We start from the raw sequence: 57,671 nt of genomic DNA, 5'->3' as shown, positions 1-57,671 counted from the left end.
GCCGGATCAGCCGTCCGTCCAGGAACGACCCGAGCCGCTTGGGCGCGTCCAGGAAGTCCAGCGCGGAGCGGGAGGGCGGGGTGTCGACGACGATCAGGTCCCACTCGTCCCGGGCCCGCAGCTGGCCCAGCTTCTCCATCGCCATGTACTCCTGCGTGCCCGCGAAGCCCGCCGAGAGCGACTGGTAGAACGGGTTGTTCAGGATCGCGGCCGCTCGCTCGGGGTCCGCGTGCGCCTCGACGATCTCGTCGAAGGTGCGCTTCATGTCGAGCATCATCGCGTGCAGCTCGCCGTCGCCCTCGACGCCCTTCACCCGGCGCGGGGTGTTGTCGAGCGAGTCGATGCCCATGGACTGCGCGAGCCGACGGGCGGGGTCGATGGTCAGCACAACCACCTTCCGCCCCCGCTCGGCGGCCCGCAGCCCCAGCGCGGCGGCGGTCGTGGTCTTGCCGACACCGCCCGAGCCGCAGCACACGACGATGCGGGTGCCCGGATCGTCGAGCAGCGGATCGACGCCGAGCAGGCGTGCGGGGGAGAGGTGATGAGGGTGGTGGGTCTGGTGACGGGCGCCGGTGTCGTGTGCGTGGGCCGGGTCCGGACGACTCATGACATCCCCTGCTTCCGACATTCGGCATGCCGCTTCCGACTCGTGAACGGCCTCATGACAGGCCCTGTTCCCGCAGCTCGCCCGCGAGCTCGTACAGGCCCGCCAGGTCCATTCCCTCGGCAAGCAGCGGCAGTTCGTGCATCGGCAGTCCCAACTCGCTGAGCGCCGCCCGCTGTTCGTGCTCCAGGCCGTACCGCTCGGCGTACTCCTCGGCCTGCTGGAGCAGCGGGTCGACCAGCCGCTCGGCGTTCTGCCCGCGCCGCGCCCCGCCGAGCCCCGCCGCGGACAGTGACCGCGCAACGGAAGAACGCTCCACCGCCCGTACGAGTTCCAGATCCGCCGCGTCCAGCACCTCCGGCCGCACCATGTTCACGATGATCCGCCCGACCGGCAGCCGCGCGCCGCGCAGCTCGGCGATGCCGTCCGCGGTCTCCTGGACCGGCATCTCCTCCAGCAGCGTCACCAGGTGCACGGCGGTCTCCGCCGACTTCAGCACCCGCATCACGGCCTGCGCCTGGTTGTGTATCGGCCCGATCTTGGCGAGGCCCGCGACCTCGTCGTTGACGTTGAGGAAGCGGGTGATGCGGCCGGTGGGCGGCGCGTCCATGACGACGTAGTCGTAGACGAACCGTCCGCTCCTGTCCTTCCGCCGCACGGCCTCGCAGGCCTTGCCGGTGAGAAGTACGTCTCTCAGCCCCGGCGCGATGGTGGTGGCGAAGTCGATGGCGCCGAGCTTCTTCAGCGCCCGCCCTGCACCGCCCAGCTTGTAGAACATCTGGAGGTAGTCCAGAAGGGCCAGTTCGGGGTCGATGGCGAGGGCGTACACCTCCCCGCCCCCCGGAGCGACGGCGATCTTCCGCTCCTCATAGGGCAGCGCCTCCGCTTCGAAGAGCTGCGCGATGCCCTGCCTGCCCTCGACCTCGACGAGAAGCGTCCGCTTCCCCTCGGTCGCGAGGGCGAGCGCGAGGGCGGCGGCGACCGTGGTCTTTCCGGTCCCGCCCTTGCCGCTGACGACCTGGAACCTGCTCACGTATTCGAGCCTAACCAGTCGCCGCGCAACCTACGCCGCGGGCTGTGGACAACCCGGCGGGGAACGTGGCGGCGGAGGGCGGATGGGCAGCGGCTAAAGTCGGCCACATGACCAAGTGGGAATACGCAACCGTGCCGCTGCTCGTCCACGCGACGAAGCAGATTCTGGACACCTGGGGCGAGGACGGCTGGGAGCTCGTCCAGGTCGTGCCCGGGCCGAACAACCCCGAGCAGCTCGTGGCCTACCTCAAGCGGGAGAAGGCGTGAGCGCGGTCGAGGCCCGGCTGGCCGAGCTGGGCCTGACCCTGCCGGAGGTCGTACCGCCGCTGGCCGCCTACCAGCCCGCGGTCCAGTCGGGCGTCTACGTCTACACCGCCGGCCAGCTCCCCATGGTGGAGGGCAAGCTTCCGGTCACCGGCAAGGTGGGCGCGGAGGTCACGCCGGAGGAGGCCAAGGACCTCGCCCGCACCTGTGCGCTGAACGCCCTGGCGGCGGTCAAGTCGGTCACGGGCGACCTCGACCGCATCGCGCGCGTGGTGAAGGTGGTGGGCTTCGTAGCCTCGGCCTCGGACTTCACCGGCCAGCCCGGCGTGATCAACGGCGCGAGCGAACTCCTGGCAGAGGTCCTCGGCGACAAGGGCGTCCACGCGCGAAGCGCGGTAGGTGTGGCGGTACTGCCGCTGGACGCACCGGTCGAGGTCGAGTTCCAGGTGGAACTGACGGAGGCGTAGGCCTCCGGCGGTGGGGCGGTGGGGCGGTGGGGCGGTGTGCCTGGGGTGCTGCGCTTCCCGACGCCGGTCCGGATCTCTCAGCTCGTCCGCCACCTCTCGACGCCGGTCGGCATCATCCAGCCTGTCCGGCGTGCGAGGAGGGGCTGTGTCCGTCCCGATCGTCCGCCCACCCGCTGGGGCTTCGCCTCTCGACGCTGGTGCGGATCATTCAGCCGGTCCGGCGTTTGAGGGCAAGGCCCCTTCAGGGCCGGAGCGGGGTCTGGGGCGGCAGCCCCAGCGGGGGCGAAGGGGCGGAGCCCCTGGGGATGGGACGGGTAGGGGCGGCGGGGGCGAAAGACTCCGCCGCAGGTCGGCCTCGGCGCCGCCCCCGGTCACCCCTCGAACATCCGCGCACCAAGAGATAGCCTCCGCCCATGGCGAATGGGCAGTGGTATCCGAAGGAGTGGCCCGACCTCATCCGCGCACTGGCGGACGGCACCCTCACCCCGGTGCCCCCAAAGCGCGCGGCCACCGTAATGCTCCTGAGGGACACCGGCACCGACACCGAAACCGGCCCCACCGTCCACATGCTGCGCCGCCGCACCTCCATGGCCTTCGCAGGCGGCGCGTACGCGTACCCGGGCGGCGGCGTAGACCCCCGCGACGACGACCACCACATCCGCTGGGCGGGCCCCACGCGCGCGTGGTGGGCGGCAAGGCTGGGCGTCGACGAGACGACGGCCCAGGCGATCGTCTGCGCGGCCGTACGCGAGACGTACGAGGAGGCAGGCGTCCTCCTCGCCGGCCCGACCCCGGACTCCGTCGTCGGCGACACCACGGCCGACGACTGGGAGGCGGACCGCGCGGCCCTGGTCGCCCGGGACGTGTCCTTCGCGGAGTTCCTGGACCGCCGCGGCCTCGTCCTCCGCTCGGACCTCCTCGGCGCCTGGACCCGCTGGATCACCCCGGAGTTCGAACCCCGCCGCTACGACACGTGGTTCTTCGTCGCCGCCCTCCCGGAGGGGCAGCGCACCCGCAACGCCTCCACGGAGGCCGACCGCACGGTGTGGATCCGCCCCCAGGACGCGGCCTACGCGTACGACAAGGGCGAGCTGCTGATGATGCCGCCCACCATCGCGACCCTGCGCCAGCTGACGCCGTACGCCACGGCCGCCGAGGCCCTCGCCGCCGCCCCCGGCCGCGACCTGACCGCCGTACTGGCGCAGGCGCGCATCGAGCACGGCGAGATCGTGCTCTCCTGGCCGGGCCACGACGAGTTCACCAAGCACATCCCGACCGGTGGAGCCCTCGCATGACGGACGCAGCAGCCCTTCCCGGCCAGCCGCGGGGCGGGGTCCTCGCGGGCCCCGCCACCCCGCGCGCCGTCAACGTCCTGGCACCCAACGCCTCCGCGATGACCCTGGACGGCACGAACACCTGGATCCTCTCGGAACCGGACTCCGACCTGGCCGTCGTCGTCGACCCGGGCCCCCTGGACCAGGGCCACCTGCGCAACGTCGTGGACACGGCCGAGCAGGCCGGCAAGCGCGTCGCCCTGACCCTGCTCACCCACGGCCACCCCGACCACGCCGAGGGCGCCGCCCGCTTCGCCGAACTGGCCGGCACGAAGGTCCGCGCCCTGGACCCGGCACTGCGCCTGGGCGACGAGGGCCTGGCCGCCGGGGACGCGGTACGGGTCGGCGGCCTGGAGCTGCGCGTGGTCCCGACGCCCGGCCACACCGCGGACTCGCTCTCCTTCCACCTCCCGGCCGACCGGGCGATCCTGACCGGCGACACGATCCTCGGCCGCGGCACGACGGTCGTGGCCCACCCCGACGGCCGGCTGGGCGACTATCTGGACTCCCTGCGCCGGCTGCGGTCCCTGACGGTCGACGACGGCGTCCACACGGTCCTCCCCGGCCACGGCCCGGTCCTGGAGGACGCCCAGGGCGCCGTCGAGTTCTACCTCGCCCACCGCGCGCACCGCCTGGCCCAGGTGGAGACGGCGGTCGAGAACGGCTACCGCACCCCGGAGCAGGTCGTGGCCCACGTGTACGCGGACGTGGACCGCTCCCTGTGGCCGGCGGCGGAACTGTCGGTACGGGCGCAGCTGGACTATCTGGAGGAGCACGGCCTCATCTAGTGCCCCGGCAGGCAACATTCGCCCCGTCGCGACGCCCGGCACGCTCCCCCACTGCCTTAAGGGCGTGGGAGGTGCCCCCACTCGCCGCACCGGCCAAAAGCCCAAGTACGTCCAGTACGAGGGCTTTCGTCCGGCGCGCCGAAAGCACGCACCGGACACCGCGGGCACCGCACAGGACTTTCGAAACACCCCCTAGTCCGCCGGAGTCCAGGCTGCCGCATCGGAGCGCGACGCTGTGCCGCCACCGCGCGCGATGGGACCCCGCCTCTTCCGAGACGGGGCCCCATCGGCGTACGACTCGATGCGTCGCGACTCGATGCGCGCCTAGCGCGACCGCTTGGCCAGCCGCTCGACGTCCAGCAGGATCACCGCACGCGCCTCCAGGCGGAGCCATCCGCGCTGCGCGAAGTCGGCCAGCGCCTTGTTCACCGTCTCGCGGGACGCGCCGACCAGCTGGGCCAGCTCCTCCTGCGTCAGGTCGTGGACGACGTGGATGCCCTCCTCGGACTGCACGCCGAAGCGGCGGGAGAGGTCGAGAAGCGCGCGGGCCACGCGGCCGGGGACGTCCGAGAAGACGAGGTCGGACATCGCGTCGTTGGTGCGGCGCAGCCGGCGCGCTACTGCGCGCAGCAGCGCGGTGGCCACCTCGGGGCGGGCGTTCAGCCAGGGCTGGAGGTCGCCGTGGCCCAGGCCCAGCAGCTTGACCTCGGTCAGCGCGGTCGCCGTCGCCGTACGCGGGCCCGGGTCGAACAGCGACAGTTCGCCGATGAGCTCGCCGGGGCCGACCACCGCCAGCATGTTCTCGCGACCGTCGGGTGAGGTGCGGTGGAGCTTCACCTTGCCCTCGGTGACGACGTAGAGCCGGTCACCGGGGTCGCCCTCGTGGAAGAGCGAGTCACCGCGCGCGAGGGTCACCTCACTCATGGAGGCGCGGAGCTCCGCGGACTGCTCGTCGTCGAGAGCAGCGAAGAGCGGGTTGCGCCGCAGAACGTCGTCCACGAGTTCTCTCCTTGTCGACCTGCTCAGGGGATCTTGCTCCCCCTTGGTACCAGGGGACCGTGCTCCCCATTTTGCCGGACGGTCCAAACAGTGTGATCTATCACAAGGATGCCGCACACATGTCCTGAGGTAAGCGGCAGGGGTCCAATTGGGGGCTGATCTTCAGGGTCCGGGGCGGATGTCGGTGCCGGGCTTTAGGCTGGCCGGGTGTCCAAATCGCCGGTGAGAGCACAGGCCAAGGGGGCTGGGCGGGTGGTTGTACGTCGTGATTCCGCTGTGGGCGAACAGGACCCCGGTGGCGGAAAGAAACCGGCAAAAGTGGCGAAACGGGTGCCAGCAAAGAAGGCGGCGGCGGTGAAGGTGGCGGCGGTGAAGGCCGCCGCCAAGCCCGAGTCTCCCACCGCCCTCGTGCGCCGAGCCCGCCGTATCAACCGCGAGCTCGCCGAGGTCTATCCGTACGCCCATCCCGAGCTGGACTTCGAGAACCCCTTCGAGCTCGTCGTCGCCACGGTGCTGTCCGCCCAGACCACCGACCTGCGCGTCAACCAGACCACGCCGGCCCTCTTCGCCAAGTACCCCACCCCCGAGGACCTGGCCGTCGCCAACCCGGAGGAGGTCGAGGAGATCCTGCGGCCCTGCGGTTTCTTCCGGGCCAAGACCCGATCGGTCATAGGGCTGTCCAAGGCGCTGGTGGAGAACCACGGCGGCGAGGTACCCGGCGGCCTCGAAGATCTCGTCAAGCTGCCCGGCGTGGGCCGTAAGACGGCGTTCGTGGTGCTCGGGAACGCGTTCGGGCGGCCCGGCATCACCGTGGACACGCACTTCCAGCGGCTGGTGCGGCGCTGGCGGTGGACGGACGAGACCGACCCGGACAAGATCGAGGCCGCCGTCGGCGCGCTCTTCCCGAAGAGCGACTGGACAGACCTCTCCCATCACGTGATCTGGCACGGCCGCCGCATCTGCCACGCCCGCAAGCCCGCGTGCGGGGCCTGCCCCATCGCCCCGCTCTGCCCGGCGTACGGCGAGGGCGAGACAGACCCCGAGAAGGCGAAGAAGCTCCTCAAGTACGAGAAGGGCGGCTTCCCCGGCCAACGCCTGAAGCCCCCGAAGGAGTACCTGGACGCGGGCGGCAAGGCGGCCCCGCCGCTGGGGGCCGGATGACGGGGCGGGGAGGGGCCGGGAGCCACGGCCAGGACCGGCCCTCGAGCCACGACCGCGACCGGGCCGGGGCGGCGGGCCACAACCCCGGCCATTCCCCGGGCCACACCCAGCCCCAGCCTCAGCCCGAGGACCATGCCCAGCCCAAGGATCATGGCCAGCCCCAAGCCCAGGAACGATCTACGCGCCCTCGGGCGTTGGACACGGCAGGACGACGGGGGTGGCTATGACGTGGGCGAGTGATACGCAGGGTGGGCCGGTGGTGGTCAGCAAGGTCGGGCTGCCGGGGTGGCTGGAGCCGGTGGTGCACGCCGTGGAGACGGTCGAGCCGGTGCAGCTGAGCCGGTTCCTGCCGCCGGCGGACGGCGCGGGGCGGCAGTCCGCCGTTCTCGTCCTCTTCGGTGAGGGCGAGCGCGGGCCCGAGGTGCTGCTCATGGAGCGGGCGAGTTCGCTGCGGTCGCACGCCGGGCAGCCCTCCTTCCCGGGCGGCGCCCTCGACCCCGAGGACGGCGACCCGAAGGCCGACGGGCCGCTGCGGGCCGCGCTGCGTGAGGCCGAGGAGGAGACCGGGCTGGATCCGGCCGGTGTCCAGCTCTTCGGCGTGCTGCCCAAGCTGTACATCCCGGTCAGCGGCTTCGTCGTGACGCCCGTACTGGGCTGGTGGCGGCGCCCCACCCCGGTCGGCGTCGTCGACCCGAACGAGACGGCCCGGGTCTTCACCGTCCCCGTGGCGGATCTCACGAACCCGGACAACCGGGCCACCACCGTCCACCCCAGCGGCCACCGAGGCCCGGCATTTCTGGTTGAATCGGCCCTGGTGTGGGGGTTCACAGCGGGCATCATCGACCGTCTGCTGCACTTCGCGGGCTGGGAGCGGCCCTGGGACCGGGACAAGCAGGTCCCGCTCGACTGGCGGTCATGACAGGGTGTCTGACGTGAACGTGCTGGACATCCTGTTGCTGGTCGCCGCCGTGTGGTTCGCGATCGTGGGCTATCGCCAGGGCTTCGTCGTCGGCATCCTGTCGGTGATCGGCTTCATGGGCGGCGGCCTCGTGGCCGTGTACCTGCTCCCGGTCATCTGGGACGCGCTGACCGACAACGCCGAGGTGAACACGACCGCCGCCGTCGTCGCGGTCGTCGTCGTCATCGTCTGCGCCTCCGTGGGCCAGGCCTTGACCACTCACCTCGGCAACAAGCTGCGCCGGTACATCACCTGGTCCCCGGCCCGCGCCCTGGACGCCACCGGCGGTGCCCTCGTCAACGTCGTCGCGATGCTCCTCGTGGCGTGGCTGATCGGCTCCGCCCTCGCGGGCACCACCCTGCCGACGCTCGGCAAGGAGGTCCGCAACTCCAAGGTGCTGCAGGGTGTTTCACGGGCGCTGCCCTCCCAGGCCGACACCTGGTTCGCGGACTTCTCCTCGGTCCTCGCGCAGAACGGCTTCCCGCAGGTCTTCAGCCCGTTCGCGAACGAGCCGATCAACGCGGTCAAGCCCCCCGACCCGGCCCTCGCCAACAGCGCCGTGGCCACCCGTGCCCAGCGCTCCATCGTCAAGGTCGTCGGCACCGCCCAGAGTTGCGGCAAGGTCCTGGAGGGCACCGGCTTCGTCTTCGCCGACCGCCGTGTCATGACCAACGCGCATGTCGTCGGCGGCGTCGACGAGCCCACCGTCCAGATAGGCGGTGAGGGCAGGAAGTACGACGCGACGGTCGTCCTCTACGACTGGCAGCGCGACATCGCCGTACTCGACGTACCGGACATGAGCGCGCCCGCGCTGCAGTTCACCTCCACCGACGCCCGCAGCGGCGACAGCGCGATCATCGCGGGCTTCCCGGAGAACGGCTCGTACGACGTCCGTGCCGCGCGCGTACGCGGCCGACTGCCGGCCAACGGCCCGGACATCTACCACCGCGGCACCGTGCGCCGAGACGTGTACTCGCTCTACGCGACCGTCCGCCAGGGCAACTCCGGCGGCCCGCTGCTCACCCCGGAGGGCAAGGTGTACGGCGTGGTCTTCGCGAAGTCCCTGGACGACGCCAACACCGGCTACGCGCTCACCGCGGACGAGATCCAGGAGGACATCGCCCAGGGGCGCGCCGCGAACCAGCAGGTGGACAGCGACAGCTGCGCGCTCTGATCCACGGGAGTGTGCCGACGGCCGTCCGGGGACTCAGCCGCGTGGGTGGCGCAAACGTACCGAGACCCAGCGGGCCCGGCGGCGCAGGATGCGCGGGATGTCGACCCGGGGGTCGGCGCCCGCCATCTGCGGGGCGCTGCCTCGCTGGTGGGAGTTCAGGCCCGAGGCCGAGCGGCGATTGCGTGCTGCGTCACTGTAGTCGTGCGTCCAGCCCATACCTCGACGTCTGCCCCTGCCTCATGGTCGATAACCGCCCCCAGGGCCCCCAATTGGCCTATGCGCCAGGCAATTGGCTGTTCGTAGGACAGGCGTTCAGATCCGGATACCGGGCGCATCGGCTCGGTCACCGATCGGGTTCGGGATCTTTGAGCCAGTTGACCAACTCGGCGGAGAAGGCGACCGGATCCTCCTCGTGCGGAAAATGCCCGAGCCCGTCGAACAGCCGCCAGCGGTACGGCGCTTCCACGTACTCGCCGGATCCGGCGGCGCTCCGCGTGCGCATCACCGGGTCGAGCGAGCCGTGCAAGTGGAGCGTGGGCACGCGCACGGGTCGCTTCATGCGCCGGTTGAACTGGATGCCGTCGGGACGGGCCAGGGAGCGGACCATCCAGCGGTACGGCTCGATGGAGCAGTGCGCCGTCGACGGGATGCACATCGCCCGGCGGTACGTCTCCACCGCCTCGTCGTCCGGGAGGCGCGGGCCCGACCAGTCCCGGACCAGCCGGGCGACCAGCGCACCGTCGTCGGCCGTCAGCTGCCGCTCCGGGATCCAGGGCCGCTGAAACCCCCAGATGTAGGAACCGGCGGTCGTCTGCTTGACGTCCGAGAGCATCGCCGACCGCCAGCGCCGGGGATGCGGCATCGAGGACACCGCGAGCCGCCGGACGAGCTTCGGGCGCATCACGGCCGCCGTCCACGCCAGATATCCGCCCAGGTCATGACCGACCAGCGCGGCGTCCGGCTCACCGAGCGAGCGGACCACGCCGGTGATGTCGAGGGCGAGGTTGGCGGGGTCGTAGCCCCGGGGCGTGCGGTCGCTGCCGCCGACGCCCCTGAGGTCCATGGCGACGGCCCGGAACCCGGCGTCGGCGAGGGCGGTCAGCTGGTGCCGCCACGTCCACCAGAACTGCGGGAAGCCGTGCAGCAGCAGCACCAGCGGCCCGTCACCCAGCTCGGCGATGTGGAAGCGCGCCCCGTTGGCGGCGACCTCGCGGTGCGTCACCTTTCTCCCGCTGGGGAGGACGTCCGGTCGCACGACCGAGGCGGGCTGGGCCGAAGGTGTGGCGGGATCCGTCATGACGACGAGCGTGCCACAGCCTCGATGGCCGCGGGGGACCGGTCCTCCAGGGCCGGCGTCGGACGCGGGTGCGGCTTGGCCTTCTGCAGGACGCCCGCCGACTCCTTCACCGAGGCCGCGACCTTCTGCGGGCCCTTGCTCTTCTTGGCCTTCTTCGCGAAGGTCACGCCGACCAGCCCGAGGACGCCGGCGACGAGGACGTTCGCGGCGAAGGACAGCACGAAGCAGAGCGCGAGGTTCCAGTCGCTCCAGGTCTGAATGCCGTACGCCAGGGCGAAGTTCAGCATCGGCAGGGAGAACACCAGCACCACACCGGCGGCCATGAACGCGCCGCCGCTCGTCGCGCCGCGCTTGACGTCCTGCCTGAGCTGCGCCTTCGCCAGCGCGATCTCGTCGTGCACCAGCGCGGACATCTCGGTCGTCGCCGAGGCGAACAGCTGGCCGATGCTGCGTTCGGCGCCGACCGGGCTGCCGTCGGGTGCGCTCATCGCGGTCTCCCTCGTCTGTGTACGGTTCCGTGCCTGACTGCGTACGGTTCCGTCTTTTGTACCGTCCCGTCAGATCATGCCGGACGGCCGTCGTCATCGCCTGCCCCGCCCGGCACTTCGGCAAGCGCGTGGCGCTCGGCGACCATCCGTTCGGCGATGCGGCGGTGCTCCGCGGCCTTGCGGTCGAGGATGGCGGCCATCCGCAGGTGGTACTCCGGCTGGTCCTCCTCGTAGATGTCCGGGATGCCGTCGTGGTCCTCGTCGCGCTCCTCGGCCTCGCACAGCCGGCGGTACTTGCCGTTCCGTATCTTCAGCAGCACCGCCGCCAGGGTCGCAGCGATGAGGGAGCCGATCAGTACGGCGGCCTTGACCTCGTCGGTCAGTACGGCGTCGCCCTCGAAGGCCAGCTCGCCGATGAGCAACGAGACGGTGAACCCGATGCCGGCGAGGGTCGCCACCGCGAACACGTCGGCCCATTCGAGGTCGTCGCTGAGCGAGGCCCGGGTGAAGCGGGCCGTCAGCCACGTACCGCCGAAGATGCCGAGCGCCTTGCCGACGACCAGCCCGAGCACGACGCCCAGGGTCTCCGGCTTGGTGAACACGTCGCCGACGGCGTTGCCCGAGATGGATACGCCGGCGCTGAAGAGGGCGAACAGCGGCACGGCCAGGCCCGCCGAGAGGGGGCGTACGAGATGCTCGATGTGCTCACCCGGGGAGTGCTGCTCGCCCTCGTGCCGTGTGCAGCGCAGCATCAGGCCCATGGTGACGCCGGCGATGGTGGCGTGGACGCCGCTGTTGTACATCAGCCCCCAGATGACCAGGGCGAGTGGGACGTACACGTACCACCCGCGTACGCCCTTGCGGAGCAGCAGCCAGAAGACGGCGAGGCCGATGACGGCGCCGGCGAGCGCGGCGAAGTCGATGGTGTCGGTGAAGAAGACCGCGATGATCAGGATCGCGAAGAGGTCGTCGACGACGGCGAGGGTGAGCAGGAAGGCGCGCAGGGCGCTGGGCAGGGACGTGCCGATGACCGCGAGGACGGCGAGCGCGAAGGCGATGTCGGTGGCGGTCGGGACCGCCCAGCCTTCGAGCGATCCGCCCCCGGCGACGTTGGTGAGGAGGTAGACCAGCGCGGGCACCGCCATGCCGCACAGCGCGGCGACGACCGGCAGTGCGGCGGCCTTGGGATCCTTGAGGTCACCGGCGACGAGTTCACGCTTGAGCTCGATGCCGGCGACGAAGAAGAAGATCGCCAGCAGTCCGTCGGCGGCCCAGTGTTCGAGGGAGAGGTCGAGGCCGAGGGCCTCGGGGCCTATGTGGAAGTGGCTGACGCTTTCGTAGCTGTCGTGCAGTGCGGGGACGTTCGCCCAGATCAGCGCGGCGATCGCGGCGAGCAGCAGCAGCACACCGCCGACGGTCTCGGCGCGCAGCGCGTCCGTGACGAAGGTCCGTTCGGGCAGGGAGAGACGTCCGAGAACCTTGGGGGGAGCGGTGTTGCGGGGCGCGGGCACAGGGAGACCTCCGGTTGGCTGGCAGCACGGATCACATGCCGACCAGACTTCCCGGCGCACCTGAGGCTGATGATGTTTTGCTTAGTTTACCTAAGGTGCCACGGGAAAAATCGGGCCATCACCACGTTAGGTGCGAAAAGGGCACCCGGCGCGCTTGTCGCCGGGTGCCCTCGGAGCCGTGCCGCTCAGTGCGGACGTACCGCTCAGTCCTCGCTGGGCGCCGCCGGGAGCTTCGCCTGGATGAGGTCCATCACCGTCGAGTCCGTCAGCGTGGTGACGTCACCCAGCTGGCGGTTCTCGGCGACGTCCCGCAGCAGACGGCGCATGATCTTGCCGGAGCGGGTCTTCGGCAGCTCGGCCACCGGCAGGACCCGTTTCGGCTTGGCGATCGGGCCGAGCGTGGCGCCGACGTGGTTGCGCAGGTCGGCGACCAGGTTCGCGTCCTCGGCGTTCGCCGTGCCGCGCAGGATCACGAAGGCGACGATGGCCTGTCCGGTCGTCTCGTCGGCGGCTCCCACGACGGCGGCCTCGGCGACGGACGGGTGGGAGACGAGGGCCGATTCGACCTCCGTGGTGGAGATGTTGTGCCCGGAGACGAGCATGACGTCGTCGACGCGCCCGAGGAGCCAGATATCCCCGTCGTCGTCCTTCTTCGCCCCGTCACCGGCGAAGTACTTTCCCTCGAAACGCGACCAGTACGTGTCGAGGAACCGCTGGTCGTCGCCCCAGATGGTGCGCAGCATCGACGGCCACGGCTCGGTGAGGACCAGGTAGCCGCCCCCGCCGTTCGACACCTCGTTGGCCTCGTCGTCGACGACGGTCGCGGAGATGCCCGGCAGCGGGGTCTGCGCGGACCCCGGCTTGGTCTGCGTGACGCCCGGCAGCGGCGAGATCATCATCGCGCCGGTCTCGGTCTGCCACCAGGTGTCGACGATCGGCGTCCGGTCGCCGCCGATGTGCTTGCGGTACCAGATCCAGGCCTCGGGGTTGATGGGCTCACCCACGGACCCGAGCACGCGCAGGCTGCTGAGGTCGAACTTCGCGGGGATGTCGTCGCCCCACTTCATGAACGTACGGATCGCGGTGGGCGCCGTGTACAGGATGGTCACCCCGTACTTCTGCACGATCTCCCAGAACCGGCCCTGGTGCGGGGTGTCCGGCGTGCCCTCGTACATGACCTGCGTCGCGCCGTTCGCCAGCGGCCCGTAGACGATGTACGAGTGCCCGGTGACCCAGCCGACGTCGGCGGTGCACCAGTAGACGTCGGTCTCCGGCTTGAGGTCGAAGACGGCGTGGTGGGTGTAGGCGGCCTGGGTGAGGTAGCCGCCGGAGGTGTGCAGGATGCCCTTCGGCTTACCCGTCGTCCCGGACGTGTAGAGGATGAACAGCGGGTGCTCCGCCTCGAACGCCTCCGGGGTGTGCTCGGTGCTCTGCCGCTCGACGATCTCGTGCCACCAGACGTCGCGGCTGTCGTCCCAGGCGACCTCCTGCCCGGTACGTCGTACGACGAGCACGTGCTCGACGTTGTCCACCTTGCCGATGGCCTCGTCGACGGCCGGCTTGAGTGCGGACGGCTTGCCGCGCCGCCAGCCGCCGTCGGTGGTGATGACGACCTTGGCGTCGGCGTCCTGGATACGGGTGGCGAGGGCGTCCGCCGAGAAGCCGCCGAAGACGACGGAGTGGGCGGCGCCGATCCGGGCGCAGGCCAGCATCGCGATCGCCGTCTCGGGGATCATCGGCATGTAGACGGCGACCCGGTCGCCCTTCTGAACCCCCAGTTCCAGCAGGGCGTTCGCGGCCCTGGACACCTCGTCCTTGAGCTCGGCGTAGGTGATGGCGCGGCTGTCGCCGGGCTCGCCCTCGAAGTGGATGGCGACCCGGTCGCCGTGTCCCGCCTCGACATGCCGGTCCACGCAGTTGTACGCGACGTTCAGCTCGCCGTCGTTGAACCACTTGGCGAACGGCGGGTTCGACCAGTCCAGCGTCTCCGCCGGCTCCTTGGCCCAGGTCAGCCGACGGGCCTGCTCGGCCCAGAAGCCGAGCCTGTCAGCCTTGGCCTGTTCATACGCCTCCGCGGTGACGTTGGCGTTGGCGGCCAGGTCGGCGGGGGGTGCGAACCTGCGCTCTTCCTTGAGCAGGTTGGCCAGGCTTTCGTTGCTCACGACATCTCCCTTTCCCAGGGTGTCCGTTGTGTCCCAGGCCACAGCTCATCAGACCGGGGGGTCCGCTGACAAGGGCCGATGGAGAATTGGTTTAGACCTGTGTGCGGTCGTTTCCACGCCGCTCCCGACAGCGGGGGTCATCCGTACTCACGGACGCCGACCGGGCAGAGTTCAGCACTTGTAACGCCTCTCACACTCCGGCCCAAGCACAGGTGAAGCACCATGACGGGAGGGGACCCGGACTCAGTGCGGCCCCGCTCCGAGGGCCGCACATCTGCCGAAAGCGGTCAGGACGGGGTCACGCCGACAGGTCCGCCGCCCCCCACATGGTCGAACACCTCGTCCCCGCTCGCCTCCGCGAGCAGGTACGCCTGTGCCTCGCCCACATGGAAGTACATCCCGTGCAGCTCCAGCACCCCTTCCTGCAGCGCCCGGGCCACCGACTCGTGCGTCCGCAGATGCTCCAACTGCTGGACCACGTTGCTCAGACAGAGCTGCTCGACCGCGTCCGCCGGTGCCCGGCCGGCCAGGCGGGCCCACGGCCGGCTGTCGTCGGACATGCGCTCCAGGCTCGGCAGCGCGTGCCGCAGCCACCGCTTGAGCGGGGTCTGCGGGCCGCCCGGCTCGGAGCTGAGCAGCGCCTGCATGGCCCCGCACCCGGAGTGCCCGCACACCGTGATGGACCGCACCTGCAGTACGTCCACCGCGTACTCGATCGCGGCCGCCACCGAGTCGTCCCCGCTCTCCTGGCCGGGCAGCGGAACGAGGTTGCCCACGTTGCGCACCACGAACAGGTCACCGGGACCACTCGAGGTGATCATCGATGTGACCAGCCGTGAGTCGGCGCAGGTGAGGAAGAGCTGGGCGGGCCGCTGGCCCTCACGCGCCAGCCGCGCCAGCTCACCCCGCACCAGGGGCGCGGTGTTGCGCTGGAACGCCCTGATGCCACGCGCCAGTTCCCTCCCGCTCGGCCCGGTCCCGCCGGCGGTCCTGCCCGGTCCGCCGGAGCCACCGGACGCGTCGTTCCCGTCGTTCCCGTCGCTCGCGCCCGGGTGTCCGCCCTGGGGCGGCGCGGGCTGCGGGCGCTCGCACTGGTGGTTGCGCCAGGGCGTCCAGGGGCTGCAACGGCAGCCGGTGGAGTCCGCCGGGTCGGCCACCGGGGTGCCGGTGGGGTCGTCGGCCGGGCTCACCGGTTCGCCGATCCGCACCCCGGTGCTGCGGCCGGTCAGCTCGACGGAGCCGCCCTGCGAGATGTGCGCGTTCTGCCAGTCCTGCAGTGACTCGTACGCCGCGTGGTCCATGAACGAGCCGTCCAGTTCCACGACGGCTCGGGCGCCTTGGGGTACGAGATGCAGGGCACGGCTGAGCCGTGGCACCGCGAGGAACGTCAGCTGTCCTCGTACGTGGACGTGATGGACTCCTTCCCGTACGTCATGGGTGATCCGGGTGCGGGTGAGGCGGTGCAGGGCGACGGCCACGGCCACGGAGACCCCGAGCGCCACGCCCTCCAGGACGCCGAGGATCACCACGGCGAGTGCGGTGACGACGTACACCAGCACTTCGCGGTGGCGGGTCACCGTGCGGATGTGGTGCAGGGACACCATCTGGATGCCGACGGCCATCACCAGGGCGGCGAGCGAGGCGAGCGGGATGAGTTCCAGGAGCGGGACCATCAGCAGCGCGGCGACCAGTACGAGAACGCCGTGCAGCATCGTGGAGTTCCGGCTGATCGCACCCGCTTGGACATTTGCCGCGCTGCGCACCGCGACGCCCGTGACGGGCAGACCGCCGAGTGCGCCGGAGACGATGTTCGCCGCGCCCTGGCCGCGCAGTTCGCGGTCGAGGTCGGCGCGTGGCACGGGCGGCGCCTGCTTACGGGTGGCGGCCAGCTTGTCCACGGCCACCGCGGACAGCAGCGACTCGACGCTGCCGACCAGAGTGACGGTCAGGACGGCGGCGATGATCCCGGCCACGGGGCCCTCCGGCAGCCCGGCCAGGGCGTGACTGCGCCACGAGGGCAGGTCGACCCGGGGCAGCTGCAGCCCTGCGAAGGCCGCCACCGCGGTGGCCGCCGCCACCGCCGCGAGGGCCGCCGGGAGATGACGTACGACGCGTCCCACCCGGCCGGGCACACGCGGCCACACCAGCAGAACGGCCAGGGTCAGGACGCTCATGGAGAGGGCGGCCGGGTGCAGGTCGGCCAGCTGGGCGGGCAGTTCGCGCACGTTGTCCACGACGGAGCTGTGGGGCGTACCGCCCAGGACGATGTGCAGCTGGGCGACGGCGATGGTGACGCCGATACCGGCGAGCATGCCGTGCACGATGGCCGGGCTGACGGCGAGCGCGCCGCGCGCCACGCGCAGGAAGCCCAGGCCGAGTTGGGCGATTCCGGCGAGGACGGTGAGGGCGCAGGTCGTGCGCCAGCCGTAGAGCTGGATGAGGTCGGCGGTGACGACGGTGAGTCCGGCGGCGGGGCCGGTGACCTGGAGCGGGGCTCCGCCGAGGCGTCCGGCGACGAGTCCTCCGACGGCGGCGGCGACGAGGCCGGCCTGGAGGGGTGCGCCGGTGGCGAGGGCGATGCCCAGGGACAGGGGGAGGGCGATCAGGAAGACCGCGATCGAGGCCGAGAGGTCGGCGCCCGCGATGCGGAAGCGGCGGGGCCGGGGCGGGGGCGGGCTGTGGGGCTCGTTGTCGCGCTTCGTGTGGTTCGAGTGGTCGGCGCGGGTGGGGACGCAGGCGGACATGTTCCCGTCTCCTCCGGGGCAGCGCGGTCGCGGATCTGGTGGTCCCCGGCTCCAAGGCAGGGGGTCGGGTCGCGGCCGTGTGATCACGGCATGCAGCGGCGGGATGAATCAACGCTCAGTAAATGAATCGTAATGCAGAGTAAAGGGCAAGCATAGACTTACCAGGCAAATGGGTGAATAGCTCATCTGGATGAGTGAAGTGGCCTCTTGATCGGCTTGTCGTACTAATTCCTTCTCGGTCCCGTGCGACCTTGGCGGCGCTGTCGGCGTTTTCCCGGCAGATCATCAGGAAGCGCCCTTGCCGGCGTTGGTCCGAGAGAAGGAAGAGGTGGGCGGAACATGGCCGCCACTCAGAGGATCGCCGCGGGCGCCGTGGTCGCCGCGGTCTGTGCCGCATCACTCGCCGGTTGCGCCGCCGGAGACCCCGGCGCCAATGCCTCGGACAGCGGCGTCAAGGAGGGAGCGCCCGGTCCGCAGAAGGCGAAGCCGGCCGCCCCGCCGCCCAGGAGCGCGGTCCGCCTGATCGGCGACGGCTCCACCTCGTACACCGGGGCGCAGCCGCACCTGCCCCGGCCCGAACGCCTGAAGCCCGGTCAGAAACCCCCGCAGTTCGTGGTGTTCTCCTGGGACGGCGCGGGTGAGGACGGCCAGCGGCTGTTCTCCCACTTCCGCAAGGTCGCCAAGGCGAACAACGCGACGATGACGTACTTCCTGAGCGGCGTGTACATGCTGCCGGAGGAGAAGCGCAGCCAGTACCGACCGCCCCAGCACTCCCCGGGCCGCTCCGACATCGGCTTCAACGACGAGCAGGGCATCGCCGACACCGTGCGGCAGCTGCGCGGGGCGTGGCTGGAGGGCAACGAGATCGGCACCCACTTCAACGGCCACTTCTGCGGCAGCGGCGGCGGGGTCGGCGAGTGGTCGGTGGAGGAGTGGAAGGACGAGATCGCCCAGGCGAAGAAGTTCGTGAAGTCCTGGAAGACCAACACCGGCATGACGAAGGCGGCCCCGCTGCCCTTCGACTACGACAAGGAACTCATCGGGGCCCGCACCCCCTGCCTCGAAGGGCGGGAGAACTTCATGAAGGCGGCCCGCGAACTGGGCTTCCGCTACGACACCAGCGGCGTCAACAACCAGCTCTGGCCCGGGATGAAGGAGGGCCTGTGGGATCTGTCGATGCAGCTCGTGCCGTTCCCCGGGCGCTCCTTCGAGCAGCTCACCATGGACTACAACTTCATGGTCAACCAGTCCGGCACCAGGAGCCAGGGTGACCCCGCCAAGCACGAGTTCTGGGGCGACCAGATGCGCGACGGTCTCCTCCAGGGCTTCCAGCGGGCCTACGACGGCAACCGCGCGCCCCTGATCATCGGCAACCACTTCGAGTCCTGGAACGGCGGCACCTACATGCGGGCCGTCGAGGAGGTCATCGAGCAGGTGTGCACCAGGTCCGAGGTGCGCTGCGTGTCCTTCCGGCAGCTCGCCGACTGGCTGGACGCCCAGGACCCGGACACCCTGGCCAAACTGCGCACTCTGAAGGTCGGTGAGGCGCCGAAGCAGGGCTGGGCCGCCTTCCTGGCGGGCCGCCCCGCCCCGGCCCCGAAGGGTGTGCCCGGGGCGGCGGCGGCCCGGCGGTAGGAGCCGTCAGGCCGGGGTGACGACCCCCTCGCCGAGGACGAAGCCGGGGTCGACCTGCGCGGCCAGGTCGGCCCCCGTCCGTTCGTTGCCCCACGACTGCGCGTTCTTCAGGTGGAAGTGCACCATCTGGCGCGTGTAGCGCTCCCAGTCCCGCAGTCCGTACGTCGCGTCGGCGGCCGTCCGCAGCCGGCGCAGCGCGGTGCGGTTGTGGTCCTCCAGGAGCTCGAACCGGGGCGGCCGGCCCTTCTCCATGGCGCGCACCCAGTCCGAGTGCCCGACCGTCACAAGCAGGTCGTCCCCTACTTCGGTGCGGAGGAAGTCGAGGTCGTCCTGCCCGTGCACCTTGTTGCCGACGACCTTCAGGGTGACGCCGTAGTCACGGGCGTACTCCTTGTACTGGCGGTAGACGGAGACCCCCCTCCGGGTCGGCTCGGCGACGAGGAACGTGATGTCGAAGCGGGTGAACATGCCGGAGGCGAAGGAGTCCGAGCCCGCCGTCATGTCCACCACGACGTACTCGTCCGGTCCGTCCATCAGATGGTTCAGGCACAGCTCCACCGCTCCCGTCTTGGAGTGGTAGCAGGCGACCCCCAGGTCGGCGTCCGTGAAGGGGCCGGTGACCATCAAACGGACGGCGCCGCCGTCGAGTTCCACCGGCCGGGCGCAGGCGTCGTACACCGGATTGTTCTCGCGCACCTGCAGCAGCCGCGAGCCCTCGCCGGGCGGTGTCGTCTTGATCATCGTCCCGGCGGAGGCGATGCGCGGGTTGGTGCCGCGCAGATAGTCCTTGATCAGCGGCAGCCGGTCGCCCATCGCGGGAAGTGCGGCGGCCTCCTGCTCGTCGAGGCCGAGCGCGGTCCCGAGGTGCTGGTTGATGTCGGCGTCGATCGCGACGACCGGTGTGCCGGCGGCCGCGAGATGGCGGATGAACAGGGAGGACAGGGTCGTCTTGCCACTGCCGCCCTTCCCGACGAAAGCAATTTTCATGTTCACTAAGGGTAGTGCCGCGATGGCTGTACATGGCGCACGGACGTGAAGAAGGCCACTCGATCGTGGGGCGCACCCCCCGGGCGCTTACTGTCGTACTCATGAGTACGACAGGGGCGAACGCCGATCCGCTCGCGGCCCTGGGCTCGCTGCCCGGTGTGGCCGAGTCCGTGGAGTCCGTGCGCAAGGCCGTGGACCGGGTCTACGGGCACCGGGTCATGCGGCGCCGCAGCAACGAGATCACCTCCGAGGCGGCCCTGCGCGGCGCCCGCGGCTCCGGCGCCCTGTCCGGCGCCGACTGGGCGCTCGAAGAGGTGCGCCGCCGCACCGACTTCAGCGGTGACGACGATGCGCGCGTCATGGGCGCGGCGCTCAGGCTGACCGCCGAGGCGGGCCAACTGCTGTCCATCTGGCGGCAGTCGCCGCTGCGGGTGCTGGCGCGGCTGCATCTGGTGGCGGCGGCGACCAAGGGCGAGCAGGTCGGGCGTCCGCGTCAGGCGGCCGAGCCGGTCGACGAGCCGCTGATCGAACTGCCGCTGCCGGGCGCGGCGGAGACGCACGGCCGCCTGGACGGCCTGGCCGAACTGGTCATCGCCGGCGGTTCGGCGCCCGCGTTGGTGCAGGCCGCCGTCGTGCACGGTGAACTCCTCGCGCTGCGCCCCTTCACCTCGCACAACGGCCTGGTCGCGCGCGCGGCCGAACGCATCGTCCTGGTCGGCAGCGGCCTCGACCCGAAGTCGGTCTGCCCGGCCGAGGTCGGCCACGCCGAACTGGGCCGCGCGGCCTATCTGGCGGCGCTTGACGGCTATGTCTCCGGCACCCCGGAAGGCATGGCCGCCTGGATCGCCCACTGCGGCAAGGCCGTCGAGCTGGGCGCCCGTGAGTCGACGGCGGTGTGCGAGGCGCTGCAGCGCGGGGCGGCGTAACGAGACAAGGCCGTCATCCGGGGGCCGTACAAAGGTTGCGGCGGTACGAGTTCTCGTACCGCCGCTGGCATGTCCACCGGGTTACCAAGCGTCCTCGATATATTGCCCATCAGGTCGGGAAACTTTGCCCGTCCCTGGTGCGGCTGGCCCGTAATCGACGGGTCGACGTCGCGTGGGTGCCCGGTGTCCATGCTCGGTCCGTGGGGCCAAATGCGTTTTTAAGGTGATCCTCTCGGATGTCCTTGGTCTCGCGGGCCGTTGAGTCCTTTGTACTCCAGGTCCGCAGCAAGCGGAAGTGCTGGCTGCGGTTCTTTACTTTCACTCTCAAAAAGGCGTTAAACGGGCAGCGGTCGGTCAGGCGATCGCCGCGCGGCGCCGACTGGCGTACCAGACGAGGCCCGCGGTGGCCGCCGCGGCTCCTATCGCCGCCGCCGCGACGAGTGCCGGACGGGGTGGCACGGAGAACGTGGGAATCCGCTGCTTGAGCCGCACCGGCCGGTGGAAGTCCAGAATCGGCCACCCGCGCGCGAGGGCTTCCCGGCGCAGCGCGCGGTCAGGGTTCACGGCGTGCGGATGGCCCACGGACTCCAGCATCGGGACGTCCGTCGCCGAGTCGCTGTATGCGTAGCAGCGGGAGAGGTCGTACCCCTCGGACTCGGCCAGCTCCTTGACCGCCTCGGCCTTGGTCGGGCCGTACGCGTAGTACTCCACCTCCCCGGTGAAGCAGCCGTCGTCGCCCACGACCATGCGGGTCGCCACCACCCGGTCGGCGCCCAGGAGTTCGCCGATCGGCTCGACCACCTCGGCGCCCGACGTGGACACGATCACGACGTCGCGGCCGGCGATGTGGTGCTCCTCGATGAGGGAGGCGGCCTCGTCGTAGATGATCGGGTCGATCAGGTCGTGCAGCGTCTCGGCGACGATCTCCTTGACCAACTGGACGTTCCAGCCGCGGCACAGCGCGGACAGGTACTCGCGCATCCGCTCCATCTGGTCGTGGTCGGCGCCGCCCGCGAGGAAGACGAACTGGGCGTAGGCGGTGCGCAGGACGGCTCTGCGGTTGATCAGACCGCCTTGGTAGAACGACTTGCTGAAGGTGAGCGTGCTCGACTTCGCAATGACCGTCTTGTCCAGGTCAAAGAAGGCCGCTGTGCGGGGCAAGGAGTGGTTTTCCACAGGCTTGAGCATAGGCGCAGCCCATTCGGCGTAAGGTGGGCGCGTGGGTTTGCCTGAGAGGCCTCTCGGGTACACCATGGAAGTCACGGATCGTTCGCGACCGTGCTAACCCGGTCCGGCTCCTCCCCCCCCGAGTCGGCCGTGGAGACGACCCCCGCTCTCCCCCCCGGCGGGGGTCGTCGCATGTCCGGATGGGTTTTCCCGCCCCTTCCCCCCTTCTCTCCACGGCCGCGAGGCCGACGCGAGGCGGCTGCGGCCGCCTCTTCCGCGCGCCCGTGATCCATCACTGTACGTAACCGTCGCGCTGCTCTGTGGAAGTCGCACAGGGGGTGGCACGGGGGTCACCGGTATGGGTGACGGCGATATTCACAACCGCTGAGTTGTCCACAGATATCGACCAAGATCCACAAGATTTCCGGGATCGCTGCACCGTGATTCCAGCGCGTCCCGCTCGCGGCGAGTTCATGGCCGGATCCGGTTAGTCGGGCGCGTTTGGCCGGTTCGTATCGGCCGCTCATATGGAGGCCGGTCGCCGGTTCTCCACATGTCTGGGATTCGCGGGGCCGTGCGGGCCGCGCGAGCAACGCAGCGAAGGGGGATGGCAGCCGTGACCGCAGCTGTCACACACGATCCGCCGCCCGCCGCCTCGGGGCGGCCCGGCAAGCCGTTGATCGTCACGGAGGACGTCGAACTGCTGGACGACCTGCTGCGTCTGTGCGCGGCCGCCGGCGCCACACCGGAGGTCCACCACGGGGTGCCGGAGCCGAGAAGCAGCTGGGAGGCGGCACCGCTTGTCCTGGTCGGCGACGACGCCGTACGGCGTGTACGCGGGGCCGCGCGCCGCAGAGGCGTGGTGCTGGTCGGCCGGGACCAGGACGACTCCGGGGTCTGGCGGCGGGCCGTCGAGATCGGCGCCGACCACGTCCTGATGCTGCCCGACGGGGAGCAGTGGCTGGTCGACCGCATCGCCGACGTCGCCGAGGGCGTCGGCCGGCCCGCCCTCACCGTCGGCGTCATCGGCGGCCGCGGCGGGGCCGGAGCGTCCACGCTCGCGTGCGCCCTCGCCGTCACGTCCGCGCGTGAAGGGCTGCGCAGCCTCCTCGTGGACGCCGATCCGCTGGGCGGCGGACTCGACGTACTCCTCGGCGGAGAGACCGCGGAGGGCCTGCGCTGGCCCGCGTTCGCCGCCTCGCGCGGGCGGGTCGGCGGCGGGGCCTTGGAGGAGTCGCTGCCCCGGCTGCACTCCCTGCGCGTCCTCAGCTGGGACCGCGGCGACTGCGTCGCCATCCCGCCGCAGGCGGTCCGCGCGGTGCTGGCCGCGGCCCGGCGCCGGGGCGGCACGGTCGTCGTCGACCTGCCGCGCCGTATCGACGACGGGGTCGCCGAGGCGCTCGCCCAGCTCGACCTCGGGATCCTCGTGGTCCCCGCGGAACTCCGCGCCGTCGCCGCGGCGGGACGGGTCGCCTCCGCGGTCGGGATGGTCCTGCGGGACCTGCGGGTGGCGGTACGCGGGCCGTACGCACCCGGCCTCGACGACCGTGAGGTGGCCCGGCTGCTCGGGCTGCCACTGGCGGGCGAGGTGCCGGTCGAGTCGGGGCTGCTCCGGCCGGACGAGGGCAAGGAGCCGCCGGGGGTGGCGGGGCGGGGGCCGCTGGCGCGGTTCTGCAAGGGGTTTTGGGAGCGGGCGCTTTTGGAGGCGGGGGGCGCGTGAGTACGGCGTTGGGGGTTGTGGGTGCGCCACGCGGGCTTCGTGGTGTTGGTGGGGTGGTGCGTGTGCCCCGCGGGTTTGATGGGGGCCGTGGGGTGGCGGCTGCGTCGCGCGGGCCTGGAGGGGGACGTGGGGTGGCCGGTGCGTCGTGGGCGCCTCGGGGAGTTGGTGGGGCGGTGGTTGCCGTGTCTGGGCGGCAGGTGCCGGGTGGCCTGGTGGGGGCGTCGTACGGGCCTGGTGGCGTTCCTGCGGCGGTGAGTGCGTCGCGCGGGCCTGGAGGCAGCCCTTGGGCGGCCGGTGCGGCTTCGGCGCCTGGGGGAGCCGGTGGGGCGGCGGTTGGGGCCTCTGGATGGCAGACGCCGGGTGGCCTGGTGAGTGCGTCGTCCGGGTGGCAGGCGTCGGCGGGCGGTTCGGAGATGTCGCCCGGGCTGCTCGACGGGGTGCGGCAGTGGCTGGCCGAGAGCGGGGGCGAGCCGACGCCCGCGCGGGTGGCGCAGGCGCTGCGGGAGCAGGGGCGGGTGCTCGGGGACGCCGAAGTGCTCGGTGCCGCCGAGCGGTTGCGGTCCGAGCTGGTGGGGAGCGGGCCGCTGGAGCCGCTGCTCGCCGATCCGTCGGTGACCGACGTGCTGGTGTCGGGGCCGGACCGGGTCTGGGTGGACCGGGGCGGCGGGCTGGAGTTGACGTCCGTGGCCTTCCCCGACGCGGCGGCCGTACGGCGACTCGCGCAGCGTCTGGCCGCGGTCGCCGGGCGGCGCCTCGACGACGCGCGGCCGTGGGTCGACGCGCGGCTGCCCGACGGGACTCGCCTGCACGCGGTGCTGCCACCGGTCGCCGTGGGCTGCGCCTGTCTGTCGCTGCGGGTCGTACGGCCACGGGCGTTCACGCTCGACGAGCTGGTGGCGGCGGGGACGGTGCCGCCGGGCGGGGACCGGGTGCTGCGGGCGCTGCTCGACGCACGGCTGTCCTTCCTCATCAGCGGCGGGACCGGCACCGGCAAGACGACGCTATTGAGTGCCCTGTTGGGGCTCGTCGGGCCCGGGGAGCGGATCGTGCTCGCCGAGGACTCGGCGGAGCTGCGGCCCGACCATCCGCACGTCGTACGCCTGGAGAGCCGGCCCGCCAACCAGGAGGGCGCGGGCCTCGTCACCCTCGAGGACCTGGTGCGGCAGGCGTTGCGGATGCGGCCGGACCGGTTGGTCGTGGGTGAGGTGCGCGGGCCCGAAGTGGTGCATCTGCTGGCTGCTCTGAACACCGGCCACGAGGGTGGCTGCGGCACTGTCCATGCCAACGCCGCGGCCGATGTACCGGCCCGGCTGGAGGCGCTCGGCACGGCGGCCGGGCTCGACCGGGCCGCGCTGCACAGCCAGTTGGCGGCCGCGCTGTCGGTCGTCCTGCATCTCGTGCGCGACCGGACCGGGCGGCGGCGGATCGCCGAGGTGCACGTGCTGGAGCGGGATCCGTCGGGACTGGTGCGTACGGTGCCGGCGCTGCGGTGGGGCGCGGAGGCGTTCGCGTACGAGCGGGGTTGGGAGCGGCTGCGGGGGCTGCTGCGGGACGTCGGAACGGGGGAGCGGTGAGCGGGACGAGTGAGCTGTCGATGGGCGCGGCCGTGGCCTGCGTCGGGGCTGCGGTGTGGCTGCTCGGCGGGCGGAACTCCGGGGCGCGGCGGGCGCAGTTGCTGCTCGCGGGCGGCGGGGTGGCCGGAGTCGGGCCGCCCGGGTGGCGGGAGCTGACCGGGGAGTTGCGGCGGATCCGGGGGCGGCTGCGGGCCGAGTGGTGGGCGGTCGTCGTCGGGCTGGTGCTGGCGGTGCTGGGGTCCTCGGTGGTGCCGGTCGTCGCGGGGGCGGCCGGCGTGCCGGTACTGCGGCGGGTGCGGCTGGCCGGGGAGGCGCGGCGGGCACGGGAGCGTCGCGGGGACGCGGTGATCGGGCTGTGCGGAGTGCTCGCCGGGGAGGTGCGGGCCGGGCGGCAGCCGGGGGAGGCGTTGCTGCGGGCCACGCGGGACTCCGGCGGGCTCGGCGAGGCGCAGGCGGCGGTGCTGGCGGCGGCGCGGTTCGGCGGGGATGTGCCGGGCGCACTCGCGGCGGCGGCACGGCAGCCGGGGGCGGAAGGTCTTTCGGGGCTCGCGGCGTGCTGGCGGGTGGCCGTGGACCAGGGCGCGGGGCTCGCGGCCGGACTGGACCGGCTCGAGGCGGCGTTGCGGGCCGAGCGGGATCAACGGGCCGATCTGCGCGCTCAGTTGGCCGGCGCCCGGTCGACCGCGGTGATGCTCGCGGGGCTGCCGGTCCTGGGGTTGCTGCTTGGCGTGGCGCTCGGCGCCGATCCGTTGCGGGTGCTGCTGCATACCGGGGCGGGGCTGGGGTGCCTGGTGGTCGGCGGGGTGCTGGAGGGGCTGGGGATGTGGTGGGCGATGCGGATTGTGCGGGGCGCGGCGGCGGTGTGAGGGCGGTCGGAGTAGGCGTGGGTGGGGCTGGGACGGGTGCGGGCGGGCGTCGGGCGGGCGCGGGGGCTTGGAGCCGTGTGAGGGCGTCAGCGGGGCTGTGGAGCGGCGTGGGGCCGGAGAGGGCGGCGGTGTGAGGCCGGGAGCAGGGAGGGGTCGGGAGAGGGATGTCCATGCGGGAGCGGCCGATCCGGCCCCGCAGCCAGCCGAGGAAGCGCGGGTTCTCGCGCAGCGGCGTGACCAGCGCGGTCACAGCCCGGGGCGAGGTCGGCAGGCGCAGGGAGTATCCGGTGAGGAGGCGGCGTGAGGTCGGGAGCAGAGCGAGGCCAGGAGTGGGAGGCGGCGTGAGTGCGGAAGTTGTCCACAGGCTGGGGGTGACTGTGGGGAGTGTGCTGGTCCTGGGGTGGCTGGTGCGGTGGGTGGTGGCTGTGCGGCTGGAGCGGAGGGTTCGGCGGCGGTTGGGGGAGCTGCTGGCGGAGGTGGAGGTGACGCCGGGGCGGTCGCGGTTCGCGGTGCGGGACGGCGTACGGCGGTGGCTGCCGGTCGTGGGGGCGGTGTGTGCCGGGTGGGTGCTGGTCGGCGGGGTTGCCGGTGTGGTCGTGGGGCTGGTCGTCGGCGGTGGGTTGTGGCGGTGGCGGCTTCGGCAGGTGGCCGGCGATGTCGCGGAGGCGTACGACGCCGGTGAGGTGGCTCGGCAACTTCCGCTCGCCGCCGACCTGCTGGCCGCCTGTATCGCGGCCGGCGCCGGACCGGTGATCGCCGCGCAGGCCGTGGGTGAGGCCCTCGGCGGTCCCGTCGGAGACGGGCTGGCGCGAGGTGCGGCCGAGGTGCGGCTCGGTGGCGAACCGGGCGAGGCATGGCGGAAGTTGGCCTCGCTGCCGGGGGCCGGGGCGCTGGCGCGGCTGCTGGAACGGGCCGACGTGTCCGGACTTCCCGCGGCCGGACCGGTCGCGCGGCTCGCGGCGGAAGCCCGCGCCGAGTGGACGCGCACGGCGGCGGCACGCGCGCGTAGGGCGGCCGTGACGGTCAGCGCACCGGTGGGGCTGTGCTTCCTGCCCGCGTTCATCGCGGTCGGTGTGCTGCCGGTGGTGATCGGGCTCGCGGACGGGGTGCTGGGAGGGGGCGGTGGATGAGTAGCCGGTAGCGAGCGACCAGAAGTCAAGGGAACTGATCCTCACGGGGGTTGAGATGTACAAGGCGGTACAGGCGGTACGGGCGGTACGGGCGCGGCTGCACGCTCTGGTGTGCGGGGCGCGGAAGGACGCGGGCATGGTCACCTCCGAGTACGCGATGGGGATCATCGCGGCGGTGGCGTTCGCCGCGGTGCTCTACAAGGTCGTGACCAGCGGGCAGGTCAGCGCGGAGCTGCAGGCCGTGGTGAAACGGGCGCTCGATGCGCGGATGTGAGCGACGGGCGGATCGGGGGTTCGTGACGGCGGAGTCGGCCGTGGTGCTGCCGGTGCTGGTGATGTTCGCGATGGCGCTGGTGTGGGGGCTGCTCGTGGTGGCCGCGCAGATCCAGTGTGTGGACGCGGCACGGACGGGCGCCCGCGCGGCGGCCCGCCAGGATCCAGCCGACGCCGTGGTCGAGGTGGCCCGTGACGCCGCCCCGCGCGGCGCGACGGTCACGGTCAGCCGGGACGGTGACCAGGTCCGTGTGGTGGTCGTGGCGAAGCCGCCGGTACTGGGCGGTCTGCCCTTCGAGGTACGGGAGGAGGCCGTGGCGGCGGCGGAGGAGACGGTGGGGGCGGGGACGTGAACGGCGGAGGTGGCAGGGGCGTGAAGGTTGGGGACGGGAAGGGCCGCTTTGCCTCGGACCGTGGCTCCGCCACCGTCTGGAGCGTCGGTGTGATCGCCGTGCTGTGCGTGGTCTTCGGCGTCGTACTGGCCCTGGGGCAGGCCGCCGTGACCCGGCACCGTGCGGCCGGGGGCGCGGATCTCGCGGCCCTCGCGGCGGCGGACCACTGGTCGGAGGGCGGCACGGCGGCCTGCGCCCGGGCGGACCGGGTGGCCCGGGCCCAGGGCGTACGGCTCGTGCGGTGCGCGATCGTGGGCGAGATCTCGGACGTGACGGCGGCGTCGGGCCGGGGGCCGTTCGCGGCGGAGGTCAGGGCACGGGCGGGACCGGCGGGGCCGCTCCAGCCACCGGGGCCTCCACCGGCTGGCCCTACGGGGCCGGGGTCGTCGGGGGACCTTGCGGTGCCGCCTTCGTCGGCAGATCCTGCGGGGTCGGGGTCGGGGTCGGGGTCGGGGTCGGGGTCGGGGTCGGGGCTGTCGGCGGACCCTGCGGTGCCGCCTCCCCCTCCGGACCCCGACCAGCCGCCTCCGTAGGCCCTGTCGGCTCCCCCTCCGCTCTCTCCTCGGGCGCTCCCCGCAGCAGCACCGTCAGCAGCCGCACAGCCCCCCTCTTGTGCAACGGATCGTTCCCGTTGCCGCACTTGGGGGACTGGATGCAGGACGGGCAGCCGGCGTCGCACTCGCAGGACGCGATGGCCTGGCGGGTGGCGGTGAGCCAGGCGCGGGCGGTGTGGAAGGCGCGCTCCGCGAAGCCCGCGCCGCCGGGGTGGCCGTCGTAGACGAAGACCGTCGGAAGGAGCGTGTCGGGGTGGAGCGGGACCGAGACGCCGCCGATGTCCCAGCGGTCGCAGGTCGCGAAGAGGGGCAGCATGCCGATCGACGCGTGCTCGGCGGCGTGCAGGGCGCCGCCGAGGATCTCCGGGTTGATCCGGGCCTCGTTCAGCTGGTCCTCGGTGACCGTCCACCACACCGCACGGGTGCGGAGCGTACGAGGAGGGAGGTCGAGTTTCGTCTCGCCCAGCACTTCACCGGTGATGAGACGTCTGCGGAGGAAGGAGACGACCTGGTTGGTGACCTCGACGGAGCCGTAGCACAGGCGGCCGTCGCCCCATGGGATCTCGACGTCCGTATCCAGGACGGAGATCGAGGTCGTGTCGCGGGCGACCGTCGAATACGACGGGCCGGCCTGCTCGACCAAGGCGACCGAGTCCTCCAGGTCCAGTGACCGCACCAGGTACGTGCGGCCCTGGTGCAGGTGCACCGCGCCCTCGTGCACCGTCGTGTGCGCGGCGCCCGCGTCGACCGTGCCGAGGAGGCGGCCGGTGCCCGACTCCACGACCTGGACCGGTCTGCCGCCCCCGCCGCGGATGTCGGTGAGGTCGGCGGCCCGTTCCCGGCGGGTCCAGTGCCAGGCCTTCGTGCGGCGGCGGAGTAGTTTCGCGGCCTCCAGCTGGGGGAGCAGGGCCTCGGTCTCCGGGCCGAACAGCGTCAGGTCCTCGTCCGTCAGCGGCAGTTCCGCCGCCGCCGCGCACAGGTGCGGGGCCAGCACGTACGGGTTGTCGGGGTCCAGGACCGTGGATTCGACCGGCTGGTCGAAGAGGGCTTCGGGGTGGTGGACGAGGTACGTGTCCAGCGGGTCGTCGCGGGCGATCAGGACCGCCAGCGCGCCCTGCCCGGAGCGGCCGGCCCGGCCCGCCTGCTGCCACAGGGACGCGCGCGTGCCCGGGTAGCCGGCGATGAGGACGGCGTCCAACCCGGAGACGTCGATACCGAGTTCGAGGGCGGTGGTGGCGGCGAGGCCGAGGAGTTCGCCGGAGTGCAGGGCCTGTTCGAGGGCGCGGCGTTCTTCGGGGAGGTAGCCGCCGCGGTACGCCGCCACGCGCCTCGCCAGCGAGCGGTCGACCTCGGCCAGCCGTTCCTGGGCGATGACCGCGATCAGCTCGGCGCCGCGCCGGGAGCGTACGAAGGCGACCGTGCGGACACCCTGGACGGCGAGGTCGGTCAGCAGGTCGGCCGTCTCGGCGGTGGCGGTACGGCGGACGGGGGCGCCCTTCTCGCCGTGGAGTTCGGTGAGCGGGGGTTCCCAGAGGGCGAACACCAGTTCACCACGCGGAGAGGCGTCGTCGGCCACCTCCAGCACCGGGAGGCCGGTGAGGCGGCCCGCGGCCACCGAGGGCTCCGCGGCGGTCGCGGAGGCCAGCAGGAAGACGGGAGAGGCCCCGTAGCGGGCGCACAGGCGGCGCAACCGGCGCAGGACCTGGGCGACGTGGGAGCCGAAGACGCCGCGGTAGGTGTGGCACTCGTCGATGACGACGTACTTCAGCGACTTCAGGAAGGAGGACCAGCGGGGGTGGGACGGGAGTATGCCGCGGTGCAGCATGTCGGGGTTGGTCAGCACGTAGTTGGCGTACTGGCGGATCCACTCGCGCTCCTCGAACGGAGTATCGCCGTCGTACACGGCCGGGCGTACGGAATTGCCCAAAGGTTGTGAAAGTTCCTTCACCGATCGGCACTGGTCCGCCGCGAGCGCCTTCGTGGGGGCCAGGTAGAGGGCGGTGGCGCCGCGGCCGTTCGGGGCCTCGGAACCGTCCAGGAGTGTCGAGAGGACCGGTACGAGATACGCCAGGGACTTGCCCGACGCCGTGCCCGTGGCGACGACCACCGAGTCGCCGTCCAGGGCGTGCTCGGCGGCGCGTGCCTGGTGGGCCCAGGGGTGTTCGATTCCCGCCGTGTGCACGGCGGCGATCACCTCGGAACGGATCCGGTCAGGCCAGACGGCATGGCGGCCCTCTCGCGGGGGCACATGCTCCGTATGAGTGATGCGCGCAGCCCGGCTCGGCCCCGAGGCGAGCCGGTCCAGGACCGTGCCCGGTTCCGGCCGGGAGGCGGGGTCCGTCGAGGGTTGATCGGATCGGTGATTCTTGGCCATCGGCACCGAGTGTGTCACTGGCGTGGCGGACAATGGGACCAAGGCGTCGTGCACGCCTGCCGGTAAGTGATTGAATGCCATCGCGGCTGGCGAACCGTCCTGGGGGCTTCAAGCCGAGGTGTCCCATGGGACGACCGCTCGATAGCAAGGTGCTGGAGGATCCGTGGACCTGTCCCTGTCGACCCGTACCGTCGGCGATCGTACGGTCGTCGAGGTCGGTGGTGAAATCGACGTATATACCGCGCCCAAGCTGCGCGAGCAGCTGGTCGAGCTGGTGAACGACGGGAGTTTCCACCTCGTCGTAGACATGGAGGGCGTGGATTTCCTCGACTCCACCGGGCTCGGCGTGCTGGTCGGCGGCCTGAAGCGTGTGCGTGCCCATGAGGGCTCGCTGCGCCTGGTCTGCAACCAGGAGCGCATTCTGAAGATCTTCCGCATCACCGGTCTGACCAAGGTGTTCCCGATCCACACCTCGGTCGACGAAGCGGTGGCGGCCACCGACTGACCGTAGGCCCCGGGCTCCGTGTCCGGGGCGGAAGAAGTGAAACGAAGGGGGTCCGGGCTTTCGGCGGCCCGGTCCTCCGGACAGCACGCCCGTAGTTCCGAGGGGGATGCATGGCCACCGTTGAACTCCGCTTCAGCGCGCTGCCCGAGCACGTCAGGACCGCCCGGTTGGTGGCGGCAGCGGTGGCGCGCAGGGCCGGAGTGGACGAGGCCGTACTCGACGAGGTCCGGCTCGCCGTCGGCGAGGCCTGTACTCGTGCCGTCGGACTGCACCAGAGCGGCGGCATCGCCGCGCCCGTGAAGGTGCTGCTGATCGAGGAGGAGAAGCAGTTCTCCATCGAGGTCGGCGACGAGGCGCCGCGTTCCGCCCCCGGAGACCGGGCACCCGGCTCCGCGGGCGACGACGCGGAGGCCGAGGAGGACGAGATGGGCCTCGCGGTCATCAGTGGCCTCGTCGACGACGTCGAGGTCACCGCCGGGGAGCACGGCGGCCTGATCCGTATGACCTGGCCGAGCGCACCGCCCACCGCGGTGCTCGCCTGACTCACACCCCCGTTCTGTACCGAAGGGCCCTACCTGGTAGGGCCCTTCGGCATGTCGGCGCGTGGTTTCTGTGCCTACAGTGGTCTCGGTGATCGCACCCGATGGATTTCGTGAATTCCTTCACGATCACTTTCACGATCAAGCGCGCGATAATTCGATCAGATAAACGATCAAGAAATGCAGTCGTCAATGCCTTTGAGGCGTTACCACTTTCGGGTTCCGTGGTCGGCGGCCGATCGTTTGCTGAAGAGCATGTGAAGGCCAATTCCACTTACCGCACACTGTTTTGATCAGGTTCCGGTACCTACAATCCGTCCACATCTTGAGCTCAGCCCAAGCGTCAAGGAGGACGAATGGCGGGGCTTTCTACCCCTCATCAGTTGGATCAGCCCACAACCTTCGCAGCCGCAGTGCTGACCGACGACAACCAGATCATCGTGATGGTCATCGCGGCCGTCGCGCTGGCCGCGCTCGTGGTCGCAGGCATCCTGGTGCGCCAGGTGCTCGCGGCGGGCGAGGGCACCGACAGCATGAAGAAGATCGCGACGGCCATCCAGGAAGGTGCGAACGCCTATCTGGCCCGGCAGCTGCGCACGCTCGGCGTCTTCGCCGTGGTGGTGTTCTTCCTGCTCATGCTGCTGCCCGCGGACGACTGGAATCAGCGCGCCGGCCGATCGGTGTTCTTCTTGATCGGTGCCGCGTTCTCGGCGGCCACCGGCTATATCGGCATGTGGCTCGCCGTACGCAGCAATGTGCGCGTCGCCGCGGCGGCTCGGGAAGCGACCCCGGCGGAAGGTGAACCCGAAAAGGATCTCACCGCCGTCTCGCACAAAGCAATGAAGATCGCTTTCCGCACGGGCGGCGTGGTCGGCATGTTCACGGTGGGGCTCGGTCTGCTGGGCGCCTCCTGTGTGGTGCTGGTGTACGCGGCCGACGCGCCGAAGGTGCTCGAGGGCTTCGGCCTCGGCGCCGCGCTGATCGCCATGTTCATGCGGGTCGGCGGCGGCATCTTCACCAAGGCCGCCGACGTCGGCGCCGACCTGGTCGGCAAGGTCGAGCAGGGCATTCCGGAGGACGACCCGCGCAATGCCGCGACCATCGCCGACAATGTGGGCGACAACGTCGGCGACTGCGCGGGCATGGCGGCCGACCTCTTCGAGTCGTACGCCGTGACCCTGGTCGCCGCGCTGATCCTCGGCAAGGCGGCCTTCGGCGACTCCGGGCTGGCGTTCCCGCTGCTCGTGCCCGCGATCGGTGTCGTGACCGCGATGATCGGCATCTTCGCGGTGGCGCCGAGGCGTGCGGACCGCAGCGGGATGTCGGCGATCAACCGCGGCTTCTTCATCTCCGCGGTGATCTCGCTCGTGCTGGTCGCCGTCGCCGTCTTCGTGTACCTGCCGTCGTCGTACGCCGACCTCGACGGCGTCACCGACACGGAGATCCTGACCAAGGGCGGCGACCCGCGGATCCTCGCGGTCGTCGCGGTGGCGATCGGCATCGTGCTGGCCGCCGTCATCCAGCAACTGACCGGCTACTTCACCGAGACGACACGCCGGCCGGTCAGGGACATCGGCAAGTCCTCACTCACCGGCCCGGCCACCGTGGTCCTCGCCGGTATCGCGATCGGCCTCGAATCGGCCGTCTACACCGCCCTGTTGATCGGCCTCGGCGTCTACGGGGCCTTCCTGCTCGGCGGTACGTCCATCATGCTGGCGCTGTTCGCGGTGGCCCTGGCCGGCACCGGCCTGCTCACCACGGTCGGTGTGATCGTCGCCATGGACACCTTCGGGCCGGTCTCGGACAACGCGCAGGGCATCGCCGAGATGTCGGGCGACGTCGAGGGCGCGGGCGCCCAGGTGCTCACCAACCTGGACGCGGTCGGCAACACCACCAAGGCCATCACCAAGGGCATCGCCATCGCCACCGCCGTCCTGGCGGCGGCGGCGCTCTTCGGGTCGTACCGCGACGCGATCTTCACCGGCGCGCAGGAGGTGGGCGAGAGGGTGTCCGGCGAGGGCGCACCGCTGAACCTGATGATGGACATCTCGCAGCCCAACAACCTCGTCGGCCTCATCGTGGGCGCGGCGGTCGTCTTCCTCTTCTCGGGGCTCGCCATCAACGCCGTGTCGCGGTCGGCGGGTGCCGTGGTCTACGAGGTGCGGCGGCAGTTCCGCGAGAAGCCCGGGATCATGGACTACAGCGAGACGCCCGAGTACGGCAAGGTCGTCGACATCTGCACCAAGGACGCCCTCAGGGAGCTCGCCACGCCCGGCCTGCTCGCCGTACTGGCGCCCATCTTCATCGGGTTCACGCTCGGCGTCGGCGCCCTCGGCTCGTTCCTCGCGGGCGCGATCGGCGCGGGCACGCTGATGGCGGTGTTCCTCGCCAACTCCGGCGGCGCGTGGGACAACGCCAAGAAACTCGTCGAGGACGGCCACCACGGCGGCAAGGGCAGTGAGGCCCACGCCGCGACGGTGATCGGCGACACGGTCGGCGACCCCTTCAAGGACACTGCCGGCCCCGCGATCAACCCGCTGCTGAAGGTGATGAACCTGGTCGCACTGCTCATCGCGCCCGCGGTCATCAAGTTCAGCTACGGCGAGGACAAGAGCATCGGCGTACGGATCACCATCGCCGTGCTCGCGCTCCTGGTGATCGTCGGCGCGGTCTACGTCTCCAAGCGGCGCGGGATCGCCGTGGGTGACGAAGACGACGCCGAGCAGGTGGCCAAGTCGGCCGACCCGGCGGTGGTTTCGTAGGGGGTTTCACGAGGTCCCAGTTCAAGGGGCGGGCGGGCGGCGCGTGTTGACGCGGCGTCCGCCCGTCTCGTGTGGTTCACGCCCGCGTCGTGAGCCTTCTCTCTCTTGGTGCAAATGGCTTCAATAGGTGTCAAAGCGGATGTTCATCATACGGTTGTCGCCCATCCGGCGTGTATGTTCCGGGGCCGAGAGCCATGGAAGGGACCAATCCGGTGAACAAGAAGCTCGCGGCCGCACTGTCCGGCGGTGCGGTACTGGTACTGGCGCTGTCGGGATGCGGCGGCGACGACAACGAAAAGCTGGATGCCTGGGCCAAGCAGGTCTGCGACGCGGTGCAGCCGCAGGCGAAGAAGATCACGACCGCCAACGCGGCGATCCAGAAGGAGACCTCGGACAACAGCACGCCGGAGGACGTCCAGAAGGCCGACGCACAGGCCTTCCAGGACATGTCCGACGCCTACAAGGCGATAGGGGCGGCCGTGCAGAAGGCCGGGGCACCGGATGTCGAGAACGGCGAGAAGAAGCAGCAGAACGCCGTCAAGGAACTCAACAGCATCTCCTCGTCGTACGCGTCCCTGAAGAAGCAGGTCGACGCCCTCGATACCAAGGACCAGGCGAAGTTCGCGGACGGTCTCAAGAACATCGCCACCGAGCTGGACAAGCTCAGCAAGAGCGGCAGCGACGCGTTGAAGGAGCTGGAGGAGGGCGACGTCGGCACGGCGATGGCCAAGCAGGCCAGCTGCAAGTCGGCGTCCGCGTCGGCGTCGGCGACGAAGAGCTGACGATCGCGGATCACCCGGTCGAGGTCCCGGTACGCGTGCGTGCCGGGACCTTCGCACGGACGCGCGCGATGTCCGTCCGAACCGACACAATGGGGGGCGTGAGTAACTCCAGCCTGTCCCCCCTGCCCGCCTCCGACCGCCCCGACGTCACCGCCCGGCTGCGGGACGCCCTGCTTGGGGCCTCCTTCACCGCCGACGGGCTGCTCGAACTGCTCGGCGCCCCCGCGTACGCGGCGCTGGCGCGCAGCGAAACCGTGCCCGCGCTCCGGGCGACCCGCGGGGACACGCCGCTGGAGACGCTCGTACGGCTGTTCCTGCTCCAGCAGCCCGTGCCGCACGCGCGCGTGGCGGGCGTACTGCCCGTCGACACGTGCGTGGTGAGCGGGTGGCTGGTCCGGGTCGGCGACGAGGTCGCGGCGACGGTCGATGTACGGCCGTACGGCGGGCCGGCCGGCGAGGACTGGTTCATCGTGTCCGACCTCGGGTGCGCGGTCGGCGGCGCCGGCGGGATCGGGAGCAAGGACGAGGGTGTCGTCCTCGGGGTCGGCGGTGCGTCCACGACACTCGCCGGGATCACTGTCCGTACGCCCGTCACCTCGGCCCTCGACCTCGGCACCGGCTCGGGAATCCAGGCGCTGCACGCCGCGCAGCACGCCACGCGCGTGACGGCCACCGACCTCAACCCGCGCGCGCTGCACATCACCGCGCTCACACTGGCGCTGTCCGGCGCCCCGGCAGCCGACCTGCGCGAGGGCTCGCTGTTCGAGCCGGTGCGGGACGACGAGACGTACGACCTCATCGTGTCGAACCCGCCCTTCGTGATCTCGCCGGGTGCCCGTCTCACCTACCGCGACGGCGGGATGGGCGGGGACGATCTGTGCCGCTCGATCGTCCAGGGGGCGGGGGAGCGGCTGAACGAGGGCGGGTTCGCGCAGTTCCTCGCCAACTGGCAGCACGTGGAGGGGGAGGACTGGCAGGACAGGCTCAGGTCGTGGGTACCGCGAGGGTGCGACGCGTGGATCGTGCAGCGCGAGGTGCAGGACGTCACGCAGTACGCCGAGCTGTGGCTGCGGGACGCCGGCGACCACCGGGGCGACGTGGCCGAGTACCAGGCGCGGTACGACGCTTGGCTGGACGAGTTCGAGGCGCGCAAGGTGAAGGGTGTGGGCTTCGGCTGGATCACCCTGCGGAAGACGGGGGCCGCCGTGCCCTCGGTCACCGTGGAGGAATGGCCGCACCCCGTCGAACAGCCGCTCGGCGACACCGTACGGGCGCACTTCGACCGCCTCGACTACCTGCGCGCCCACGACGACGCGGCCCTGCTCGCGGGGCACTTCAAGCTCGCCGCCGAGGTCGTGCAGGAGCAGGTCGGGCTGCCCGGCGCCGAGGACCCGGAGCATGTGGTGCTGCGTCAGCACCGCGGGATGCGCCGGGCCACCAAGGTGGACACGGTCGGCGCGGGCTTCGCGGGCGTCTGCGACGGTTCGCTGAGCGCGGGCCGCATTCTGGACGCGATCGCCCAACTGGTGGGCGAGGATCCGGTGACGCTGCGGGACCGTACGCCGGCGCAGATCCGGCTGCTGGTGGAGCAGGGGTTCCTCGATCCGGCTCGGTGACGGTCTCCGTGCCACGCCCGTGATGGGTTCGTTCGCCTGCGACGACGACTGGCCCGACGGCCAGGTCATAGGGAGCGTTCGGGCGCCCGGCGAAATGAGCGACGCATTCGAGTCCACCAGGGCGCCGGGCCCGGAGCGGACGGCTACGGCTGGGAACTCGGCCTCAACAAGATCGTCTACACCGTCAGCCGTGCCGTCACCTAGTGCCCCGGCAGGCAACGTTCGCCCGTTAAGGAGCGGCGTCCGGTGCGTGCTCTCGGCGTGCCGGGTACAAGCCCTCGTACTGGACGTACTTGGGTTTGTGCCCCGGTGCGGCGAGTGGGGGCACCTCCCACGCCCTTAAGGCAGTGGGGGAGCGTGCCGGGCGTCGCGACGGGGCGAATGTCGCCTGTTGGGGCACTAGAAGTCGACCGGAAAGACACCCACACCCGGCGCGGTCCGAGGGCGCGTGGACGGCCGGAGCGAGGGGGGCCGTGGCCGCGTCGGTCCGGCGTTCACCCCGGGTTCTCCTGGGCGCCGCCTGCGCGTGTCAGCCTCCCCGGGCCGGATGCACGCGGACGGGAGAAAAAGGGGCACGGGAAGCAATGGAGAGAGGACCGGCGATCTTCGCCGGAGCGGTGTTCGCCCTGTTCGGCGGCGGGCTTCTGGTGTGGACGGCGACGAGCCTGCGGCAGCGCCGGCCGGTCGCCCACGGTGTGAGCCCTGTCGCATCCGCGACCCTCGCGGGCCTGGCCGCGGTGATCGCGCTGATCCTCGGAACCTGGTGCTTCAGCCGCCTGTGAACACCACTTCGGAGCTGGGATTCGGGTAATGAGGAGGGGGGTACTCCGGAAAGGCTCGAAAAGGCTGGTCGGCACTCCGGGCGGCAGGAATGGCGGTAGTCGGGTTACCGTTCGAGTGGCCGTTGCGGGCTTTTCCCGTTTGACACGGGGGCGGGATGTACCGTCACACTCCGCAGCGGAACCATGACCCGACCCCGGGAGCAAGGCCTGGGGAGGCCCCAGCGTCGACCGGAGAGAAGAGCGAAGTTGTCCCCGACCAGCGAGACCGCGAAGGGCGGCCGCCGACTCGTCATCGTCGAGTCGCCTGCCAAGGCGAAGACGATCAAGGGCTATCTCGGCCCCGGATACGTTGTCGAGGCGAGCGTCGGGCACATCCGCGACCTCCCCAACGGCGCTGCGGAGGTGCCCGAGAAGTACACCGGCGAGGTGCGCCGCCTCGGCGTGGACGTCGACCACGACTTCCAGCCGATCTATGTCGTCAACGCCGACAAGAGGGCGCAGGTCAAGAAGCTCAAGGACCTGCTGAAGGACTCCGACGAGCTCTTCCTCGCCACCGATGAGGACCGGGAGGGCGAGGCCATCGCCTGGCACCTCCAGGAGGTGCTCAAGCCCAAGGTCCCGGTCAAGCGGATGGTCTTCCACGAGATCACCAAGGCCGCGATCCAGGCCGCCGTCGCCAACCCGCGCGAGCTGAACCAGAAGCTGGTCGACGCCCAGGAGACCCGCCGCATCCTCGACCGCCTCTACGGCTACGAGGTCTCGCCGGTCCTGTGGAAGAAGGTCATGCCGCGCCTGTCGGCGGGCCGCGTCCAGTCCGTCGCCACCCGGCTCGTGGTGGAGCGGGAACGCGAGCGCATCGCGTTTCGTTCCGCTGAGTACTGGGACCTGACGGGCACCTTCGCGACCGGCCGCGCCGGCGACCCGTCGGACCCGTCGTCGCTGGTCGCCCGCCTCCAGACCGTCGACGGCAGGCGGGTCGCGCAGGGTCGCGACTTCGACTCCCTGGGACAACTGAAGAGCGCGAACACCCTCCACCTCGACGAGGCCAACGCCCGCGCCCTGGCCGCCGCCCTGGAGAGCACCCGGTTCTCCGTCCGGTCCGTCGAGTCGAAGCCGTACCGCCGCTCGCCGTACGCCCCGTTCCGTACGACGACGCTCCAGCAGGAGGCCAGCCGCAAGCTCGGCTTCGGCGCGAAGGCGACCATGCAGGTGGCGCAGAAGCTGTACGAGAACGGCTTCATCACCTACATGCGTACGGACTCCACGACCCTGTCTGACACGGCGGTCGCCGCCGCCCGTGCCCAGGTCACGCACCTGTACGGCGCCGACTACCTGCCGCCGCAGCCGCGGACGTACGCCGGGAAGGTCAAGAACGCGCAGGAGGCGCACGAGGCGATCCGCCCGTCGGGTGATCGTTTCCGCACGCCTGCCGAGACCGGCCTGACCGGCGACCAGTTCCGGCTCTACGAGCTGATCTGGAAGCGGACCGTCGCCTCCCAGATGAAGGACGCGACCGGCAACAGCGTGACCGTGAAGATCGGCGGCACCGCGGCCGACGGCCGGGACGTCGAGTTCAGCGCCTCCGGCAAGACGATCACCTTCCACGGCTTCCTGAAGGCCTATGTCGAGGGCGCCGACGACCCGAACGCCGAGCTGGACGACCGCGAGCGCCGCCTCCCGCAGGTCGGCGAGGGCGACGCCCTCAGCGCCGAGGAGATCACGGTCGACGGGCACGCCACCAAGCCGCCGGCCCGCTACACCGAGGCCAGCCTGGTCAAGGAGCTCGAAGAGCGCGAGATCGGCCGCCCGTCGACGTACGCGTCGATCATCGGCACGATCCTGGATCGCGGCTATGTGTTCAAGAAGGGCACGGCCCTCGTGCCGTCCTTCCTGTCCTTCGCCGTGGTCAACCTCCTGGAGAAGCACTTCGGACGGCTCGTCGACTACGACTTCACCGCCAAGATGGAGGACGACCTCGACCGCATCGCCCGCGGTGAGGCGAAGGCCGTGCCGTGGCTGAGGCGGTTCTACTTCGGCGAGGGCGACGCCGCCGGTGCAGCCGAGGCGGGCAACGGCGACGGGGACCACCTCGGTGGCCTCAAGGAGCTGGTGACCGACCTGGGCGCGATCGACGCGCGCGAGGTGTCGTCGTTCCCGGTGGGCAGCGGCATCGTGCTGCGGGTCGGGCGCTACGGCCCGTACATCGAGCGCGGCGAGAAGGACTCCGAGAACCACCAGCGCGCGGACGTGCCGGAGGACCTGGCCCCGGACGAGCTGTCCGTGGAGTACGCGGAGGAACTGCTCGCCAAGCCGAGCGGCGACTTCGAGCTGGGCACCGACCCGGCGTCCGGCCACCAGATCATCGCCCGGGACGGCCGCTACGGCCCGTATGTCACCGAGGTGCTCCCCGAGGGCACCCCGAAGACCGGCAAGAACGCCGTCAAGCCGCGTACGGCCTCGCTGTTCAAGTCGATGTCGCTCGACACGGTGACGCTGGAGGACGCCCTCAAGCTGATGTCGCTGCCGCGCGTCGTCGGCACCGACGCCGAGGGCCAGGAGATCACCGCGCAGAACGGGCGCTACGGGCCGTATCTGAAGAAGGGCACGGACTCGCGTTCGCTGCAGTCCGAGGAGCAGCTCTTCACGATCACCCTCGAAGAGGCGCTGGCGATCTACGCCCAGCCCAAGCAGCGTGGCCGCGCCGCCGCCAAGCCGCCGCTGAAGGAGCTCGGCGAGGACCCGGTCAGTGGAAAGCCGGTCGTCGTCAAGGACGGCCGCTTCGGGCCGTACGTCACCGACGGGGAGACCAACGCGACACTTCGGTCCTCCGACAGCGTCGAGGAGATCACCCCGGAGCGCGGCTTCGAGCTGCTCGCCGAGAAGCGCGCGAAGGGGCCCGCCAAGAAGACGGCGAAGAAGGCCCCCGCGAAGAAGGCTGCCCCGGCCAAGAAGACGGCGGCCAAGAAGACCGCCGCGAAGAAGACGACGACGGCCGCCAAGAAGACGACCGCGAAGAAGACGGCCGTGAAGAAGGCGACGGCTTCGAAGACGACATCCGAGGAATGACTGACTGACTGACTGACTGACTGGCCCGACCGGTCAGCACCGCGTCTCACCGCGTTTGTCCACGAGGAGTTCGCAAAGCGAACGCCCCGGCATCAGTTTGGTGTCGGGGCGTACGCACGTACGGGCGGGCGCGTCAGGCTGTCAGTCCGTCCCGATAGGCTGAAAGCATGACGCGTGCCGAGCAGCCAACGGCCCACCACCCGGCCCCCGACGACGCCCTCGTAGCGGACTCCCGCGAGCGTGCCGTGCGCGCTCTGCTGCGCCGTCCGCAGCTCAGGAGGCTGTGGAGCGCACAGCTCGTGGGCGGTGTCGGTGACATCCTCGCCCTTCTGGTGCTGGTCCTGCTGGCCCTCCAGGCGGCCATCGCCGAGGGCTCGTTCGGGGGTGGCTACCGGGGCGTGGCGTTCGCAGTGGCGACCGTTTTCGGCGCGCGCATCCTGGCGACGCTCCTCTTCGGGGCCGTCCTGCTGGGCCCGCTGACCTCGCTCACCTCCCAGGAGGGGCCGCTCGACCGGCGCTGGACCATGGTCGGCGCGGACGGTGTGCGGGCCGCGCTGCTGATCGTGGCGCCCCTGTGGATCGACTGGACGCCGGACGACGCGCTGGCCGTCCTGCTGGTCACCGTCTTCGTGAGCGGTGTCGCCGAGCGGTTCTGGACGGTGTGCCGGGAGAGCGCGGCGCCCGCGCTGCTGCCCGGGCCTCCCCCGGAGGGGGCGACGGTACGGCCGCTGCCGGACCACATGGACGCGCTGCGCCGCCTGTCGCTGCGTACGAGCTTCGTGGCGATCCCGGTCGCGGGCGCTGTCCTGGTCGCCGCGGCGTTGCTCAACAACCTGCTGGGCACCGGTATCGACTGGTTCGGCCAGCACCAGGCGGCCTTCGGGTCGTACGTCGCGGCCGGCCTGTTCGCCGCGTCCCTGTCCGTGCTGACCTTCCTGGAACTGCCCGACACCCGCACCCCACGCGCGCGTTCCCCGCTCGAGGGACTGCGCCGGCCCAAGACGGGCACAGGCGTCGACAAGGGCCGTACGGGCGCGATCCCGCTGCTGGTGCTCGCCTGCGCGGCCGTCGCCGCTGCGGTCGCGGCCGCGGTCGCCGTGGCCGTGCTGCATGCCAAGGACCTGGGCGGCGGCCCGGTGCTGTACGGCCTGCTGGTGCTCGCGCTGACCGGCGGTGTCGTGGTCGGCATCGGTACGGCGTCGTCCGTGCTGCCGACGTTGTCCCGCCGGCGGCTGCTGTCGCTGGCGATCGCCTTCACCGGCGTCGCGCTGCTGGCCGCCGGGCTCGTCCCGGACGTCACCACCGTGCTGCTGATCGTCGCGCTGGCCGGCATCGGCGCGGGCGTCGCCGCGAACACCGGGCACACGCTGCTCGACCAAGAGGCCGAGGAGTTCCGGCGGGCGCGTACGACCGAGCATCTGCACGCCGTCGTACGGGTGTTCGTGGCACTGGGCGCGGTGATCGCGCCGCTGGTGGCCGCGCTGATCGGGCCGCACCGGCTGGAGAACGGCAAGTTCGTGTTCGCACACGGCGGTGCGGCGTTCACACTGATGCTGGTCGGCGCACTGCTGCTGCCGGTGGCCGCGCTGGTGCTGGCCAAGGTCGACGACCGCTCCGGCGTGCCCCTGCGGCACGATCTGCGGGACGCGCTGCTCGGCGGCGACGACCCGGAGCAGGCGCCCGCCGTGTCCGGTTTCTTCATCGCCCTGGAGGGCGGCGACGGCGCCGGGAAGTCCACCCAGGCCGAGGCGCTCGCCGAGTGGATCCGGGCCAAGGGCCACGAGGTCGTCGTCACCCGTGAGCCGGGGGCGACGCCGGTCGGCAAGCGGCTGCGGTCGATCCTGCTCGACGTGTCGAGCGCGGGCCTCTCGCACCGCGCGGAGGCGCTGCTGTACGCGGCGGACCGCGCGGAGCACGTGGACACGGTGGTCCGGCCCGCGCTGGAGCGCGGCGCGGTGGTGATCTCGGACCGGTACATCGACTCGTCGGTGGCGTACCAGGGGGCGGGGCGCGACCTGTCGCCGACCGAGATCGCCCGTATCAACCGGTGGGCGACGAACGGGCTGGTCCCGCATCTGACCGTGCTGCTCGACGTGTCCCCGGAGATCGCCCGGGAGCGGTTCACCGAGGCGCCGGACCGGCTGGAGTCGGAGCCGGCGGAGTTCCACGCGCGCGTGCGCTCCGGCTTCCTGACGCTGGCCGCCGCCGACCCCGGGCGGTATCTGGTGGTGGACGGCGGCCAGGAGCCCGAGGGCGTCACCACCGTCGTACGGCATCGGCTCGACCAGATGCTGCCGCTGTCCGAGGCCGAGATCCGGGCCCAGGAGGAGGCGCGCCGGAAGGCCGAGGAGGAGGCCCGGCGCAAGGCCGAGGAAGAGGCCGCCCGCAAGGCCGAGGAAGAGCGACTGGAGCGTGAGCGCCAGGAGCAGCTCGAGCGGCTGCGCGCCGAGGAGGAGGAGCGCAAGCGGCGCGAGCTGGAGGAGGCGCAGCGGCGCGAGGCCGAACGGCAGGCGGAGGAGGCCCGGCAGCGAGCCGAGGAAGCCCGCCGCAGGGCCGAGGAGGAGCGGCAGCGGCTCCTCGCGGAGGAGAAGGCACGGGCCGAGGAAGAGGCGCGCAGGAAGGTCGAGGAGGACCGGCGCCGGAAGCAGGCCGAGGAGGAGGCCCGGCTGCGGGCCGAGGCCGAGACGCGGCGCCTGGAGAAGCAGCGGAAGGCCGAGGAGGCGCTGCTGCGGGCGGAGGAGGCCCGGCGGCTGGCCGAGCAGGCGGCGGCTGCGGCGGAGGCGGGGCCGCGTCCCCCGGCGCCGGGAGCAGCTGCGTCTGCCGAGGCGGAGGCGGCGACTGTGGCGACTCCGGTGGTGTCGCTGGGGAAGGGGGCCGGTGAGTCGGTCTCTGCATCGGCCTCTACATCGGCCTCTGCCTCGGCCTCGGCTGAGGAGACGACGGTGTTGCGGCCGGTGCGGGACGCTTCCGCAAGGGAGCAGGCATCCGGTGGCGGTGGTGAGCGTGCGTCCTCCGGTGGCCGGTCTGCCGGGGAGTCCGACGCCGAGGTGACGACGAAGCTGCCGCAGCCGCCGGCGCCTTCCGGGGCCGCGGACGAGACTGCCGTGCTGCCGCCGGTGGTACCGGGCGCGGCGGACGAGACGGCGGTGCTGCCGCCGGTCGCGCCTGGTGCCGCGGATGAGACCGCCGTGCTGCCGCCGGTGCGTGGGGAGGATCCCTCGGATCGCGTTCCGTCGGGGTTCTTCCGGGACGAGGAGGCAGTGCGGCCGGACGGCGCCGAGGACCGTACGCGGGAGATGCCCCAGGTCGACGACGAGGGGGCGCCCCGGCGGCGGCCGCGGTCCGACTGGGCCGAGGAGACGCCGCTGGACGATCTGCCTTCGCTGGCGGATGAGCTGCTCGGGCCGCATGAGGACGAGTACGGCGATGAGGGGGGCCGGGGTCGGGGCCGGCGGCGCTGAGGTCGGCCGCTCTCTGCGCTCGTCCCGGATCCCGTTGTCAGTGGCGGCCCGCACAATGGATCCCGCACCACGAGATGTGAGCGAAGGGCGGCGTGAGTCATGACCGTGTGGGACGACCTGGTCGGGCAGGAGAAGGTGAGCGAGCAGCTCGCTGCCGCCGCCCGGGATGCCGATGCCCTCGTCACCGCCGCTTCCGCCGCCGCGCCGCCGCCCGAGGCGTCGAAGATGACGCATGCCTGGCTGTTCACGGGGCCGCCCGGGGCGGGGCGCAACCAGGCGGCGCGGGCGTTCGCCGCCGCGTTGCAGTGCGTCAGCCCTGATCGTGCCCTCGGCGGAGCACCCGGCTGCGGGTTCTGTGACGGGTGCCATACGGCGATCGTCGGCACGCACGCCGACGTCAGCACCGTCGCCGCCGTCGGCACCCAGATCCTCGCCGACGACATGCGGGACACCGTCCGCAAGTCGTTCACCTCGCCGGCCAACGGCCGCTGGCAGGTCATCCTCGTCGAGGACGCCGAGCGGCTGAACGAGAAGTCGGCCAACGCCGTGCTGAAGGCGGTGGAGGAGCCCGCCCCCCGTACGGTCTGGCTGCTGTGCGCGCCGTCCATCGAGGACGTCCTGCCGACGATCCGCTCCCGCTGCCGCCACCTGAATCTGGCGACGCCCTCCGTCGATGCCGTCGCCGACATGCTCGTACGGCGGGAAGGCATCGAACCCGCCGTCGCCGCCGCAGCGGCCCGCGCCACGCAGGGGCATGTCGACCGGGCTCGGCGCCTGGCCACCGACCCGGCCGCGCGTGAGCGCCGCGCCGCCGTGCTCAAGCTGCCGCTGCGCCTCGGCGACATCGGCGGCTGCCTCAAGGCCGCCCAGGAACTGGTCGACGCGGCCGCCGAGGACGCCAAGCAGCTCGCCGAGGAGCGGGACGGCAAGGAGACCGAGGAGCTGAAGGCGGCGATGGGCGCGAGCCAGGGCGGGCGCATGCCGCGCGGCACGGCCGGGGTGATGAAGGACCTGGAGGACAAGCAGAAGCGGCGTCGCACCCGTACCCAGCGCGACAGCCTCGACCTCGCCCTGACCGACCTCACCGCCTTCTACCGCGACGTCCTCGCCCTCCAGCTCGGCTCCCGCATCGCCCTCGCCAACACGGACGCCGAGGACGCCCTGGAGCGCCTCGCCCGCGACAGCTCCCCCGAGGCCACGCTCCGCCGCATCGAGGCCATCGCCGGCTGCCGCGAGGCCCTCGACCGCAATGTGGCGCCGCTGCTCGCGGTGGAGGCGATGACGATGGCCCTCAGAGCCGGCTGAACGCCCGCACCGACGCCCTGCCCGCTCCTGCACCGCACACGATCAACGGGAGGTTGACCAGGTAACCCGTACGAGCCGCGCTATGCACGGAGGGCATCTGTATGGCTGCACAGAGTTACGCTCGTTTGATGCACACCAGGCGCAGCTCCCCAGTCAGCCCAGGCTCCCGCCCCGGTCCCCGCTCCCGCGGAGCTCGTACCGCCGGCACCCTTCTCGCCGTCGTCGCGGTGCTCGTCTCCGCGTGCTCCCCCGGAGGATCGAGCAGTTCGGCGAGCCCGGCGGCCGAGGCGGCGCTGGCCCCGCTGTCGAAGTCCACGCCGGCCGCGCTGTCGCCGTACTACGGTCAGAAGCTGACCTGGCGCAGTTGCGGAGTGCCCGGCTTCCAGTGCGCCACGATGAAGGCGCCGCTCGACTACGCCGAGCCGGACGCCGGCGACATCCGGCTCGCCGTCGCCCGGAAGAAGGCCACCGGGCCGGGAAAACGGCTCGGGTCGCTGCTGGTGAACCCGGGCGGGCCGGGCGGCTCGGCGGTCGGCTATCTGCAGCAGTACGCCGGCATCGGCTACCCCGCCGAGGTCCGCGCCCGCTACGACATGGTCGCCGTCGACCCGCGCGGCGTCGCTCGCAGCGAGCCCGTCGAATGCCTCGACGGACGGGAGATGGACGCGTACACGCAGACGGACATCACACCCGACGACGAGACGGAGACGGAGGAACTGGTCGACGCGTACAAGAAGTTCGCGGAAGGCTGCGGGGCGGACGCGCCGGACGTCCTCCGTCACGTCTCCACCGTCGAGGCGGCCCGGGACATGGACATCCTGCGCGCCGTGCTGGGCGACCAGAAGCTGACGTATGTGGGGGCGTCGTACGGGACGTTCCTCGGGGCGACGTACGCAGGCCTGTTCCCGGACCGCGCGGGTCGCCTCGTCCTGGACGGCGCGATGGACCCCTCCCTGCCCGCCCGCCGGATCAACCTCGACCAGACGGCGGGCTTCGAGACGGCGTTCCAGGCATTCGCGCGAGACTGCGCGCAGCAGCCGGACTGCCCCCTGGGCAAGCAGGCGGCCGACGTCGGCAAGAACCTCAAGGCCTTCTTCGACAAGCTCGACGCACAGCCCATCCCCACCGGCGACGCCGACGGCCGCGAGCTCGGCGAGTCCCTCGCCACCATCGGTGTGATCGCGGCGATGTACGACGAGGGCGCCTGGATCCAGCTGCGCGAGGCGCTGACCTCGGCGATGCGGGACAACGACGGCGCGGGCCTCCTCGTCCTCGCCGACAGCTACTACGAGCGTGACGCCGAGGGTCGCTACGAGAACCTGATGTTCGCCAATGCCGCCGTGAACTGCCTCGACCTCCCGGCCGCCTTCGCCGGCCCCGACGAGGTCCGCAGGTCCCTCCCCGCCTTCGAGAAGGCGTCCCCCGTCTTCGGCGAGGGCCTCGCCTGGGCCGCCCTGAACTGCGCGTACTGGCCGGTCGCCCCCACCGGCGAACCGCACCGCATCGAGGCGAAGGGCACGGCCCCGATCGTCGTCGTCGGCACCACCCGAGACCCCGCGACCCCGTACCGCTGGGCCCGCGCCCTCTCCCGCCAGCTCTCCTCGGCCCGCCTCCTCACCTACGAGGGCGACGGCCACACCGCCTACGGCCGGGGCAGCACCTGCATCGACTCCACGATCAACGCGTATCTGCTCCGCGGGACCCCTCCGGTGGCGGAGAAGCGCTGCTCATAGCCGTACGGCCGGCCCCGGAGGGATGGGTTCCGGGGCCGGCCCCGGGGTGGTGCGGAGCATTCCCCGAAACTGTGTAGACTTACCGACGTTGCTGATCGCACCATAGTGCGGACAGCGCGCCGCCTTAGCTCAGATGGCCAGAGCAACGCACTCGTAATGCGTAGGTCTCGGGTTCGAATCCCGAAGGCGGCTCCATGGTGAGCCGCAGGTCAGGCCTCTGACCTGCGGTTTCTTTGTTTTCTTGACCCTTGGAATGTGCGTGCTGAGGGCTTCTTGAGGTTGTGATGGAATGCGCAGGTCAGAGGTTTCACTGTCCGGGGTCAGTGATGCGTCTCCGATGCCAAGCACCGGCACTGAACTGCGGTTTCTTGGGGAGCGGCTGATGTGCGAGTCGGTATGGGTGAGGCGTGGGGTGGCCAAGGGGTGGCCATCCGTGCAGCGGCGGTGTACGAGGCAAGGTTTCGGAGCTGTCGGCGGAAGCCGTGCCGAGCTGTGAACTTGTGGCTATCCGACAACGCGGAGTTCGGGCACGTCTTTTGCGGTACGCGACGAGTCCTTCTCGGAGGCATGAGCAGCAGGTACGTAGAGGCGGAGCGGTATGTGCTGCCCGAGTCCTCGCCGTTCCGTACCGGCAGGAGTCGATCCTGACCTTCTCGCCAGGCCGCGGTGCGTCGTCCGCCGCACCATCCGCGACGACATCCCCGGGGGCTACCCGCCCGACGGCGGAGCAGTGGGCGGAGCCGGATGAGCGGCCCGGTCGGTCCGCCGGGGAGACCTTGTCCGGCATCCGGCGACGGGTCCACGAACTCGGTCAGCCATCATTGACCGGACCCGGGTTACGTGTTCAGGGGTTCGCCGGTTTCCAGCAGGGTCTTGAGTCCGCTCAGGACGCGCATCCATCCGGTGCCGGCGACGCGTGCGGCTGTCTTGGGGGATCCTTCGAGGCGGTGGTGCACCACGGTGAGCAGGCAGACGCGGTCCTGGTCGGGCTCGACTGGCCCACGACGCCAGTCATCGGCAGCAGGCGTTCAGTGGGTATGCCGTTCTGTCGGAGGGACAGGGGCGTGCCCCTCCAGCTCTTCCTCCTCTGCGAGGGTGCGAAATTTCCTGGATAGCGGCACCGGGGGGAAATCTGCGTTGAGGGATCTTTCGGTCAAATTCTGTTTCTTGAGGGGCAGTTGGGGCAGATAAGATCTTGATAAGTGTTGTGAGTGGACTTATGTTCCTCCCCTGCTGAGCTGTGTGAGAGTTCGGGGTAGGGGGGCGGGGCTTGTGATCCGGCGTGGGATGGGGCATGCGCTGAGCGTGTTGCTCGTGTCGACGGCCTTGGTGTGCGGTGTTGTTCAGGGAGGGGGCGCGGCCTCTGCGGCCGATGGGGACCTGTTGGGCGGCGGGACGGTCGAGGCGGCGCGGTCGTTGGCGTCGGCGGAGAAATCCGAGCCGATGTCCGAGGCGGAGGCTTCGGCGAACGACGGAAGCTCGGAGTCGACGCAGGCGGCGCAGGACGCGCTCGCTGCCGCCGCGTCGACCGGCGCGCAGGTGGAAGTGCCTGAGCTGCGCACCGAGTACGCGACCACCTACGCCAATCCGGACGGAATCTCCTTCACGCTGGAGGACTCCGCTGTCCCGGTGCGGGTGAAGGGCGCGGACGGCTGGACCACTCCCAACGCCACGCTGGAGGCTCGTTCGGACGGGTCGGTCGGGCCGAAGGCCGCGGCCGTCGACCTGTCCTTTTCCGGCGGTGGGGACGGCGCTGACCTCGTGCGGATCGAGCGCGACGGCAAGTCTTTGGCGCTCGGCTGGTCCGGTGAACTGCCCGAGCCCACGCTGGACGGGGAGTCCGCGCTGTATAGCGAGGTCCTGCCCGGCGTGGACCTGCGGCTGACGGCGTCGGTCGAGGGTTTCCGTGAGGTGCTGATCGTCAAGTCGGCTCAGGCGGCGGCGAGCGAGGAGCTGGCCGAGGTGTCGTTTGCGCTCGACACGGCTGGCCTGGACGTCCGTGAGACCGCCGCCGGCGGGATGCAGGCGGTGGACGGTGACGGTGTGTCGGTGTTCCGCTCGCCGCAGGCTCAGATGTGGGACTCGACGGGTGAGGCCGAACATGCCTCCCACAGCACGCAGTTGATGACTGCGGAGACGGAGGAGACCGCGGACGCCGATGGCGCCTCGACGGCCGACGGCGCCGACGGCCCTTCCGACGGCTCCGCCCTCGCGCTTCTGCCCATCGACGTCACCGACGGCGAGCTGACCCTCACTCCCGACGCAGACCTCATCGAGGACGCCACCTACCCGCTCTACATCGACCCCACCGTCACCTGGAGCGAGGCCGAGCGCACGCTGTTGCGCAGTGACGGCTACGCCGACTACGCCTGGACCAACGGCGGCGACGACGAGGGCAAGGGGATGGGGTACTGCGGTACCTACACCACCGGCGGCATCTCCTACCCCTGCGGTTCGGGTTACAAGCAGCGCCTGTACTTCGAGTTCTCGCCCGCCTCGCTCAAGGGCAAGCACGTGCTGGACGCGACCTTCCGGGTGACCGAGACGTGGTCGATGTCGTGCACGGCCTCCTGGGTGAACCTGACCCGTACGAACGGGATCTCGTCCTCCTCCGACTGGCCGGGCCCGACCTCGCTGGATCTGATGGTCGACCGGTACGTTTCCGCGGGCCGGGGCAGCGCCTGTGCCCCCTCGCAGCCGAACGCGGCGATCGAGTTCAACGACAACGCGGAGGAGACGAACGAGAACCTGACCTCCACGGTGAGGAATTTCGCCGCCGGCAAGTTCTCCCGCCTCCCGCTGATGCTGCGCGCACGGGACGAGTCCGACCCGAACTCGTGGAAGCGGTTCAAGAACGACGCCGTGCTGGCGGTGAAGTTCGTCGGACTGCCCGCGACGCCGACCGGCATCGGCATCGTCACGGGTGACGGCACGGTCTGCGAGAAGGACTCCGGTGACCCGGCCATCACCTCCTACCCGAATCCGACACTGGCGGCGACCGCGCAGACCAAGTCGGGCGGCGAGTCGGACGCCAGCCTGAAAATCTACTTCGACATCGACAAAAAGGCCGGCGACGGGACGTGGTCGGACGCCACGGCAGGCAACGGCAGTCTGCGTCCGGCCGACGGGGACGGCTATGTCGGTGATGGCAAGAAGGTCACGATTATCTGGTCGACGCTCAGCGAGGACGTGCTGTACCGGTACCGGGCGTGGACCCGTTCGTACTACAACGACGGTGACAGCTGGCTGTCCGGTTCCTCGAACGCCTCGACGACCGGCTGGTGTTACTTCCAGGTGGACCCGACCCGTCCGTTGAAGCCGACGATCGCGATCGCGCCCCCGTACTCGGAATGCACTGCCAACGCGTGTGCGGCGGCCGGTGGTCCGGGCATCGCGGCGTCATTCGCGCTCACCGCGGCGGCCGGTGACGAGAACGTGGCCTACCAGTACAAGCTGTCCACGGACACGGCCTGGTCGTCCCCGATCAGCGGCAGCTCGGCGACCGTGTCGGTGACCCCTGACACGGAAGGCACGTACCGCCTGTACGCACGGGCCGAGGACAGCCTGGGCCGTCCGGGTGCGCAGAACCTGATCGACTTCAAGGTCTCCGACGGTGAGGCACCACAGGCCGAGTGGCACTTCGACGAGGCGTCCGGGTCCGCGCTGGACTCCGCCACCACGGTGGACGCCGACGAGGACACCCTGGCGTTGTCGGCGTCGGGTGCCTCGCGCGACGGGCGCGGGCGCCGGGGCACGGACCCGGACACCGGGGCGGAGGACACCAGTCTTCTCCTGGACGGCTCTTCGGGATATGCGGCCACCGACGGGCCGGTGCTCGACACCAGCGGCAGCTACACCGTGTCGGCATGGGTGCGCCTCGACGACATCACCAAGCCGCACGTGCTTCTCTCGCAGAGCGGTTCGCTCCACAGCCCGTTCTATGTGCTCTACAACCCCACCTCCGGCAGGTGGGGCATGGCCACGGTCAGTTCGGACGACGCTTCCGCCACCGCCTCCTATTCCTATATGGCCGCGGCCACGGCCGCGAACAGGTGGACGCATCTGACCTTCGTCCACAACGCCACCACCAAGACGATGCGGCTGATCGTCAACGGCAGGTGGTACATCGAGAAGGCGATCGCCGGCGGCTGGAGTTCCTCGGGGAACCTGCAGATCGGGCGTGGACTGCTGGACGGGGCATACCAGTACCCCCTGGACGGCAGCGTGGACGAGGCCAAGGCATGGCAACGGGCGTTGAGCTTCACCGAGGCCGGCCGGGAGGCCCGTGCGCTGAATCCCACCACGGGTGACCAGTACGCCGAACTGACCGCACACTGGGACGCGTCCACGGCCACCGCGGGAGCCACGTCACTGGCGGACGCCTCCGGCTACGGGCGGACCCTGACGGTCTCGGGCGGCGGTGCCACCGACGGTGAGGCGATCGTCCTGGACGGCACGGACGACGCGGCCTCCTCGGACGGAGTCGTGGACGACACCGGTTCGTTCACCGTGACGACCGTGGTCACTCCCGACCTGGAGGCACTCGCCGCGAAGGGCACGGGCTACGTCGCCCAGGTCGTCGGCAAACGCGACAAGGACGCGACATCCAACTGGGGCGTCTTCTTCGAGGTGACCGGAACGTCGACGGTCGCCGTAGAGACCAGTGACGGGGACATCGTCGAGAAGACAGTGGCGACGGGCTTCTGGCACTTCGGCCGCTACAACGACGACGGCACCTTCACCTCGCAGGTCAGCGAGGAAGCCACCACCGACAGCGGCGAGGTGCGGATCACCGGCGTCTACAACGGACAGGACGGCACCGCGGCCCTGTACCTCAACGACAACCTGCAGTACACGACGGTGTCCTACTCGACGGACTTCAGCGCGGAGACCCTCGCGGTCGGCAACGGCTACACCGCCGGGGCCTGGGGCCACTGGCTGCCGGGCGCGGTGAGCGAGGTCCGGCTGTGGACCGGCGCGGCCTCGGACACTGACCAGATCAGCTCCCTGCTCGGCGAATAGCGCGGACAGCGGCAGCCGGGCGGTGGTCCCCCCACGCCATCGCCCGGCCGCCGCGGCACGGCACTTCCTTGATCTCTTTCACGTGACACGACGGGGCTACGACGTGAGATATGGCATGCGCGCATCATCCAGATGGCGAACCGGACTGCTGGGCGTCACCGGGGCGTTGGTGGCCTCGCTGCTGACGCCGGTGGCTTTCGCGGCGGACGCGGATCCGCTGGGCCGGCTCGCGACCCAGAAGGAGCGGGTCAGCGAGGTCTACGAGGTCAAGGGCCTCGGGGCGAAGAAGGCGCGGGCGAAGGTCGCCGACGGCAAGGCAGAGAACCAGGCACAGGCGAAGCGGGCGCGTGCCGAGCAGACGGCGGCCTGGCCGAAGGCGGGCGAGGCCGCGCTGGATCTGTCCGGCGGCAAGGCGGTCAAGGCCGAGCCGGGTGGTCTGCCGGTGACGGTCAAGGCCGGGAGCGGCTCCGCCACCCTCGAGGTCCTGTCCCGTAAGGCGACCGAGGCAGCCGGGGTCTCCGGTGTCCTGTTCTCCGTCGCCGGTGACGGCAAGGCGCAACTCTCTCTCGATTACGGCGAGTTCGCCTCCGCCTATGGTGGTGGCTGGTCGGGCCGCCTGCGTCTGGTCGAGTTGCCGACGTGTGCGCTGACGACGCCGGAGAAGGCGAAGTGCCGCACCCAGACCCCGCTCGACTCCGCCAATGACATCAAGGCCCAGGAACTCTCGGCCACCGTCGAGCTGACCGGCGGCGACACGGGAGTCTCCACCCAACTGGTGCGCGAGGCCGACACCGCCTCCGCCACCGTCCTCGCCGCGACCGCGGCCTCCGGCGCCTCCGCGTCAGGCTCGGGCGACTACACCGCGACCCCGCTCTCGCCCTCGTCGACCTGGTCGGCCGGCGGTTCCTCCGGCTCGTTCACCTGGTCCTACGACATCAGCGTGCCGCCGGCCGCCGCCGGCCCTGAGCCCGGCCTGGCGCTGTCGTACGACTCAGGGAGCGTGGACGGCAAGACGGCGTCCACGAACAACCAGGCGACCCTGGTCGGTGAGGGCTTCGATCTGACGTCCTCCTACATCGACCGCAGCTACGGGAGCTGCAAGGACGACGGGCACGACGAGAAGTACGACCAGTGCTGGAAGTACGACAACGCGTCGCTGGTCCTGAACGGCAAGTCGACCGAGCTGGTCAAGGACGACACCAGCAGTGAGTGGCGGCTGAAGGACGACGACGCCTCCACGGTCACGCATTCCACCGACGCGGACAACGGTGACAACAACGGTGAGTACTGGACCGTGGTGACCGGTGACGGCACGAAGTACGTGTTCGGCCTCAACAAGCTGTCCGGTGCGGGCGACGAGCGCACCAACTCGGTATGGACGGCCCCGGTGTTCGGTGACGACGACGGTGAGCCCTGCTACGACTCGACGTTCGCGTCGGCGTACTGCACGCAGGCCTGGCGCTGGAACCTGGACTACGTCGAGGACCTGCACGGCAACGCGATGACGTACTGGTACACCAAGGAGTCCAACTCCTACGCCAAGAACGAGGCTTCGACCGCGACCGCCACGTACACCCGCGGCGGCTACCTCACGAAGATCCTCTACGGCCAGCGCTCCGACAGCCTGTTCACCGCGGACGCCTCGGGGAAGGTCACCTTCGACTACAGCGAGCGCTGCACGGCCGACGACTGCTCGGAGCTGACGGACGTCACCTCCGACAACTGGCCGGACGTGCCGTTCGACGCGATCTGCGCGGCCGACGCCGACTGCGAGGAGAACCCGTCCCCGTCCTTCTTCACCCGCAAACGCCTGACCGGCATCGACACCTTCACCTGGTCGGCGTCGAGCAGCGCCTACACCGAGGTCGACTCGTGGAAGCTGACCCAGGCCTTCCTCGACGGCGGTGACATCGGGGACACCTCCGACCAGACGCTCGTCCTCAAGTCCCTGACCCACACGGGTAAGAACGGTGACGACATCGCCCTGGACCCGGTCACCTTCACGTACCAGATGCGGGAGAACCGGGTCGACGCCACCGACGACATCCTCCCGCTCACCCGCCCCCGCATCGAAACGATCACCTCCGAGACCGGCGGCATCACGGACGTGACGTTCTCCGAGCCGGAGTGCGTACGCGGCACGAACATGCCCACCGCCGAGGACGACAACAGCCTCTCCTGCTACCCGCTCTACTGGAACATCAACGGCGCTACGGAGGCGTCGATCGACTGGTTCCACAAGTACAAGGTCACCGCCGTGTTCACGGCCGACCCGACCGGGCAGAACGAGGCGGTCTACCACTCCTACGAGTACTCCGGGCCCGGCTGGCACTACAACGACGACCCGCTGACCCCCTCCGACGAGCGGACCTGGTCGCAGTGGCGCGGCTACCGCAAGGTCACCGAGTACACGGGCGCGTCCGATGTCACGCAGTCCAAGACGGTATCGCTCTTCCTCCAGGGCATGGACGGCGACAAGACGGAAACGGGCACCCGCTCAGTGACCGAGGGAGGCATCGAGCTCACCGGACTCACGGTCGCGGACATCACCGACTCCGACCCGTACTCCGGGTTCCTGCGCGAGCAGATCACCTACAACGGATACACCCCCGTCTCGGTCGCGGTGAACACCCCGTGGAAGTCCAAGACGGCCACCCAGCACAAGAGTTACGCGGACATCGAGGCCTACTTCGTCCGCACCGCACAGACCGCAACCCATACCTATCTCACCGGCACGGCCACTTGGCGCACGTCGGCCACCGAGACGACGTACGACGACTACGGCATGGCGACGACCGTCCAGAACAGCGGTGACACGGCCGTCGGCGACGACCAGACCTGCACCCGCACCTGGTACGCCCGCAACGACACGCTCGGCATCAACTCCTTTGTCTCACGCATCCGTACGGTCGGCCGGGTGTGCTCGGCCGCGGAGACGGACCTGTCCCTGCCCACGTCGTCCACGTCCCGCGGGGACGTGATCTCCGACACGGCGACGGTCTACGACAACACCACCGCCACCGCGTGGTCGGCGTCCCAGACCCCGACCAAGGGCGAGGTGTCCTGGACGGGCCGGGCGAGCGCCTACCCGGCATCGGCCACCAGCGGCGAGCGGTACCCCAGCACCTGGCAGACCACGGCGAAGGCGACGTACGACACCCTCGGCCGGGTTCTGACGTCCATGGACGCGGCGGACAACACCACGACCACCACCTACACCCCGACCGCGGCGGGTCCGCTGACCCGCACCAAGGTCACCAACGCGGCCGGGCACTCGGCTTACACCTACGCGGACCCGGCCAACGGTCAGCCGATCAAGATCTACGACGTCAATCTGAAGAAGACTGAGCTGACCTACGACGCCCTCGGCAGGCTCACCGCCGTATGGCTGCCCAACCGTACCAAGGGCGCTCAGAGCGCCAACAAGACGTTCGCCTACCACGTCAGCAAGGACGAGCAGTCCTGGACCTCGACCTCGACGCTGAAGGCGGACGGGACGTCGTACGACACCACATACACGATCTACGACGCGCTGCTGCGGGAGTTGCAGACCCAGTCCCCGGCGGCGACCGACGGTCGGCTGCTGACCGACACCCGTTATGACACGCGGGGCCTGGCGTACGAGACGTTCGCCGACATCTACGACACCGCCAGCGAGCCCAACGGCACGTACACCAGGGCGGAGTACGGTGAGGCGCCCAGTCAGACGGAGACCCTCTACGACGGCGCCGGACGGGCGACGAAGGCCACCTTCCTGATCGGCGGTGTGGAGCAGTGGTCGACGACCACGACGTACACCGGTGACTCGACCGCCACGACGGCGGCGGAGGGTGGTTCGGCGACACGGGTGATCGCCGACGCGCAGGGGCGGACCACCGAGCGCCGGGAGTACGCGGGTGTCTCGCCCACGGTCAGTACCTACACGTCGACGAAGTACACCTACACCCGCGACGGCCTGACCGACACGATCACCGGCCCCGACGGCGAGCAATGGTCGTACGGCTACGACCTGTTCGGCCGCCAGACCTCCATGACCGACCCCGACACCGGCACCACGAACACTACCTACACGTCTCTCGACCAGACTGAGACGACGACCGATGAACGCGGCGAGAAGCTGATCCACGCGTACGACAAGATCGGTCGTACGGCCGGGGTGTGGCAGACGTCGAAGACGGACGCGAACAAGCTGACCGCGTACGCCTACGACACCCTCGCCAAGGGGCAGTTGGACTCCACGACCCGCTATGTGGGCGGCACGGGCGGGGACGCCTACACCGACGCGGTCGTCTCCTACGACAGCCTCTACCAGGTCACCGAGTCGACGTTCAGCCTGCCGTCGGACGACACCTTCGTCACCTCGGGCGCGGTCCCGTCCGCCACGCTGACCTTCAAGACGGACTACAACGTCGACGGCACCGTGGCCTCCAGCTACGAGCCTGCCGCGGGCGGTCTGGACGACGAGTACGTCTCCACCACCTACACCGACTCGGCCCTGCCCAAGACCGTCTCCGGCACGTCGAGTTACCTGCTCGGCGCCTCCTACTCCGCGCTGGGCCAGACCGAACAGCTCACCCTCGGCGCATCTGCGGCGGCCAACACTCCCAAGGCGTACGTCACCAACACCTGGGAGGAGGGCACCGGCCGGCTCACCGAGTCGCATGTGACGGACACGGCGCACGCCTACATGCTGCAGGACCTCCAGTACGGCTACGACGACGCCGGCAACGTCCTGTCCATCTCCGACCCGACCCTGCTGGGCGGCAGCAGCGAGGCCGACAACCAGTGCTTCGCGTACGACGGTTACCGCCGGCTGACCGAGGCCTGGACCCCGAAGACCGCCGACTGCGCCACCTCGGGCCGCACCACCACCAACATCGACGGCGCCTCCCCCTACTGGACGTCGTACACCTACGACGACGCCGGTCTGCGCCAGACACAGACCGAGCGGACTGCGACCACATCGACGACCCAGACCTACTGCTACGACGCCGACCGCCCGCACGCCCTGCTCGCCACCGTTATCGGCACCGCCTGCGCGAGTGCCACGGACGAGTACGGCTACGACGACACCGGCAACAACACCACCCGCCCCGACGGCACCGCCACCCAGAGCCTGACCTGGAACAGCGAGGGCAAACTCGACTCGCTCACCGAGGCCGGGACCGAGACCGGGTACCTCTACGACGCGGACGGCAACCTGCTGGTGCGCCGGAACACGAACGGCGAGAGCGTCCTCTACCTCGGGGCCACCGAGGTCCACTACAACGCGGCCACCGGCTCCATCTGGGGCCAGCGCTACTACGCGGCGGCCGGCACCACCATCGCCGTCCGCACCAACGAGTCCGGCACCGAGAAGCTGTCCTTCCTCGCCGGTGACGCACACGGCACATCCACCCTCGCCGTCGCCGCCACCGATCTCGCCGTCACCAAGCGGTACTTCACCCCCTTCGGCGAGTCCCGCCAGGGCGGCACCGGCACCTGGACGGACGACAAGGCATTCCTCGGCAAGTCCAT

At 70.8% G+C, this 57,671-nt stretch carries 39 protein-coding genes, 1 tRNA gene and 1 pseudogene (1 of these 41 running past the window's edge); 29 read left to right on the top strand and 12 right to left on the bottom strand.

All coding sequences use genetic code 11. The annotated features are described in order from the left end of the window. Positions 1–607, bottom strand: the 5' portion of a protein-coding gene (locus AQJ91_RS41965; RefSeq protein ID WP_067033336.1) for an ATPase BagB. Its footprint begins 773 nt before the window's first position; 607 of the gene's 1,380 nt are visible here — the first part of the coding sequence; it begins with the start codon at positions 605–607; the stop codon falls past the left edge of the window. A gap of 52 nt (positions 608–659) precedes the next feature. Next, positions 660–1,637, bottom strand: coding sequence for an ATPase BagA (locus tag AQJ91_RS41960; protein ID WP_067033334.1), 978 nt, complete (start codon positions 1,635–1,637; stop codon positions 660–662). A gap of 107 nt (positions 1,638–1,744) precedes the next feature. Here AQJ91_RS41960 and AQJ91_RS52990 point away from each other — a divergent pair, with 107 nt between their 5' ends. From AQJ91_RS52990 to AQJ91_RS41945, 4 genes are all read left to right on the top strand, one after another. Continuing rightward, on the top strand, positions 1,745–1,903 hold the full coding sequence (locus tag AQJ91_RS52990; protein WP_003967454.1) for a Sp36 family protein: 159 nt from the start codon (positions 1,745–1,747) through the stop codon (positions 1,901–1,903). Continuing rightward, entirely contained in the window at positions 1,900–2,367 is a 468-nt protein-coding gene (locus AQJ91_RS41955) for a RidA family protein (RefSeq protein WP_067033332.1), read from the top strand. Before AQJ91_RS52990 ends, AQJ91_RS41955 begins: the two co-directional genes overlap by 4 nt. Before the next feature lie 413 nt (positions 2,368–2,780). Beyond that, positions 2,781–3,662: an NUDIX hydrolase gene (locus AQJ91_RS41950; protein ID WP_067033330.1), complete on the top strand. Its 882-nt coding sequence runs from the start codon at positions 2,781–2,783 to the stop codon at positions 3,660–3,662. After that, positions 3,659–4,489 carry an MBL fold metallo-hydrolase gene (locus tag AQJ91_RS41945; protein WP_067033328.1) on the top strand — a complete coding sequence of 277 codons (831 nt, stop codon included), beginning with the start codon at positions 3,659–3,661 and terminating at the stop codon, positions 4,487–4,489. Before AQJ91_RS41950 ends, AQJ91_RS41945 begins: the two co-directional genes overlap by 4 nt. Positions 4,490–4,813: 324 nt before the next feature. Here AQJ91_RS41945 and AQJ91_RS41940 read toward each other — a convergent pair whose 3' ends face one another. Further along, entirely contained in the window at positions 4,814–5,488 is a 675-nt protein-coding gene (locus AQJ91_RS41940; RefSeq protein ID WP_015658871.1) for a Crp/Fnr family transcriptional regulator, read from the bottom strand. Between the two features lie 252 nt (positions 5,489–5,740). Between AQJ91_RS41940 and nth the strand changes: the two genes are divergently transcribed. From nth to AQJ91_RS41925, 3 genes are all read left to right on the top strand, one after another. Beyond that, on the top strand, positions 5,741–6,649 hold the full coding sequence (gene nth / locus AQJ91_RS41935) for an endonuclease III (RefSeq protein WP_067033325.1): 909 nt from the start codon (positions 5,741–5,743) through the stop codon (positions 6,647–6,649). Positions 6,650–6,872: 223 nt separating this feature from the next. Further along, a complete protein-coding gene (locus AQJ91_RS41930) occupies positions 6,873–7,568 on the top strand; it encodes an NUDIX hydrolase (protein WP_067033324.1) in 696 nt (231 codons plus the stop codon). 13 nt (positions 7,569–7,581) lie between these two features. Beyond that, positions 7,582–8,781 carry a MarP family serine protease gene (locus AQJ91_RS41925; protein ID WP_067033321.1) on the top strand — a complete coding sequence of 400 codons (1,200 nt, stop codon included), beginning with the start codon at positions 7,582–7,584 and terminating at the stop codon, positions 8,779–8,781. A 33-nt stretch (positions 8,782–8,814) separates the two neighbouring features. Here AQJ91_RS41925 and AQJ91_RS56805 read toward each other — a convergent pair whose 3' ends face one another. The 6 genes from AQJ91_RS56805 to AQJ91_RS41895 all read right to left on the bottom strand — a co-directional run bounded on the left by AQJ91_RS56805 (position 8,815) and on the right by AQJ91_RS41895 (position 16,983). Further along, the gene (locus AQJ91_RS56805) at positions 8,815–8,997 is read right to left on the bottom strand and encodes a hypothetical protein (protein ID WP_067033319.1); all 183 of its coding nucleotides are present in this window, start codon (positions 8,995–8,997) and stop codon (positions 8,815–8,817) included. Positions 8,998–9,124: 127 nt separating this feature from the next. Continuing rightward, positions 9,125–10,078, bottom strand: a complete 954-nt coding sequence (locus AQJ91_RS41915) for an alpha/beta fold hydrolase (protein ID WP_067033317.1) — start codon at positions 10,076–10,078, stop codon at positions 9,125–9,127. Beyond that, a complete protein-coding gene (locus AQJ91_RS41910; protein WP_067033315.1) occupies positions 10,075–10,566 on the bottom strand; it encodes a phage holin family protein in 492 nt (163 codons plus the stop codon). Before AQJ91_RS41910 ends, AQJ91_RS41915 begins: the two co-directional genes overlap by 4 nt. 74 nt (positions 10,567–10,640) lie before the next feature. Next, on the bottom strand, positions 10,641–12,077 hold the full coding sequence (gene nhaA, locus AQJ91_RS41905) for a Na+/H+ antiporter NhaA (RefSeq protein ID WP_067033312.1): 1,437 nt from the start codon (positions 12,075–12,077) through the stop codon (positions 10,641–10,643). A 203-nt stretch (positions 12,078–12,280) separates the two neighbouring features. Then, entirely contained in the window at positions 12,281–14,239 is a 1,959-nt protein-coding gene (gene acs, locus AQJ91_RS41900; RefSeq protein WP_067033376.1) for an acetate--CoA ligase, read from the bottom strand. Positions 14,240–14,526: 287 nt separating this feature from the next. Continuing rightward, the gene (locus AQJ91_RS41895; protein ID WP_067033309.1) at positions 14,527–16,983 is read right to left on the bottom strand and encodes a bifunctional SulP family inorganic anion transporter/carbonic anhydrase; all 2,457 of its coding nucleotides are present in this window, start codon (positions 16,981–16,983) and stop codon (positions 14,527–14,529) included. Between the two features lie 339 nt (positions 16,984–17,322). Between AQJ91_RS41895 and AQJ91_RS41890 the strand changes: the two genes are divergently transcribed. Beyond that, the gene (locus AQJ91_RS41890; protein ID WP_067033306.1) at positions 17,323–18,618 is read left to right on the top strand and encodes a polysaccharide deacetylase family protein; all 1,296 of its coding nucleotides are present in this window, start codon (positions 17,323–17,325) and stop codon (positions 18,616–18,618) included. Positions 18,619–18,624: 6 nt separating this feature from the next. Here AQJ91_RS41890 and AQJ91_RS41885 read toward each other — a convergent pair whose 3' ends face one another. Next, positions 18,625–19,605: an ATP-binding protein gene (locus AQJ91_RS41885; protein WP_067033303.1), complete on the bottom strand. Its 981-nt coding sequence runs from the start codon at positions 19,603–19,605 to the stop codon at positions 18,625–18,627. Between the two features lie 101 nt (positions 19,606–19,706). On the opposite strand from AQJ91_RS41885, the gene AQJ91_RS41880 reads away from it, so the two are divergent. Further along, entirely contained in the window at positions 19,707–20,531 is an 825-nt protein-coding gene (locus AQJ91_RS41880; protein ID WP_067033300.1) for a Fic family protein, read from the top strand. Between the two features lie 354 nt (positions 20,532–20,885). On the opposite strand, the gene AQJ91_RS41875 is transcribed toward AQJ91_RS41880, so the two are convergent. Next, positions 20,886–21,719: an HAD family hydrolase gene (locus AQJ91_RS41875; protein ID WP_067033297.1), complete on the bottom strand. Its 834-nt coding sequence runs from the start codon at positions 21,717–21,719 to the stop codon at positions 20,886–20,888. A 586-nt stretch (positions 21,720–22,305) separates the two neighbouring features. Between AQJ91_RS41875 and ssd the strand changes: the two genes are divergently transcribed. The 7 genes and pseudogenes from ssd to AQJ91_RS51145 all read left to right on the top strand — a co-directional run. Then, a complete protein-coding gene (ssd, locus tag AQJ91_RS41870) occupies positions 22,306–23,418 on the top strand; it encodes a septum site-determining protein Ssd (protein ID WP_067033294.1) in 1,113 nt (370 codons plus the stop codon). Positions 23,419–23,831: 413 nt separating this feature from the next. Continuing rightward, the gene (locus AQJ91_RS41860; RefSeq protein ID WP_067033370.1) at positions 23,832–24,992 is read left to right on the top strand and encodes a TadA family conjugal transfer-associated ATPase; all 1,161 of its coding nucleotides are present in this window, start codon (positions 23,832–23,834) and stop codon (positions 24,990–24,992) included. Positions 24,993–25,012: 20 nt separating this feature from the next. Next, positions 25,013–25,858, top strand: coding sequence for a type II secretion system F family protein (locus AQJ91_RS41855; RefSeq protein ID WP_067033373.1), 846 nt, complete (start codon positions 25,013–25,015; stop codon positions 25,856–25,858). Between the two features lie 341 nt (positions 25,859–26,199). Next, a complete protein-coding gene (locus AQJ91_RS41850) occupies positions 26,200–26,988 on the top strand; it encodes a type II secretion system F family protein (RefSeq protein WP_067033289.1) in 789 nt (262 codons plus the stop codon). A gap of 55 nt (positions 26,989–27,043) precedes the next feature. Beyond that, the gene (locus tag AQJ91_RS41845; protein ID WP_067033286.1) at positions 27,044–27,262 is read left to right on the top strand and encodes a DUF4244 domain-containing protein; all 219 of its coding nucleotides are present in this window, start codon (positions 27,044–27,046) and stop codon (positions 27,260–27,262) included. Beyond that, entirely contained in the window at positions 27,249–27,614 is a 366-nt protein-coding gene (locus AQJ91_RS41840; RefSeq protein WP_079085605.1) for a TadE family type IV pilus minor pilin, read from the top strand. The genes AQJ91_RS41845 and AQJ91_RS41840 overlap by 14 nt, the downstream gene beginning before the upstream one ends. Further along, a pseudogene (locus tag AQJ91_RS51145) lies at positions 27,611–27,922 on the top strand (Rv3654c family TadE-like protein); the annotation flags it as partial. The gene AQJ91_RS41840 and the pseudogene AQJ91_RS51145, both read left to right, overlap by 4 nt. 100 nt (positions 27,923–28,022) lie before the next feature. Here AQJ91_RS51145 and AQJ91_RS41835 read toward each other — a convergent pair. Then, entirely contained in the window at positions 28,023–30,662 is a 2,640-nt protein-coding gene (locus AQJ91_RS41835) for a DEAD/DEAH box helicase (RefSeq protein WP_234383359.1), read from the bottom strand. Positions 30,663–30,744: 82 nt separating this feature from the next. Here AQJ91_RS41835 and bldG point away from each other — a divergent pair, with 82 nt between their 5' ends. The 13 genes from bldG to AQJ91_RS41770 all read left to right on the top strand — a co-directional run. Then, positions 30,745–31,086 carry an anti-sigma factor antagonist BldG gene (gene bldG, locus AQJ91_RS41830; RefSeq protein WP_005475923.1) on the top strand — a complete coding sequence of 114 codons (342 nt, stop codon included), beginning with the start codon at positions 30,745–30,747 and terminating at the stop codon, positions 31,084–31,086. A 110-nt stretch (positions 31,087–31,196) separates the two neighbouring features. After that, entirely contained in the window at positions 31,197–31,628 is a 432-nt protein-coding gene (locus AQJ91_RS41825; protein WP_067033279.1) for an ATP-binding protein, read from the top strand. 353 nt (positions 31,629–31,981) lie between these two features. Next, positions 31,982–34,387 (top strand): sodium-translocating pyrophosphatase, encoded by a 2,406-nt coding sequence (locus tag AQJ91_RS41820; protein ID WP_067033277.1) that lies wholly within the window; start codon positions 31,982–31,984, stop codon positions 34,385–34,387. A gap of 194 nt (positions 34,388–34,581) precedes the next feature. Continuing rightward, positions 34,582–35,169, top strand: coding sequence for a small secreted protein (locus AQJ91_RS41815; protein WP_079085603.1), 588 nt, complete (start codon positions 34,582–34,584; stop codon positions 35,167–35,169). A gap of 89 nt (positions 35,170–35,258) precedes the next feature. Next, positions 35,259–36,785 (top strand): DUF7059 domain-containing protein, encoded by a 1,527-nt coding sequence (locus AQJ91_RS41810; protein WP_067033272.1) that lies wholly within the window; start codon positions 35,259–35,261, stop codon positions 36,783–36,785. 584 nt (positions 36,786–37,369) lie between these two features. Further along, the gene (locus AQJ91_RS41805) at positions 37,370–37,567 is read left to right on the top strand and encodes a hypothetical protein (protein ID WP_067033270.1); all 198 of its coding nucleotides are present in this window, start codon (positions 37,370–37,372) and stop codon (positions 37,565–37,567) included. Positions 37,568–37,813: 246 nt separating this feature from the next. After that, positions 37,814–40,633, top strand: coding sequence for a type I DNA topoisomerase (gene topA, locus AQJ91_RS41800; RefSeq protein ID WP_067033268.1), 2,820 nt, complete (start codon positions 37,814–37,816; stop codon positions 40,631–40,633). A gap of 167 nt (positions 40,634–40,800) precedes the next feature. Further along, on the top strand, positions 40,801–44,094 hold the full coding sequence (gene tmk / locus AQJ91_RS41795; RefSeq protein ID WP_067033266.1) for a dTMP kinase: 3,294 nt from the start codon (positions 40,801–40,803) through the stop codon (positions 44,092–44,094). A gap of 99 nt (positions 44,095–44,193) precedes the next feature. Next, the gene (locus AQJ91_RS41790; RefSeq protein ID WP_067033264.1) at positions 44,194–45,399 is read left to right on the top strand and encodes a DNA polymerase III subunit delta'; all 1,206 of its coding nucleotides are present in this window, start codon (positions 44,194–44,196) and stop codon (positions 45,397–45,399) included. Positions 45,400–45,527: 128 nt separating this feature from the next. Then, positions 45,528–47,132 carry an alpha/beta hydrolase gene (locus AQJ91_RS41785; RefSeq protein ID WP_067033368.1) on the top strand — a complete coding sequence of 535 codons (1,605 nt, stop codon included), beginning with the start codon at positions 45,528–45,530 and terminating at the stop codon, positions 47,130–47,132. A 118-nt stretch (positions 47,133–47,250) separates the two neighbouring features. Beyond that, positions 47,251–47,327, top strand: a tRNA-Thr gene (locus tag AQJ91_RS41780). Positions 47,328–48,575: 1,248 nt separating this feature from the next. Beyond that, positions 48,576–52,154, top strand: a complete 3,579-nt coding sequence (locus tag AQJ91_RS41775) for a laminin G domain-containing protein (RefSeq protein WP_067033365.1) — start codon at positions 48,576–48,578, stop codon at positions 52,152–52,154. A 115-nt stretch (positions 52,155–52,269) separates the two neighbouring features. After that, a partial coding sequence (locus tag AQJ91_RS41770; protein ID WP_067033262.1) for a SpvB/TcaC N-terminal domain-containing protein occupies positions 52,270–57,671 on the top strand: 5,402 nt, incomplete at its 3' end.

It is taken from the genome of Streptomyces dysideae, from assembly GCF_001514305.1.
GTDB classification, from domain to species: Bacteria; Actinomycetota; Actinomycetes; order Streptomycetales; family Streptomycetaceae; genus Streptomyces; species Streptomyces dysideae.
Note: the sequence above shows the minus strand (reverse complement) of the source record. Positions and strands in the feature narration are given on the sequence as shown.

What these genes read in the sequence shown, in the direction of transcription:
- AQJ91_RS52990 (WP_003967454.1), top strand. Translation starts at nt 1,745, where the DNA reads ATGACCAAGTGGGAATACGCAACCGTGCCGCTGCTCGTCCACGCGACG.
- AQJ91_RS41950 (WP_067033330.1), top strand. Translation starts at nt 2,781, where the DNA reads ATGGCGAATGGGCAGTGGTATCCGAAGGAGTGGCCCGACCTCATCCGC.
- AQJ91_RS41945 (WP_067033328.1), top strand. Translation starts at nt 3,659, where the DNA reads ATGACGGACGCAGCAGCCCTTCCCGGCCAGCCGCGGGGCGGGGTCCTC.
- AQJ91_RS41930 (WP_067033324.1), top strand. Translation starts at nt 6,873, where the DNA reads ATGACGTGGGCGAGTGATACGCAGGGTGGGCCGGTGGTGGTCAGCAAG.
- AQJ91_RS56805 (WP_067033319.1), bottom strand. Translation starts at nt 8,997, where the DNA reads ATGGGCTGGACGCACGACTACAGTGACGCAGCACGCAATCGCCGCTCG.
- AQJ91_RS41915 (WP_067033317.1), bottom strand. Translation starts at nt 10,078, where the DNA reads ATGACGGATCCCGCCACACCTTCGGCCCAGCCCGCCTCGGTCGTGCGA.
- AQJ91_RS41910 (WP_067033315.1), bottom strand. Translation starts at nt 10,566, where the DNA reads ATGAGCGCACCCGACGGCAGCCCGGTCGGCGCCGAACGCAGCATCGGC.
- AQJ91_RS41895 (WP_067033309.1), bottom strand. Translation starts at nt 16,983, where the DNA reads ATGTCCGCCTGCGTCCCCACCCGCGCCGACCACTCGAACCACACGAAG.
- AQJ91_RS41890 (WP_067033306.1), top strand. Translation starts at nt 17,323, where the DNA reads ATGGCCGCCACTCAGAGGATCGCCGCGGGCGCCGTGGTCGCCGCGGTC.
- AQJ91_RS41885 (WP_067033303.1), bottom strand. Translation starts at nt 19,605, where the DNA reads ATGAAAATTGCTTTCGTCGGGAAGGGCGGCAGTGGCAAGACGACCCTG.
- AQJ91_RS41880 (WP_067033300.1), top strand. Translation starts at nt 19,707, where the DNA reads ATGAGTACGACAGGGGCGAACGCCGATCCGCTCGCGGCCCTGGGCTCG.
- AQJ91_RS41875 (WP_067033297.1), bottom strand. Translation starts at nt 21,719, where the DNA reads ATGCTCAAGCCTGTGGAAAACCACTCCTTGCCCCGCACAGCGGCCTTC.
- ssd (WP_067033294.1), top strand. Translation starts at nt 22,306, where the DNA reads ATGGCAGCCGTGACCGCAGCTGTCACACACGATCCGCCGCCCGCCGCC.
- AQJ91_RS41860 (WP_067033370.1), top strand. Translation starts at nt 23,832, where the DNA reads ATGTCGCCCGGGCTGCTCGACGGGGTGCGGCAGTGGCTGGCCGAGAGC.
- AQJ91_RS41855 (WP_067033373.1), top strand. Translation starts at nt 25,013, where the DNA reads ATGGGCGCGGCCGTGGCCTGCGTCGGGGCTGCGGTGTGGCTGCTCGGC.
- AQJ91_RS41845 (WP_067033286.1), top strand. Translation starts at nt 27,044, where the DNA reads ATGTACAAGGCGGTACAGGCGGTACGGGCGGTACGGGCGCGGCTGCAC.
- AQJ91_RS41840 (WP_079085605.1), top strand. Translation starts at nt 27,249, where the DNA reads ATGCGCGGATGTGAGCGACGGGCGGATCGGGGGTTCGTGACGGCGGAG.
- AQJ91_RS41835 (WP_234383359.1), bottom strand. Translation starts at nt 30,662, where the DNA reads ATGGCATTCAATCACTTACCGGCAGGCGTGCACGACGCCTTGGTCCCA.
- AQJ91_RS41825 (WP_067033279.1), top strand. Translation starts at nt 31,197, where the DNA reads ATGGCCACCGTTGAACTCCGCTTCAGCGCGCTGCCCGAGCACGTCAGG.
- AQJ91_RS41820 (WP_067033277.1), top strand. Translation starts at nt 31,982, where the DNA reads ATGGCGGGGCTTTCTACCCCTCATCAGTTGGATCAGCCCACAACCTTC.
- AQJ91_RS41815 (WP_079085603.1), top strand. Translation starts at nt 34,582, where the DNA reads ATGGAAGGGACCAATCCGGTGAACAAGAAGCTCGCGGCCGCACTGTCC.
- AQJ91_RS41810 (WP_067033272.1), top strand. Translation starts at nt 35,259, where the DNA reads ATGGGGGGCGTGAGTAACTCCAGCCTGTCCCCCCTGCCCGCCTCCGAC.
- AQJ91_RS41805 (WP_067033270.1), top strand. Translation starts at nt 37,370, where the DNA reads ATGGAGAGAGGACCGGCGATCTTCGCCGGAGCGGTGTTCGCCCTGTTC.
- tmk (WP_067033266.1), top strand. Translation starts at nt 40,801, where the DNA reads ATGACGCGTGCCGAGCAGCCAACGGCCCACCACCCGGCCCCCGACGAC.
- AQJ91_RS41790 (WP_067033264.1), top strand. Translation starts at nt 44,194, where the DNA reads ATGACCGTGTGGGACGACCTGGTCGGGCAGGAGAAGGTGAGCGAGCAG.
- AQJ91_RS41785 (WP_067033368.1), top strand. Translation starts at nt 45,528, where the DNA reads ATGCACACCAGGCGCAGCTCCCCAGTCAGCCCAGGCTCCCGCCCCGGT.
- AQJ91_RS41775 (WP_067033365.1), top strand. Translation starts at nt 48,576, where the DNA reads ATGTCCGAGGCGGAGGCTTCGGCGAACGACGGAAGCTCGGAGTCGACG.